Annotated in this window: 49 protein-coding genes and 2 riboswitches; of the genes, 29 read left to right on the top strand and 20 right to left on the bottom strand. The window is 72.2% G+C overall.

The annotated features are described in order from the left end of the window. The 3 genes from ACZ6TI_RS24060 to ACZ6TI_RS24050 all read right to left on the bottom strand — a co-directional run. The coding region (locus ACZ6TI_RS24060) for a serine/threonine-protein kinase (protein ID WP_465347370.1) at positions 1-1,005 on the bottom strand (1,005 nt) is incomplete at its 3' end. Positions 1,006-1,250: 245 nt separating this feature from the next. Then, the gene (locus ACZ6TI_RS24055; RefSeq protein ID WP_465347369.1) at positions 1,251-2,162 is read right to left on the bottom strand and encodes a hypothetical protein; all 912 of its coding nucleotides are present in this window, start codon (positions 2,160-2,162) and stop codon (positions 1,251-1,253) included. A gap of 66 nt (positions 2,163-2,228) precedes the next feature. Continuing rightward, positions 2,229-3,164, bottom strand: coding sequence for a sulfotransferase domain-containing protein (locus ACZ6TI_RS24050; RefSeq protein WP_465347368.1), 936 nt, complete (start codon positions 3,162-3,164; stop codon positions 2,229-2,231). Between the two features lie 798 nt (positions 3,165-3,962). On the opposite strand from ACZ6TI_RS24050, the gene ACZ6TI_RS24045 reads away from it, so the two are divergent. The 6 genes from ACZ6TI_RS24045 (at position 3,963) to ACZ6TI_RS24020 (ending at position 11,507) form a co-directional block, all read left to right on the top strand. Then, positions 3,963-4,910, top strand: a complete 948-nt coding sequence (locus tag ACZ6TI_RS24045; RefSeq protein WP_465347367.1) for a glycosyltransferase family 2 protein — start codon at positions 3,963-3,965, stop codon at positions 4,908-4,910. Between the two features lie 41 nt (positions 4,911-4,951). Continuing rightward, the gene (locus tag ACZ6TI_RS24040; RefSeq protein WP_465347366.1) at positions 4,952-5,911 is read left to right on the top strand and encodes a glycosyltransferase family 2 protein; all 960 of its coding nucleotides are present in this window, start codon (positions 4,952-4,954) and stop codon (positions 5,909-5,911) included. Then, a complete protein-coding gene (locus tag ACZ6TI_RS24035; protein ID WP_465347365.1) occupies positions 5,908-7,284 on the top strand; it encodes a glycosyltransferase family 2 protein in 1,377 nt (458 codons plus the stop codon). The genes ACZ6TI_RS24040 and ACZ6TI_RS24035 overlap by 4 nt, the downstream gene beginning before the upstream one ends. Positions 7,285-7,429: 145 nt before the next feature. Continuing rightward, positions 7,430-9,658, top strand: coding sequence for a hypothetical protein (locus ACZ6TI_RS24030; protein ID WP_465347364.1), 2,229 nt, complete (start codon positions 7,430-7,432; stop codon positions 9,656-9,658). Beyond that, positions 9,655-10,539, top strand: a complete 885-nt coding sequence (locus ACZ6TI_RS24025) for a hypothetical protein (RefSeq protein ID WP_465347363.1) — start codon at positions 9,655-9,657, stop codon at positions 10,537-10,539. Before ACZ6TI_RS24030 ends, ACZ6TI_RS24025 begins: the two co-directional genes overlap by 4 nt. A 6-nt stretch (positions 10,540-10,545) precedes the next feature. After that, positions 10,546-10,629: riboswitch (ZMP/ZTP riboswitch) on the top strand. A gap of 11 nt (positions 10,630-10,640) precedes the next feature. After that, positions 10,641-11,507 carry a bifunctional 5,10-methylenetetrahydrofolate dehydrogenase/5,10-methenyltetrahydrofolate cyclohydrolase gene (locus tag ACZ6TI_RS24020; RefSeq protein WP_465347362.1) on the top strand — a complete coding sequence of 289 codons (867 nt, stop codon included), beginning with the start codon at positions 10,641-10,643 and terminating at the stop codon, positions 11,505-11,507. Between the two features lie 9 nt (positions 11,508-11,516). Here the strand turns inward: ACZ6TI_RS24020 and ACZ6TI_RS24015 are convergent, their stop codons facing one another. Both ACZ6TI_RS24015 and ACZ6TI_RS24010 read right to left on the bottom strand, forming a co-directional pair. Then, entirely contained in the window at positions 11,517-12,584 is a 1,068-nt protein-coding gene (locus ACZ6TI_RS24015; RefSeq protein ID WP_465347361.1) for a glycoside hydrolase family 26 protein, read from the bottom strand. Beyond that, positions 12,584-13,396, bottom strand: a complete 813-nt coding sequence (locus ACZ6TI_RS24010) for a polysaccharide deacetylase family protein (protein ID WP_465347360.1) — start codon at positions 13,394-13,396, stop codon at positions 12,584-12,586. Before ACZ6TI_RS24010 ends, ACZ6TI_RS24015 begins: the two co-directional genes overlap by 1 nt. A 167-nt stretch (positions 13,397-13,563) precedes the next feature. Here ACZ6TI_RS24010 and ACZ6TI_RS24005 point away from each other — a divergent pair, with 167 nt between their 5' ends. The 4 genes from ACZ6TI_RS24005 (at position 13,564) to ACZ6TI_RS23990 (ending at position 16,776) form a co-directional block, all read left to right on the top strand. After that, positions 13,564-13,809: a hypothetical protein gene (locus ACZ6TI_RS24005; protein WP_465347359.1), complete on the top strand. Its 246-nt coding sequence runs from the start codon at positions 13,564-13,566 to the stop codon at positions 13,807-13,809. Between the two features lie 66 nt (positions 13,810-13,875). Further along, complete coding sequence (locus ACZ6TI_RS24000; protein WP_465347358.1) at positions 13,876-14,526, top strand: hypothetical protein; 651 nt, start codon at positions 13,876-13,878, stop codon at positions 14,524-14,526. 28 nt (positions 14,527-14,554) lie between these two features. Next, positions 14,555-15,574 carry a phosphotransferase family protein gene (locus ACZ6TI_RS23995; protein ID WP_465347357.1) on the top strand — a complete coding sequence of 340 codons (1,020 nt, stop codon included), beginning with the start codon at positions 14,555-14,557 and terminating at the stop codon, positions 15,572-15,574. 17 nt (positions 15,575-15,591) lie between these two features. Further along, positions 15,592-16,776, top strand: a complete 1,185-nt coding sequence (locus ACZ6TI_RS23990) for a metallophosphoesterase (RefSeq protein ID WP_465347356.1) — start codon at positions 15,592-15,594, stop codon at positions 16,774-16,776. Here ACZ6TI_RS23990 and ACZ6TI_RS23985 read toward each other — a convergent pair. Then, entirely contained in the window at positions 16,754-17,653 is a 900-nt protein-coding gene (locus ACZ6TI_RS23985) for an aminoglycoside phosphotransferase family protein (protein ID WP_465347355.1), read from the bottom strand. The two genes, ACZ6TI_RS23990 and ACZ6TI_RS23985, sit on opposite strands and share 23 nt — an antisense overlap. Before the next feature lie 112 nt (positions 17,654-17,765). Here ACZ6TI_RS23985 and ACZ6TI_RS23980 point away from each other — a divergent pair, with 112 nt between their 5' ends. From ACZ6TI_RS23980 to ACZ6TI_RS23970, 3 genes are all read left to right on the top strand, one after another. After that, a complete protein-coding gene (locus ACZ6TI_RS23980; protein ID WP_465347354.1) occupies positions 17,766-21,263 on the top strand; it encodes an ATP-binding cassette domain-containing protein in 3,498 nt (1,165 codons plus the stop codon). A 304-nt stretch (positions 21,264-21,567) separates the two neighbouring features. Continuing rightward, complete coding sequence (locus ACZ6TI_RS23975) at positions 21,568-22,176, top strand: TetR/AcrR family transcriptional regulator (protein WP_465347353.1); 609 nt, start codon at positions 21,568-21,570, stop codon at positions 22,174-22,176. Between the two features lie 370 nt (positions 22,177-22,546). After that, entirely contained in the window at positions 22,547-24,010 is a 1,464-nt protein-coding gene (locus ACZ6TI_RS23970; RefSeq protein WP_465347352.1) for an FAD-dependent oxidoreductase, read from the top strand. Here the strand turns inward: ACZ6TI_RS23970 and ACZ6TI_RS23965 are convergent. After that, entirely contained in the window at positions 23,982-24,872 is an 891-nt protein-coding gene (locus tag ACZ6TI_RS23965; protein ID WP_465347351.1) for a S1C family serine protease, read from the bottom strand. The genes ACZ6TI_RS23970 and ACZ6TI_RS23965 overlap by 29 nt on opposite strands. Positions 24,873-25,019: 147 nt before the next feature. Here ACZ6TI_RS23965 and ACZ6TI_RS23960 point away from each other — a divergent pair, with 147 nt between their 5' ends. From ACZ6TI_RS23960 to ACZ6TI_RS23950, 3 genes are all read left to right on the top strand, one after another. Continuing rightward, positions 25,020-25,517: a DUF732 domain-containing protein gene (locus ACZ6TI_RS23960; protein WP_465347350.1), complete on the top strand. Its 498-nt coding sequence runs from the start codon at positions 25,020-25,022 to the stop codon at positions 25,515-25,517. A gap of 104 nt (positions 25,518-25,621) precedes the next feature. Next, complete coding sequence (locus ACZ6TI_RS23955) at positions 25,622-25,912, top strand: peptidoglycan-binding protein (RefSeq protein WP_465347349.1); 291 nt, start codon at positions 25,622-25,624, stop codon at positions 25,910-25,912. 18 nt (positions 25,913-25,930) lie between these two features. Next, on the top strand, positions 25,931-26,527 hold the full coding sequence (locus ACZ6TI_RS23950; protein ID WP_465347348.1) for a class I SAM-dependent methyltransferase: 597 nt from the start codon (positions 25,931-25,933) through the stop codon (positions 26,525-26,527). 48 nt (positions 26,528-26,575) lie between these two features. Here the strand turns inward: ACZ6TI_RS23950 and ACZ6TI_RS23945 are convergent, their stop codons facing one another. The 9 genes from ACZ6TI_RS23945 to paaN all read right to left on the bottom strand — a co-directional run bounded on the left by ACZ6TI_RS23945 (position 26,576) and on the right by paaN (position 34,800). Continuing rightward, the gene (locus ACZ6TI_RS23945; protein WP_465347347.1) at positions 26,576-27,262 is read right to left on the bottom strand and encodes a cutinase family protein; all 687 of its coding nucleotides are present in this window, start codon (positions 27,260-27,262) and stop codon (positions 26,576-26,578) included. Between the two features lie 144 nt (positions 27,263-27,406). Further along, complete coding sequence (paaE, locus tag ACZ6TI_RS23940) at positions 27,407-28,465, bottom strand: 1,2-phenylacetyl-CoA epoxidase subunit PaaE (protein ID WP_465347346.1); 1,059 nt, start codon at positions 28,463-28,465, stop codon at positions 27,407-27,409. A 1-nt stretch (position 28,466) separates the two neighbouring features. Next, positions 28,467-28,964, bottom strand: a complete 498-nt coding sequence (paaD, locus tag ACZ6TI_RS23935; protein ID WP_465347460.1) for a 1,2-phenylacetyl-CoA epoxidase subunit PaaD — start codon at positions 28,962-28,964, stop codon at positions 28,467-28,469. 35 nt (positions 28,965-28,999) lie between these two features. Then, positions 29,000-29,875 (bottom strand): 1,2-phenylacetyl-CoA epoxidase subunit PaaC, encoded by an 876-nt coding sequence (gene paaC / locus ACZ6TI_RS23930; protein WP_465347345.1) that lies wholly within the window; start codon positions 29,873-29,875, stop codon positions 29,000-29,002. Then, the gene (gene paaB / locus ACZ6TI_RS23925) at positions 29,875-30,171 is read right to left on the bottom strand and encodes a 1,2-phenylacetyl-CoA epoxidase subunit PaaB (protein ID WP_465347344.1); all 297 of its coding nucleotides are present in this window, start codon (positions 30,169-30,171) and stop codon (positions 29,875-29,877) included. The genes paaC and paaB overlap by 1 nt, the downstream gene beginning before the upstream one ends. Beyond that, positions 30,168-31,091 (bottom strand): 1,2-phenylacetyl-CoA epoxidase subunit PaaA, encoded by a 924-nt coding sequence (gene paaA / locus ACZ6TI_RS23920; RefSeq protein ID WP_465347343.1) that lies wholly within the window; start codon positions 31,089-31,091, stop codon positions 30,168-30,170. The genes paaB and paaA overlap by 4 nt, the downstream gene beginning before the upstream one ends. Positions 31,092-31,101: 10 nt before the next feature. Next, positions 31,102-31,965 carry a 3-hydroxyacyl-CoA dehydrogenase family protein gene (locus ACZ6TI_RS23915; RefSeq protein ID WP_465347342.1) on the bottom strand — a complete coding sequence of 288 codons (864 nt, stop codon included), beginning with the start codon at positions 31,963-31,965 and terminating at the stop codon, positions 31,102-31,104. Next, entirely contained in the window at positions 31,962-33,134 is a 1,173-nt protein-coding gene (locus ACZ6TI_RS23910) for a thiolase family protein (RefSeq protein WP_465347341.1), read from the bottom strand. The genes ACZ6TI_RS23915 and ACZ6TI_RS23910 overlap by 4 nt, the downstream gene beginning before the upstream one ends. Continuing rightward, entirely contained in the window at positions 33,127-34,800 is a 1,674-nt protein-coding gene (gene paaN / locus ACZ6TI_RS23905) for a phenylacetic acid degradation protein PaaN (protein ID WP_465347340.1), read from the bottom strand. Before paaN ends, ACZ6TI_RS23910 begins: the two co-directional genes overlap by 8 nt. A gap of 118 nt (positions 34,801-34,918) precedes the next feature. Here paaN and paaI point away from each other — a divergent pair, with 118 nt between their 5' ends. From paaI to ACZ6TI_RS23885, 4 genes are all read left to right on the top strand, one after another. After that, on the top strand, positions 34,919-35,299 hold the full coding sequence (gene paaI, locus ACZ6TI_RS23900) for a hydroxyphenylacetyl-CoA thioesterase PaaI (RefSeq protein WP_465347459.1): 381 nt from the start codon (positions 34,919-34,921) through the stop codon (positions 35,297-35,299). Beyond that, positions 35,296-35,901 (top strand): TetR/AcrR family transcriptional regulator, encoded by a 606-nt coding sequence (locus tag ACZ6TI_RS23895; protein ID WP_465347339.1) that lies wholly within the window; start codon positions 35,296-35,298, stop codon positions 35,899-35,901. The genes paaI and ACZ6TI_RS23895 overlap by 4 nt, the downstream gene beginning before the upstream one ends. Before the next feature lie 4 nt (positions 35,902-35,905). Further along, entirely contained in the window at positions 35,906-37,213 is a 1,308-nt protein-coding gene (gene paaK, locus ACZ6TI_RS23890; protein WP_465347338.1) for a phenylacetate--CoA ligase PaaK, read from the top strand. A 90-nt stretch (positions 37,214-37,303) separates the two neighbouring features. After that, complete coding sequence (locus ACZ6TI_RS23885; protein ID WP_465347337.1) at positions 37,304-38,536, top strand: PQQ-dependent sugar dehydrogenase; 1,233 nt, start codon at positions 37,304-37,306, stop codon at positions 38,534-38,536. A 61-nt stretch (positions 38,537-38,597) separates the two neighbouring features. Here ACZ6TI_RS23885 and ACZ6TI_RS23880 read toward each other — a convergent pair whose 3' ends face one another. After that, entirely contained in the window at positions 38,598-39,590 is a 993-nt protein-coding gene (locus ACZ6TI_RS23880; protein WP_465347336.1) for a LacI family DNA-binding transcriptional regulator, read from the bottom strand. Positions 39,591-39,676: 86 nt separating this feature from the next. Here ACZ6TI_RS23880 and ACZ6TI_RS23875 point away from each other — a divergent pair, with 86 nt between their 5' ends. Together ACZ6TI_RS23875 and ACZ6TI_RS23870 are read left to right on the top strand one after the other, a co-directional pair. After that, complete coding sequence (locus ACZ6TI_RS23875; RefSeq protein WP_465347335.1) at positions 39,677-40,861, top strand: Gfo/Idh/MocA family protein; 1,185 nt, start codon at positions 39,677-39,679, stop codon at positions 40,859-40,861. After that, entirely contained in the window at positions 40,858-41,856 is a 999-nt protein-coding gene (locus ACZ6TI_RS23870) for a sugar phosphate isomerase/epimerase family protein (protein ID WP_465347334.1), read from the top strand. Before ACZ6TI_RS23875 ends, ACZ6TI_RS23870 begins: the two co-directional genes overlap by 4 nt. Here the strand turns inward: ACZ6TI_RS23870 and def are convergent. Beyond that, a complete protein-coding gene (gene def / locus ACZ6TI_RS23865) occupies positions 41,853-42,341 on the bottom strand; it encodes a peptide deformylase (RefSeq protein WP_465347333.1) in 489 nt (162 codons plus the stop codon). The two genes, ACZ6TI_RS23870 and def, sit on opposite strands and share 4 nt — an antisense overlap. A gap of 28 nt (positions 42,342-42,369) precedes the next feature. Next, a complete protein-coding gene (locus ACZ6TI_RS23860) occupies positions 42,370-43,581 on the bottom strand; it encodes a chorismate-binding protein (protein ID WP_465347332.1) in 1,212 nt (403 codons plus the stop codon). A gap of 123 nt (positions 43,582-43,704) precedes the next feature. On the opposite strand from ACZ6TI_RS23860, the gene ACZ6TI_RS23855 reads away from it, so the two are divergent. Next, entirely contained in the window at positions 43,705-43,905 is a 201-nt protein-coding gene (locus ACZ6TI_RS23855; RefSeq protein ID WP_465347458.1) for a DUF5999 family protein, read from the top strand. 96 nt (positions 43,906-44,001) lie between these two features. On the opposite strand, the gene gcvP is transcribed toward ACZ6TI_RS23855, so the two are convergent. Next, complete coding sequence (gene gcvP / locus ACZ6TI_RS23850) at positions 44,002-46,812, bottom strand: aminomethyl-transferring glycine dehydrogenase (protein WP_465347331.1); 2,811 nt, start codon at positions 46,810-46,812, stop codon at positions 44,002-44,004. 79 nt (positions 46,813-46,891) lie between these two features. Continuing rightward, positions 46,892-46,995: riboswitch (glycine riboswitch) on the bottom strand. Positions 46,996-47,047: 52 nt separating this feature from the next. Here gcvP and mgrA point away from each other — a divergent pair. The 6 genes from mgrA (at position 47,048) to ACZ6TI_RS23820 (ending at position 50,663) form a co-directional block, all read left to right on the top strand. Continuing rightward, positions 47,048-48,043: an L-glyceraldehyde 3-phosphate reductase gene (mgrA, locus tag ACZ6TI_RS23845; RefSeq protein ID WP_465347330.1), complete on the top strand. Its 996-nt coding sequence runs from the start codon at positions 47,048-47,050 to the stop codon at positions 48,041-48,043. A gap of 11 nt (positions 48,044-48,054) precedes the next feature. Next, positions 48,055-48,687 (top strand): nucleotidyltransferase domain-containing protein, encoded by a 633-nt coding sequence (locus ACZ6TI_RS23840; protein WP_465347329.1) that lies wholly within the window; start codon positions 48,055-48,057, stop codon positions 48,685-48,687. Then, a complete protein-coding gene (locus tag ACZ6TI_RS23835; RefSeq protein WP_465347328.1) occupies positions 48,684-49,436 on the top strand; it encodes a nucleotidyltransferase domain-containing protein in 753 nt (250 codons plus the stop codon). Before ACZ6TI_RS23840 ends, ACZ6TI_RS23835 begins: the two co-directional genes overlap by 4 nt. Before the next feature lie 9 nt (positions 49,437-49,445). Further along, entirely contained in the window at positions 49,446-49,766 is a 321-nt protein-coding gene (locus ACZ6TI_RS23830; protein ID WP_465347327.1) for a hypothetical protein, read from the top strand. Then, entirely contained in the window at positions 49,763-50,395 is a 633-nt protein-coding gene (locus tag ACZ6TI_RS23825) for a nucleotidyl transferase AbiEii/AbiGii toxin family protein (protein ID WP_465347326.1), read from the top strand. Before ACZ6TI_RS23830 ends, ACZ6TI_RS23825 begins: the two co-directional genes overlap by 4 nt. 106 nt (positions 50,396-50,501) lie before the next feature. Further along, positions 50,502-50,663: a hypothetical protein gene (locus tag ACZ6TI_RS23820; RefSeq protein WP_465347325.1), complete on the top strand. Its 162-nt coding sequence runs from the start codon at positions 50,502-50,504 to the stop codon at positions 50,661-50,663. Positions 50,664-50,764 lie beyond the last annotated feature (101 nt).

The following is a 50,764-nucleotide window of genomic DNA, read 5'->3' as shown; positions in this document are numbered from 1 at the left end:
TCGTCCTCTCCTCTCTCCTCCCCCCCCCCCCCCCCCCTCCCCCCCCCCCCCCCCCCCCCCCCCCCCCCCCCCCCCCCCCCCCCCCCCCCCCCCCCCCCCCGCCACCGAGGTGGGCTCCTCCGCCGCGCGCTCGTCCCAGCGCGGGACCGGCCGGGCCCCGGCCTCGTTCATCGGCACGTAGACCCGGGCGTCCACCGCCTCCGCCAGCAGCAGCGCGGCGACCAGGGCGGTGGGCCGCTCGGCCGGCTCCTTGCGCAGGCAGCGCGTGCAGAGGTCGAGGACCTCCGGCGCGAGGCCGTCGATGTGCGGCAGCGGGTCGGGAGTGCCGAAGCGCTGGGCGTGCACCAGCTCGGTGTTGGTGTCCGCCCGCCAGGGCAGCCGGCCGGACAGGCTGTGATAAAGCAGTGTGCCCAGCGAGAACATGTCGGAGCCCGGGGTGGCGGGCAGTCCTTCGAAGCGTTCCGGTGCCACGTACGCCGGGGTGCCCATCACCGGGCCGTCCGGGTCGGGATCGGGGGTGCCCACCGCGGCGGCGATGCCGAAGTCGAGCACCTTGGCGCCGGCCGGGGTGAGCATGATGTTGGCCGGCTTGATGTCGCGGTGCACCACGTGCTCGGCGTGCGCGGCGGCCAGGGCGGCGGCGACCTCGGCGCAGATCCGCACCGCGATCCGCCAGTCCAGCGGGCCGGCCGCCAGGTGCTCGCTCAGCGTCTGGCCCTCGACCAGCTCCATCACGATGTAGGGCACCTCGCGGTCGAAGCCCGGCGAGGTGCCGAAGTCGTGCACACCGGCCACGTTGGGGTGGGCCAGCCGGGCGGCCGCGCGGGCCTCGGTGCGGACGTGGTCGACGCCGGACACCTCGCCCAGCGTGCCCTCCACCGCGGACGCCATGATCTTCACTGCGACCGGCCGGTCCAGCACCTGGTCGTGGCCGCGCCACACCTCGGACATGCCGCCGATGCCGATGCGCTGCACGAGCTGGTAACGCCCGCCCACCGTCCGCATCCAGTCTCCCGTCCCCGCCGTTCCGGACTGGGTACCCGACGCCCAGCGGGGACAAACCGGAGATCACCCGGACGTGACCATCTCGACAGACATGGCGGAGGCCGTCCTTGTGGGACGGCCTCCGCCATGGACGACGCCCAGTCTTTTATGCCTGCCTTTTACGCTGGCGCCGGAGCGTTCGATCTTGACACTAGGCGGCCGGTGCGGCCGCCGTGCGCGGACCCCGCGGGAAGGTGACCCGGCTCTCAGCTCAGTTCGGAGCGGAGGTCGTGGGCGCCGTCCTGGCGGGTCGCCTCGTAATAGATCCGGGTGCGCCCGTCCGGCATCGTGACCAGGCTCAGGTAGCGGAGCCCGAACGGGGCGTGCGGGCTGCCGACCGGCTCGCCGTCCTCCGCGGTGAGCGCGCCGAAGCTGCCGTCCGGCAGGCGGGCGCCCCGGGCCGTGCCGGTGCGCTCCTCCCAGTTCTCCCCCGCGGTGGCCCGCCCGTCGTACGCCGCCACCACCGCGTCACCGTCCACCACCACCGAGGACACCCGCACGCCGCGCGCGTCCCACTCGCCCGGCCGCCCCGCCAGCGCGGTCGAGCGCCAGGTCCAGCGCACGCCGTCGGCGCTGGTGTAGTACTCCGTGGTCATCCGGTCGGCGTCGTCCCAGGACTCCAGCGGGTGCACCGACGCCCACAGGTGCCAGCCGTGCTCGTCGTGGTGCAGCACCGGGTCCTTGACGCCGACCGTGGCGTCGCCGGCCAGCACGGTCCGCGGCGTGGCGGTGGCCAGGCCCTCCGGGCTGTCCGCCTCGAGCAGGTCGACCCGCCAGTGCTTGGTGCCCGGCGTCGCCACGCTCACGTAGAGCCGCCAGGCGCCGGCCGGCGTGCGGACCAGCGCCGGCCGCTCCAGCGACTCGGCGACGAACATGTCCTTGCCGACCTCGGCCACCACGGTGAAGGTCAGGCCGTCGTGCGAGCGGGCCACCACGTTCGCGATGCCGCGCCCCTCGCCGATCGGCAGCCGCAGCCGGTATGCCAGGTAGACATCACCGTCCGCGACGATCGAACTGGGCGCCCCCGACCACGCGCCCGGTTCGTCACCGGGCGGGTCGACGACCACCACCGAGTCGTCCCAGCGTGGCAGCGGCAGCGTGGAGATTCCGGTGGACAAGGCGGCTCCAGTTCGTGGCGGGGGATCTTAGCGAAGAGTATGCCATTCTCTACGCTTCCGATGGGATTAGATGGCGTTGGCGTGTCGGTCCACGGACAGCCAGTCGTCGTACCGCTCACCGGTCACCCGCTCCAGCAGAGCGATGTCGTCGGCGAACAGCGGCAGCAGCTCGGCGCGCTCCGCCGGGGTGGTCACCGGGCGCGCGCCGGTCTTGCGATGCAGCACGGTGAGCAGCGGTCCGCGGGCGGCGAGGCGCAGCGGAAGCGGGAAGCGGTGCCCGAATCCGCCGCCGGCCCGCAGCAGGCCGCGGAGCACGGCGTTCACCCGGGTGTCCTCGACCACGTGCCGGTTCACATTCTCCTTCGGGATCTGGGCCAGCGCGCCCGCGCGGACGCCGAGGAAGGCGGCGACCCGGTCGAGCGTCGCGGCCGGCGCGTCCTTGAGGTCGCGGTAGCGCAGCAGCAGCACCTGGTCGCGGTCGAAGACCTTGAGCAGGTGGTCGATCTGCTCGCCGTAGCGGCCCAGCCGGGTGTAGTGCCAGAAGGGCGCCCAGCCGGCCGCGATTCGCTCCGGCTCGGCGTGGCAGGCGGCCAGGAAGTCGGCCTCCGGCTCGAGTCCGGCGTTCCACAGGTGGGTCCAATTGGAGTGCGCCCGGTCCACCGGGTCACGCAGCAGCAGGATCAGCCGCACGTCCGGCAGCAGGCTCTTGATCCGGTCGTGCGCGTCCAGGTCGTACAGGTAGAAGGGGGTGGCCTCGCCGCGCATCGCGCCCGACGGCGCGGCGTCGAACAGCGCTTCGTAGTCGGCCTGCCGCCAGACGTGCTCCTGATAGGTCTGCACGTCGCCCGGGCCGCCGGTGCGTGGCGGCGGGCCGTCGGTCAGGAAGAACTTGGGCTCCTTGACCGGCGAGAGATAGAGGTCGGGGTGCCGGACCAGAGCGGCGTGCAGGGCGGTGGTGCCCGCCTTGGGAACGCCGGCGATCAGGAAGTCCGGGAGTGCCATGGGGGTCCTCCAGGGCGGGGGCTGGGCCACAAAGTGGGAGTTAGCCTACGGGATTTATAGGCTTTCGCACATCGGGTCACCCGCGCGAACTGGTAGCCCAGCCGTGCATCCGGGGCCTGGATGCACGGCTGGGCTACCACTCCGGGGTTAGACCGAGCGCTTCCACCACCGCTTTCGCCGGAATCGCGGGCATTTCCCGGCGCCGCAGAACGAGCACTCGGCGCCCTTGCGCAGATGCTCGTGGGCGAGGCGGGGATGGCCACAAACACACACAGCTTCGTCGGCTGTCATCGTTTCACCCACGGTAATGAAGGACTCACGCAGCGAGTCTAATGTCGCCGGCGGATCGTCGACGTCATCTGAACATCGACACCGGACGGGCCACACCCGGAGGCGGATGTAACCGATCCGCACCCGGTAATACACGTTCCGTAGTCGCGTCTCTCAGTGACTTTCGTCACGCCGAGTAATCCGACATCTCGACCTTGTCCCGGTCCTGGCCTCGATCATGGCCGGTGGGCCAACCCCTGCCCGAACGACCGGTTATCGACCTGGCGGGGCGGAGTGACCGTTACCTTGCGTGACCGCTGAGACTGGGCGTGAATCTTGATTTCAATGCGAATATTGCCTGCTCAAACAGCCAACGGACAACCCCGCATGGATGGCTACTGCCCGTACTTTTGGCCATTTGACGCTACGTAGCGTGTTGCTAGATTCGTGGCAGAAGTAAGCGACTCGGTTGATCACCCCTCGATCCCCCCGAATACGTCGCATCTGCCGCCCCCCGAAGGGACCGACATGCAGCTCTCCACTCCCGCCGGCAACACGCCGGGTAGTGCTTCGTCGTCACCGACCGTAAGCGTCGTCATTCCGACCCTCAACGAGGAGCGGAACCTGCCGCATGTGTTCGCCGACCTGCCCGACGGCATCGACGAGGTGGTCCTGGTGGACGGCGGCTCGATCGACGACACGGTCGCGGTGGCGCGTGCGCTGCGGCCGGACGTGGTCGTCGTGCACCAGACGCGTACCGGCAAGGGCAACGCCCTGGCCTGCGGGTTCGCCGCCTGCACCAGCGACATCATCGTGATGATCGACGCGGACGGCTCGACCGACCCCAAGGAGATCCCGGCTTTCGTCGCCAAGCTGGTGGCCGGCGACGACTTCGTGAAGGGCTCGCGCTTCTCGCACGGCGGAAACAGCCACGACATCACGCCGCTGCGCAAGCTCGGCAACGACGGGCTGAACATGGTCGTCAACGTGCTGTTCGGGACCCGCTTCACGGACCTCTGCTACGGCTACAACGCGTTCTGGCGCCGCGTGGTCCCGGTGCTGGACCTGCCGGACACCCGGCTGCCGCGGCCGGCCGACGGCAGCAAGCTGTGGGGCGACGGGTTCGAGATCGAGACGATGATCAACATCCGGGCCGCGGTGGACGGCATGAAGGTCGGCGAGGTCGGCAGCGTCGAGCACGCCCGCATCCACGGCGAGACCAACCTGAACACCTTCCGGGACGGCTTCCGGGTGCTGCGCACGATCTTCAGCGAGTACGGCCGGATGCGCCGCAACCGCCGCACCGGCACGGTCACCGTCGCCGCCGAGCCCGCCCTGGCGCCGGCCCGCCGGATCGAGCAGTTCGACCGGAACATCCCCCGCTCCTCGGTCGCGCACGTGAACCGCGGCGCGCTGCAGGAGACCGGTGCCCGCCGTACGGACGACATCAAGCAGCGCCAGCACGCCCAGGACTGACGCTCGTCCCCCGTTCCCGCCCCTGCAAGGAGTCCCCGAAAGTGGAGAACTTCCGTCCCGAGGTCAGCATCGTCATCCCGACGCACAGCGAACAGCGCTGGTCGTCGCTGGTCCGCACCGTCGCCTGCGCCCGGTCGCAGGTCTACACGCCGGCCGAGGTCGTCGTCGTGGTCGACCACAACCCCTCGCTCTACCGCCGGGCCAGGCGGGACCTCGCCGGCGTGACCGTGCTGGAGAACCTCTACGCCAAGGGCGTCTCCGGCAACCGCAACACCGGCGCCTTCCACACCCACACCGCGCTGATCGCGTTCATGGACGACGACGTGATCTCCGAGCCGGACTGGCTCGGCAGCCTCGTCGCGCCGTTCGCCGACCCCAAGGTGGTCGGCACCGGCGGCGGGATCAGCCCGGCGTGGGAGGGGCGGGCGCCGCGCTGGATGCCCGAGGAGTTCCTCTGGGCGGTCGGCGGCTCGTACTCCGGCATGCCCACGGTGACCGCGCCGATCCGCAACGTCTGGTCGGCGAGCATGGTGGTCCGGCGCGAGTCGTTCATGAAGGTGGGCGGCTTCCGCACCGGCTTCGGCAAGGTCGGCGGTCAGAACCGGCCGGAGGACACCGAGCTCTGCATCCGGATGAGCGAGGCGGCCGGCGGCCACTGGATGTTCGTGCCGGAGGCGGTGATCCGGCACGAGGTGCCGGCGATCCGCTCGACCTTCTCGTTCTTCCTGCGCCGCTGCTACGCCGAGGGGCGCGGCAAGGTGCAGATGGCCGGCCTGCACCGCGGCGGCGACAGCCTGGACGCCGAACGCGACTACCTGCGCTCGCTGCCCAAGGCCGTGGCCCGCAACATCGCCGCGGCTTCGCGCGGCGCGGGCGTCTCGCACGCCCTCAAGGCCGGCAGCGTGCTGGCCGGTGTCGCCGCGGCCGGTTTCGGCGGCGCGGTGGAGACCATCTCGATCCGGCGTACGGTGCGCCGCCCGCAGCTGGAGGCCAGCCGATGAGCACCGGAGTCAACGGCCACGTGTGGACGCCCGCCGAGCGCGTCGAGGACGTCCTGATCCGCCCCGAGGTCGAGCCGGCCGGTGGGGTGCTGCCCGCCGCCGTGCACGACGTCGAGATCTCCGACCCGCTGCCCACGATCGCCGGGATCGGCGCGGACGGCCGCCGGGTGCTGCAGGCCTGGATGCTGGTCCGGCTGTTCTCCGAGCCGCTCGGCACGGTGCTGGTGGACGTGCCGCTCACCGGTCTGCGCCCGGCGGACGTGGGCCGGGCGATCAACGCCGAGCTCGGTGTCCAGCTCGCGCCGAGGCTGGCCGGGCTGGGCCTGGCCGCGCTGCCGATCGACGGGGTCACCCCCGCCACCGAGCCGGCCTTCCTGGCCCGCCGCCGCGAGGTGCTGGCCACCGCGCCGCACATCACCGTGGTGATCTGCACCCGGGAACACCCGGAGGCGCTGGCCAACTGCCTGGACAGCCTGCTGGACCAGAAATACCCGGCCTTCCGGGTGCTGGTCGTGGACAACGCGCCGACCAGCGACGCCACCGCCAAGGTGGTCGAGGCGGCCGCCGCGCGCGGCCACGTCGACTACCTGCTCGAGGCGACGCCGGGGCTCTCCTTCGCCCGCAACGCCGCCGTGGCGGCCGCGCCCGGCGAGATTCTGGCCTGGATCGACGACGACGAGCGGGCCGACGAGAACTGGCTGGCCGAGGTCGCCCGCGCGCTCGCCGACCACCCGGAGGCGGACGTCGTCTCCGGCGTGATCGTGCCGGCCGAGCTGGAGACCCGGGCACAGCTGTGGTTCGAGCAGTTCGGCGGGCACAGCAAGGGCCGCGGGTTCAAGCCCGACGTGTTCAGCCCGGCCACCGCGCACATCCAGAGCCCGCTCTACCCGCTGCCGCCGTTCGGCACCGGGGCGAACATGACCTTCCGGCCCGGCGTGATCGAGCGGATCGGCGGCTTCGACGTGGCGCTGGGCGCCGGCACCCCGGCGATGGGATCCGAGGACACCCTGGCGTTCACCCAGGTGCTGGTCGGCGGCGGCACCATCGTCTACCAGCCGAGCGCGGTCACCCGGCACTACCACCGGCGCGACCTCGAGGGCCTGCGCAAACAGATGGTCGGGTACGGCGCGGGGCTGACCGCGGCGTACACCAGCCTGCTGCTGGGCCGGCCGGGGCTGCTGTGGTCGTTGATCAAGCTGGCCCCGGGCGCGCTGCGCGACCTGACCGGCTCGGACAGCCTGCGGGTCGCCACGCTCGAGGAGGACTTCCCGCGCGACCTGCTCACGGCGAACCGCAAGGGGATGCTGGCCGGACCGCGGGCCTACTTCAAGGGCCGCCGGGCGGCTCGGGCGAGGGCGCGCGGCGCCCACTGATCCCTCGAACACCGGACATGTGGCCCCGGAACCGGGCATTCTCGGATCGGGGACACCGATGTCGCGAGACCAGATGCCCGCTGGGGACTGCAGATGCCGATGGACCACCCCGTCCGAGTCCCCCGACGCCGCGGAGGCGCCCGAGATGCCCGACCAGCGATCCGGTGACCGGACCGCGACCGAGGAGGCGCCCGTCGCCGCCGCGGGGACCGACCGTCCGCACGACCACGCCCGCGGCACCGCACCGGTGCCCGGGCGGCGTCCGCGTGGGCGTAAGCAGGCGCGCGGCAGCGTGCGGGTGGCGGACATCCAGACGAGCACCGGCGTGCCGAAGACTCAACTCAAGGTTGAGGGTGAACCTGAAGTAGAGGTTGAAGCTGTCAAGCCGCCGAAAATCGACAATTCGGCCACCCTGGACGAGCTCGTCGGCCGGGCGCTGTCCAAGGCCGTCGCCGAGGTCGCCAAGGCCGACCTGCCGGTGCGGGAACGCGCGGACACCGGGCGCATCGAGCAGCCGAGCCGGGAGCGGCGCAAGGCGCCGCGCGGCGGGCCCTTCGATCTCGGCCACGCGCCCTCCGTGCTGCTGTTCTCCAGCCTCGGTGTGCTGCTCGTGGCGCTCGCCTACACCGGTGGGCGCTCCGGCGCCGCGGGCGCGACCGGCGCCTACTGGATCGGCCAGGTGGTCGTCTTCACGCCGGTCGTGCTGCGCCTGCTGAGCCGCCGGATGGCCGGCGTCGCCGAATCGTTCCTGCTGGTCATGGGACTGGCGGTCAACCAGTACCTGCTGAAGTGGATGTACAGCCCGGACCAGTTCCGGTTCCCCGACGAACTGCAGCACTGGCTCGCCACCACCACGATCATGGAGACCGGCGAGCTGTTCCGGCCCAACCCGGCGCTGCCGCCCGCGGTGCACTTCCCCGGGCTGGCCGAGATGGGCGCGGCGGTGGCCTCGATGACCGGGCTGCCGGTCACCGCTGCGGGCATCATCGTGGCCGGCGTGGCGCACCTGGTCTTCGTCGGCGTGCTGTTCGTCTGCGTGCTGCGGGCCAGCAACTCCCCCGCGGTGGCCGGCGTGGCCTGCGCGACCTACGCCACCGCGCTGCACTACCTGTTCTTCAGCTCGATGTTCCTCTACCAGACCGCCGCGCTGCCGTTCTTCATGCTGGCCGTGTGGGCGGTCCGCCGATGGCGCGTCGAGGGCGGCAAGCCGTTCCTCGTGATCACCGTCGCGTCGGCGGCGATGACCGCGGTCAGCCACCACGTCACCGCCTTCGCGCTGATCGCCACGCTCGGCCTGCTGGGCCTCACCGAGCTGGTCGTGGAGAAGCCGCGGCGCTGGTCCGCGCTGCTGCCGGCGGTGATCGCGCTGGGCGTGACCGCGACCTGGATCCTGCTGGTCGCCACCGACGTGATCGGCTACCTCGAGGAGCCGGTCCAGCAGGTGATCACCACCGTGCAGACTCTGGTGAACGGGCAGCAGAGCGCGGCCTCGGCGAGCGCGCCGGTGTCGATCGCCCAACTGGCGCTGCAGGCCACCGGCCTGATCGGGCTGTTCGTGCTGTTCGTCGCGGTGGGCCGGGACATGGTGACGCGGCAGGACCGGGACACCTGGCGGTGGGCGGCGCTGATCGGCGGCGCGGTGTTCTTCGGCGGCAACGCGGTGCGGTTCCTCGGGCAGAACGGCCCGGAGATCGCCGGCCGGCTGTCCACGTTCACCTACGTGCCGATCTCGATCATCGCGGCCATCGCGCTGGTCCGGGCGGTGCAGATCCTGCCGTCCCGGGACACCGCCGGCCGCCGGCACTGGGTGGCCCCGGCGCTGTCCACCCCGCCGGGGACCGGGCGCAGCCTGGTGATCCGGGTGCTGGCCGGCTCCGCGCTGGTCACCCTGCTGATGATCGGCGCGCGGGCCGGTGGCTGGCCGCCGCTGGGCTCGCTGCTGCCGGGTCCCTATCTGGCGGGCGGGTTCGAGCGGTCGGTGGACGCGTACGGCGTGGACGCCGCCGAGTGGCAACGCGACGTGCTCGGCCCGGGCAACCGGGTCGGCGGCGACGTGACGTCGGTGTCGCTGGCCTCGACCTACGGCCGGCAGGACCCGGTGCGCGAGGTCGGCCCGCTCTACTACGCCGACTCGTGGAGCCTGGCCGACGACGACCTGGTCGCCGACCTGCACCTCAACTATCTGGTGGTGGACCAGCGGCTGAGCACCCAGCTGCCGGAGAGCGACGCGTACTTCGAGAACGACCCGCGGGCCGGCCTCATCACCGAGCCGCTGACCACCCGGCAGCTGGGCAAGTTCGACTCGCTGATCGACGTGGACCGGCTCTACGACAACGGCACGGTCCGGATCTACCGGATGGGAACCGACCAGTGAACGCCACCGAGCTGCGCGCGCGGGCCCTTTCCACGCTCGTCTCCGGCCCCGTGCTGACCGCGATCGCCACCGCCGTGTCGGCGGCCGCCGCGCTCGCCGGGCCGCCGGTGCTGGCCGTGCCGGGCGGGCTGCTGCTCGCCTTCCTGCTGCCGGGCCTGGCGCTGAACGCGCTGATCTTCCGCTACCGCACGCTCAGCGCGGTCGAGCGGACCGTGCTGGCGCCGGCGCTGAGCATGGCCACGATGATCGTCGCCGGGCTGGGCGTCTTCGTGGCCGGCTTCCCGCTGGACCGGATCACCTGGACCCTGGCCACGGCCGGGATCACCCTGGTCGTGCTGCTGCTCGAGGCGGTGCCCGAGCGGGTCTGGCAGGGCGAGGACGAGGACGACGAGGACGGCCCGGCGACCAAGCCGATTCCGGTCATCGGGGACGCCGACCCGCTGCGCAAGCTGCCCGGACCGTTCGCGCCGCGGTCGCCGGAGCAGCGGGTGCCAACCCGCAGGCTGGTCCGGCAGCTGCTGCCGATGCTGCTGGTGGTGGCGGTGCTGGGTGGGGCCGGCTGGCTGTCCTTCCGGAGCTCGGCGGACAGCTACCGGGTCACCGTCACCACGCTCGCCGCCGCGCCGCCCGGTCCGGTGGCCGCGGACGGCACCCGACAGGTCATCGTCACCGCGTCCGGGCTGGTCTCGGCTGACGGGCCGTACACGCTGGTGGTGACGGATCCGGCGGGCACCCGTACCGCGGAAGTGCCGGTCGGGGCCGGCGCCGGCGACCGGAGCGTGACCCTCACCCTGCCCTCCGCCGCCCGGATGACCGTCGGGCTCTACCGGGCGGGCGACTCCGCCGCCTACCGCGCGGTCATCATCGCGGCCACGGAGTAGGTTGGTCTCCTTCAACGCGACTGGCGGCACCGAGGATGGCGATCACCATCGGGGAGCGCGTCGTGGGGGCCGTCCGCCTGGGTGCCCACGGGGAGAAACGCATGTCCGACACCTCCACCGCCCGGCTGCTGCCGGGCGCGCCCGTGGCCAAAGCCGTGCTCGCCGACGTGTCCCGGCGCGCGACCGCCCTGCGCGAGCGCGGCGTCGAGCCCGCCCTGGCGACGATCCTGGTCGGCGACGACTCGGCCAGCGCCGGATACATCCGGATCAAGCAGAAGCAGGCCGCCGAGCTCGGCTTCGTGTCGCCGCACGAGCACCTGCCGGCGTCCGCCACCCAGCAGGATCTGCACCGGGCGATCGCCCGCTTCAACGACGATCCGGCGGTGCACGGCCTGCTGATCCAATACCCGATCCCGGGTCACCTCGACTACGACGCGGCGCTGATGACGGTCGACCCCGACATGGACGTCGACGGCATGCACCCGCTCAACCTCGGCCGGCTCTCCAGCGGGCTGCCCGGACCGGTGCCGTGCACGCCGGCCGGCATCGAGGCGCTGCTCGCGCACTACGAGATCCCGGTCGCCGGGCACGAGGTGGTCATCCTGGGCCGCGGCGCCACCATCGGCCGGCCGCTGGCCATGCTGCTGGCGCAGAAGCGGCCGACCGCGAACGCCGCGGTCACCGTGGTGCACACCGGCGTGCCGGACTGGCAGCGCTACACGCGCCGGGCGGACGTGCTGGTCGCGGCGGCCGGCGTGCCCGGCATCATCCAGCCCGAACACGTGCGGCCGGGCGCGACGGTGGTCGGCGCGGGCGTGCGCTACGAGGGCCGGCGGCTGCTGCCGGACGTGGACGAGTCGGTGGCCGAGGTGGCCGGCGCGATCACCCCGCGGGTCGGCGGCGTCGGCCCGACCACGGTCGCGATGCTGTTCCGCAACGCGGTGGACGCCGCGGAGCGCGCTGTGTGACTGGCCCCCTTACGCCTTGAAGTGCGGGTCGTTCGCCAGCGCCTTGAACGCGGCGAGCGACTCCGCGTCGGTGTCGATCCGCCACTTCTCGTGATAGCCGGGATGCGTGTCGGTGTCGAACCACACCAGCGCGCCGATCGCCGGGTGCTGCTCGACCCAGTTCCCGGCGAGGGTGATCCAGTCGGCCTTGGTGCTGCCGCCACGGTCCACCGAGCCGATCTCGGTGATCATGATCGGCTTCGTCGGCGCGTAGGAGTCGTAGAGCGCCTGGAACAGCCGGCCCGGGACCTCCCGGTGCAGGTTGTAGCCGGACACGCCGACCCAGTCGACCTGGTCGTCGCCCGGGTAGTAGCGGGCCTTGGCGTTCCAGCTCTCCGCCGGGCTGTCGTTCCAGTTCGGGCTCCACACCCAGGACACGTTGTCGGCGCCCTGGTCGGCGAAGATCTTCCGGAGGTGCTTCCACGACCTCACGTAGCCGGACGCGTCGTTGCCGTTCTTGGCGCCGCCCCAGGCGTACCAGCTGCCGTTCATCTCCCAGCCCCAGCGCAGCAGCACCGGCCGGCCGAAACGCCGCAGCTGACGCGCATTGCGCCGGATCAGGTCGTCGTGGTCACCGCGCAGGATCGAGGCGTGGTCGGTGCCCCGCCAGGAGATCATCGGGTACGTGTCGTCCGGCAGCCACGAGATCCGGCGCGGCAGGGTGTCCCGCCACGCATAGAAGGAGTGCAGGATCCGCGGGTCACGCCCGAGCTGCTGGCGCCGCAACGCGACCGCCTCGGCCTCGGACAGACCGTCGAGATCCAGGTACGCCCCCAGCATGGCCTTGCCGCTGACGAACGGCACCGGCCCGCCGCCTCGGGTGACGATCCGGGGAGCGGCGCTGGTCGCCGACGCACCGGGCGACGGCGTGGCGGCGGCCGGCACATCGCGCCCGAGCCCGGTCGTCGCCTCGGCGGGCGGTGTCTTGGCCCGCGCCTGCAACACCACGACCGCCGCGGTGGGCAGCGCGGCCATCCCGGCCAGCCCCAGGAAGATCCGCCGGCCGTAGCGCTTCGGCGCCCGGTGCAGTGGGCTCATCATGTCAGCGTCCGTCCGGTCGCCTGGGCCACCTTGCGCGCCATCCGCCAGGCCGGCTGGGCCAGCCGCTTCACCTGCGGCACCAGCTGCGATCCGCCGCCGGCCACCAGCGCCACCAGGTCGTCGCCGGAGTGCGCCGGGATGGGCTGCAGCCGCGGCACCGCGAACCGGTGCTCGCCGGGCCGGTGCAGACGACGGCCGACCTCGGTGGCGTTGTCGTGCCCGGCGGCCCGCACCTCGTCGCGCACCCGGCGCCCGTTGTACCCGTGCGGGTACGCGAAGCTGCGCACCGCCACCTGCAGCCGCTGCTCCAGCTCGTCGTGACTGCGCACGATCTCGGCCCGCAGCACGTCGGGCGGCAGCACGTCCAGCGGGTGGTGGACGAGGCCGTGGTTGCCGATCTCCACCCCGGCGGCGGCCACCTCGGCCAGCTCGTCCCAGGTGAGCAGCCGGCCGAAGTCGGGTGACCAGCGGCCCAGCCAGTCCGCGCGCTCGCCCAGGTGCCCGACGGAGGCATAGAGCGTGGCCCGCGCGCCGGCCGCGGCCAGCACCGGCACGCCCGCGGTGAGGAGGTTGCGATAGCCGTCGTCGAAGGTGACCGCGACCATCTTGCCGGTGTCACCGGCCGCCAGCAGGTCGAGCGCCTGGCTCAGCCCGACCAGGCGGTAGCCGGCCCGGGTCAGCGCGGTGAGCTGCTCGGTCAGCCGGCCCGGAGGCACGGCGAGGTCGCCCAGTGGCCCGCCGATCGCGGACACGGAGTGGTACATCAGCGCAGGCAGGGTCTCCCAGGCCGGCGTGGCCGTGTCGGTCACCGGATTCCTTCCTCTTTCACTACCGGACAACTCCCCTATCGGCCGGCCGCCGGGCGAGTTTCGGGTTTACCGGGTTCCGGGCCCGATCGACTCGGCCGAAAGTCATAGACCGGGATCTGCCCGCGGGCGGAAGCGGCCGACCGGCCGGGCACGGCAGGGTGACCGCCATGACCGGACGGATCGATGCACGACGGCTGGCCGAGGCGGTCGCGGAGGCGGCGGCGGTGCTCGGCGTGACCGCGCTGCCGGTGGCCTGGCGAACGCTCGACGGCTCGGTGTCGGCGGTTCTCCTCGGCATGTTGGCGCTCCTCGCGGCTGGCATCTACGCGCTACACGCCGTAACCTTCGACTGCTTCCGGATGACTGGGCACCGCGAAGAACGCAGTTTCTCCTACACACAGCGTGAGGAGTGAACCGTCCCCTCGCACGGTCCGTATCCCCGGGAGACGACGCACAGCACTACCCCCGGGAGCGGCCTCATGTTCCGGCTCATCCAGCTCCACGCACACCTCGGCGTACCCCGCATCGGTGTGGACCCCGACGGCTATGCCTCCGAACGCGCCGCACTGGCCCGCTACCGCGCGACCCCGGCGACGTTCTTCGGCGTCGGGCGGTTCGACGAGGAGGGCACCCTCGCCGAGATCATCATGGACACGGTCTGCGGACCGATCGGCGACTGCCCGCGGCCGGCCACCCTGGTGCACGCGCACACCTTCCAGCGGCTCTGTGACACCTGCGGCTTCGGCCTGGAGGTGCTGAGCGTGTCCGAGCTGGCCATGCGGCTCGGCATCGCGGTGCGGCCGGCGCCCGCGCTGGCCCGGTCCGGGCGGCACGCGGCGGCGGAGTTCGCGTTCACCGCGAGCAACCGGATCGCCCGCGAGTTCGCCACCCGGGTCGACGACCCGCAGTGGCGGATGGAGCTGTGCGCCGAGCTGGCCCGCAACCCGAGCTCGGTGAACGGGCTGCTGATCGGGGTCGGCGCGCTGTCGCACCGGGACGTGCTGGACCTCTACCCGTCGCTCTGCGCGCTGGGCAGCCAGCTTCCCGCCTACGTGCACGGCGACCTGTTGCGAGCCACCGCCCGGCCGCTCTCACCGGCCGGGGTGGCGGCGCTGCGGATGGGGCTCTGACCCGGCCGGCCCGCCTAGGCTCGGGCGCATGGACCTCCCGGGCGGCGCCAGCGTGACCCTGGAGTCCGCGCGGCCGGTCACCGAGGGCTGGTGCAACACCGTCGCGGTGAACCCGCGGCTGCTGCGCTGCACCGCCGACGACGGCCGCACGGTGATCGTGAAGATGCGTCGGGCGCCCGGCGATCCGCGCCGCCGCGAGGGCTTCCGCCGCGAGCTGACCGCGTTGCTGCTGCTCGCCGAGCTGGACTGCGACGCCGGGCCACGGCTGCTCGCCACCGACGACAGCGCCGGCCTGCTGGTGCTGGAGGACCTCGGCTCCGGGCCGGCGCTGGAGGACCTGCTGGTCGGCGACGACCCGGCGGCGGCCACCGCGGGGTTCGTCGCGCTGGCCGAGGCGGTCGGCCGGATGCACGCCGCGACGCTCGACCAGGCCGCTCAGATCGGCCCGTCCTGGTTCGACGTGGCCGAGCAATGGAGAAGGATCGGCCACTTCCTGGAGACCGGGTGGGCCGACCGCGACGTGGCCGCGCTGCTGGAGATCCTCGGATCCGGGCCGATGGCCCTCTCCAACGGCGATCTGGCGCCGCAGAACTGCCGGCTGCGCGACGGCCGGATGCGCCTGCTCGACTTCGAGGACGCCGCCTGCCAGCATCCGCTGCTCGACGCGGCGCAGTTCCGGCTCCCGTTCTACGGCGGGCCGTGCTGGGCGCGCATCCCGGCGCCGGTGGGCGCGACGGTGGAGGCGGCCTATCGCGCGGCGGCCGGGCGGGCCGACGACCGCTCGTGGGCCGAGGGCATGGCCGCGGCGGTCGGCGCGTGGACCATCGTGCGGCTGGTCCGGGTGCCGAAGCTGCTGGCCGGGGACTCGCCGCACCCGATGGGCTTCTCCCGGCGCGGCCAGTTGCTGGACACGCTGCGGGTGGGCGCCGAGGCCACCGCGGAGGTGCTGCCCCGGCTGTCCGCGTGGTTCGCGTCGACCGAGGACGGGCTGCGGGCACAGTGGCCGGGGGCCGCCGACCAGCAGGACGTGTATCCCGCGTACCGATGAGTGGCATGCTTGCTGGCGTGTCAGTTGGAGAAGCGGTCGAGACCGAGCCACGCCGGCGCTCGCCGCGTGCGGTGCTGTTCGGCCTGACCATCACGACGATCCTGGCTCTGCTCTTCGGCACGCCCTGGTGGACGCTCGTCTGGGCGGGCAACGACTGGCCACGTCCGGTGTTCGTGGCCGGCACGGTGCTCGTGGTGCTGGCGGTGCTGACGTTCCCGGTGCTGATGTTCGCCGGCCACGGCCGCCGGCACCGCGACTCGATGGCGATCGTCGCGGACACCATGCTCGGCGTCGTCTGGGTGCTCTTCGTCTGGTCCCTGCTCGGCAACGTGCTCCGGCTCGTGCTGCAGATCGCCGGGGTCGCCGATCCGGTTCGCTCCCGCGTCGTCACCGCGGTGGTCGCGCTGATCGCGCTCGTCCTGCTGATCTGGGGGTACGCGGAAGCGATGCGCGTCTCCCGGGTCCGGCGGGTCGACGTGGTGCTGCCCCGCCTCGGCGCCGGCCTCGACGGGCTGCGCGTGGTGCTGCTCACCGACACGCACTACGGTCCGATCAACCGCGCGAAGTGGTCCCGTGGCGTGATCGACGTGGTCAACAGCCTCGAGCCGGACGTGGTCGCGCACACCGGCGACATCGCCGACGGTGAGGTGGCCCAGCGCCTCGAGCAGGCCGCGCCGCTCGGCGACGTGCGCGCCGCCCTGGCCCGGGTCTACGTGACCGGCAACCACGAATACTTCTCCGGCGCGCAGGGCTGGATCGAGCACATGGCGTCGCTCGGCTGGGAGGCGCTGCACAACCGGCACGTGGTGGTCGAGCGCGGCGGCGACCGGCTGGTGGTGGCCGGGGTGGACGACCGCACGGCGGCCGGCTCAGGAGTGCCCGGGCACCACATGGACCACGCCGCGGCGCTGGCCGGCGCGGACGAGTCGCTGCCCGTCCTGCTGCTCGCGCACCAGCCGCACCAGATCACCGGCGCGGTGGCGCACGGCATCGACCTGCAGCTCTCCGGGCACACCCACGGCGGGCAGATCTGGCCGTTCCACTACCTGGTGCGGATCGACCAGCCGGTGCTGCAGGGGCTGAGCCGGCACGGCGCGCGGACGCAGCTCTACACCAGCCGGGGCACCGGGTTCTGGGGGCCGCCGTTCCGGGTCTTCGCGCCGAGCGAGATCACCCTGCTCACGCTGCGAACCGGCGGCTGATTTCGTCCGCGGCGCCGAGCATCTCGGACGCCAACGGCTCGAGGCCGACGCCGGCCAGGACCAGGCCGGTGGACACGCGCTCGGCGACGCCCCACTCCCAGATCGCGGTGACGTTCGTGCCGGTGCGCGCGGCGAGCCAGTGGGCGCGGTCCCAGGGGTCGCCGGCCATCAGCTCGACCGGATCCTCGCGCATCAGCACGCCCAGGTCGTACTCCGGCTCGGCGATCAGGCCGTCCGGGTCGACCAGTTTGAAGCCGTCCGCCGACCGCAACGCGTTCCACTGGTGCACGTCGCCGTGGACCAGGACGGCGCGCTCCCGGGCGTACCCGAGAATGCGGTTTTGCAGTGCGGAAAGAGCGTGCTCGACGGTGCGCTCGGCGCAGGGCCGGTCCAGCTCCGCCCACCGGCGCCGGATGTAGCCGGCCAGCCAGCGTGCCTTCCCGGCGCCGGTCGGCAGGTCCGCGTCGACCGGCCGCCAGACCCGGCGGGCCGCGTCGGTGAGGATCTCCAGACGTTCCGGCAGCGGGCGGTTCAGTTCGAAGAGCGACGGGCCCAGGCGTTCCAGCAGCATCGCGCCGAGGTCCTCGTCGGCCTCCAGCAGCGTGGCGCAACCGTCGCCGCCGGCCAGCCGCAGCACGGTGATCTCGTGCCGGGCGTGGTTGCCGAGCCGTGGCACCAGCATCTTCAGCACCGCTGGGGTGCCGTCCGAGCGCGTGGCCTCCGCCACGAACGCCTCGGTGCCGTCCTGGAACGTGCGGCCCAGCGTCAGCCCCCAGCGCCGCTCCAGGTCCACGACCAGAGACGGCAGCCCGGCGAGCCAATCGCCGGCGCCGGCCAGGCGGGCCTTGGCCACCACGGTGGCCGGGAGATCGATCATTCGCGTGATGGTGACACGCGTGACACCCGGCGGCGACGTAATTGCGTTGAAGCGCTCTCCGGCGCGCCGGAGGATGGGGGTACCGCCCGTCCATCCGAAGTGAGGAACTTCTATGCGCCTGCTCCGTGACCTGTGGGACACGTCGTCGCGCCGGACGTTCCTCGTGGCCTTCCTGATCGTGCTCGGCGCGGCCGGGCAGGCCGGTGCCCTGGCGCTGGCCGGCGCGGTCCTCATCGACCGCTCGGTGCCGATGTTCGTGCTGCTCGCGGTCGCCCTCGTGGTCTCCGTGCTCGGCGACATCGTGGTCGGCCTGGTGGTCGCCGGCCTGACCGCCGACTGGGCCGCCCGGGCCCGCCGCGGGCTCAACCGCCGCGCCTTCGGGCAGGACCTGCCGACCCTGGAGAACACCCCGGTCGGCGAGCTGCTGGACCGCATCGACAGCGACGTCTATCAGGTCGGCTCCGAGATGCGCAGCAGCGGCGTCCGGCTCGCGAACTCCCTGGCGGTGGCCACCCTCTCGGTGGTCGTCGCCTTCATCGTCTGGTGGCCGGCCGGCATCGGCATGGTGCTCGTCTCGATTCTGCTCTATGTGACCATGAGCAAACCGGTCGCCCGCATCTCCCCCGCCCGGATCAGCGAGGAGGAGGCCTGGTCCGACCTGGCCGCGGTGATGGAGGAGTCGGTGCACGGTCAAGACGACGTGCGCACCAGCCTGGCCGCGCCCTACGTGCGCAAGCTCTATGCCCAACGGGCCCGCGAGGTGCTGGTCCGGGGCCGCAAGGTCTGGCGGATGTCCGCCCGGATCACCCTCGGCGCGGGCGCGATCACCCGCACGCTGATCGCGGTGCTGGTCGTCGGCGGCGCGTTCGCGCTGGTCGCGGGCGCGGTGGACAGCGCCCGGCTGACCTCGATCTGGCTGCTGGCGCTCGGCTTCGGCGGCACCCTCGAGCACGTCACCCGCATGGTGCCCGAGCTGCAAAATGCGCTCGGCGCCTGGAGCCGGGTGCAGTTGCTGCGCGAGGTCAAGCAGGAGCCGGTCGGCGGCGCCGACCCGGCCGACGGCGACCTCGAGATCCGCGGGCTGACGTTCCGTTACGGCGAGTCCGACTCCGGCCGGCCGCCGGCCCTGCACGACGTGTCGCTGACCTTCGCCCGCGGCCGGTCCTACGCTCTGATCGGGCGCACCGGGTCGGGCAAGTCGACGCTGGCCAAGGTGCTCACCCGGGCGGTGGACGTGCCGCACGGCACGGTGTTCCTGGCCGGCACCGACATCAACGACCTGGACGTCGAGGGGCTGCGCCGGTTCACCGCGATCGTGCCGCAGCGCACCGAGATCCTGGCCGGCACGCTGGCGGAGAACATCGCCTTGTTCGACCCCGAGCTGCTGCACCGGGCCGCCGCGGCGCTCGCCGAGCTGGGCCTGACCGCGTGGGCGGAGAGCCTGCCGGACGGCATCGAGACCCGCCTCGGCGACGGTGGCTACAAGCTGTCCGCCGGGCAGGAGCAGCTGGTCGCATTCGCCCGCATCCTGGTCCGCAATCCGCACGTGGTGATCCTCGACGAGGCCACCGCGCGGATGGACCCGGTCACCGAGGCATGGGTGCAGCGGGCCACCGACCGGCTGCTCGAGGGCCGCATCGGCGTGATCGTGGCGCACCGGCTCTCCTCGGTCGAGCGCTGCGACGAGGTGATCGTGCTGGCCGACGGCCAGGTGGTCGAGGCCGGCCCGCTGCGCGGCTCGCGACGCTTCGCCGAGCTGCTGGCGACCAGCAACGCCGCGGTCCCGGCCGGCTCGACCGGCGCGACCAGCGGTGGAGTGCTGCTGGCCGAGCGTGACGGCGGCTGGGACGACCCGGCTCCGCCCGATGACCTGGCGACCGAGTCGCTGGTGAACAACCTGCCCAAGGCGGACCCGCCACCGCTGCCGCCGGCCCCGCGGGCCCGCACGATGCGCGAGATCTTCCGGCTGGCCGTCAACGACCCCCGTTACGGCCTGGGCGCCGTCGCGTTCTTCGGCGTGCTGGTGCTGCTCGGCCTGGACGGCGCGATCCTGCCGCTGCTCTGGGCGCACGTGGTGGACGGCGTGGGCGACCCGCTCTGGCCGGCCATCGGCATCGCGGCCGGCCTGATCTTCGCGATCCCGACGCTCTATTACACCGGCGCCTGGTTCCCGGAGTGGTGGGTCCGGCAGATGCTGCGGATCAGCATGCGCCTGGTCCAGGGCCAGATCGGGCCGCGCCGGGTCAGCAAATACACGCCCGCCGAGGTGGTCGCGCACGGCGGTGACACCGAGCGCGTGGTCATGCTGGCCGACAACATCATCGACCTGAGCATGAGCGTCATCGTGATCGTGGTGATGACGCTGGCCGCCGGGTCATATGTGCCGGCGCTGTTCTTCCTCGGCACGATGGTGGTGTCCGGCATGGCCGCCACGCTGTTCGGTCCCCGCCTCGAGCGGGCCGCGCGTCGCACGGTGGCGGCGCGGGCGGCGTTCGCGACCGCGCTGGTGTCGTCGCTGTCCGCGGCCCGCACGGTCAAGCTGGCCGGCGCCACCGAGCCGGTGCTCGACCACCTGGCCCGGCTCGACGCCGACCGCAGCGAGAAGCAGCGCCGCGAGATCGCCATCCAGGTCTGGGCGCGGTCGACCCCGTCCGCGCTCAGCGGCCTGGTGCCGATCGCGGCCTGGGCGCTCTATCTGAACGGCGGCCTGACCGCGGCGGCGACGCTGATCGCGGTGTCGGTGCTCGGCTCGGCCCGGTGGTTCGCCTGGGTGGCGGCCTCGCTGGTCTCGCACTTCCCGTCGGCCCGGGTGTGGACCCGGCGCACGGTGGCGATGACCGGCGTGGCGGACTACTCGTCGGCGGTGTCCGGTGTGGACATCGCGGAGGGCACCGCGCCCGCACCGCCGGCCGCACCGCGGCAGCCGCTGGAGCGCCTGGAGCTCTCCGGCTTCTCCGCGGTGCACGAGAACGGCACGGTCGGCGCCGAAGGGGTCGACCTGACCGTGGACCGCGGCCAGCTGGTGCTGGTGGTCGGCCCGGTCGGCGCCGGCAAGAGCTCACTGCTGCGCGCGCTGGCCGGGATCGTGCACCACACCGGCCGGCTCACCTGGAACGGCCGCCCGGTCGACGAGCCGGAGCTGTTCCTGCGGCCCAACCAGGTGGGATATGTGGCGCAGCTGCCGCGGGTGCTCTCCGGCACGGTGGCGGACAACATCCAGCTGGGCCACGAGGTGGACGCGGAGGACGCGGTCTCGACCGCCCAGCTGGAACACGACCTGGCCGCCGCCGGCGGCGGCCTGCAACTGCTGATCGGCCACAAGGGCACCCGCCTCTCCGGCGGCCAGCTCCAGCGCCTGGCACTGGCCCGGGCCCTGGCGCCGCGCACCGAGCTGCTGATCGCCGACGACGTGTCGTCCGCCCTGGACGTCACGACCGAGCTGGAGTTGTGGCGGGCGCTGCGCGACCACGGGGTCACGGTGGTCGGCTCGACCTCGAAGCGGGCCGCCCTGGTCCAAGCCGACAAGGTCGTGGTCTTGATCGGCGGCCGGGTCGAGGCGACCGGCACGTGGCGCGAGCTCGAGGACCGCTGGGGCCACCTGGCCGGTTGAGCCGGGCCGGGCCGAGGTTCCGCTGAGTTTGTTCGGCGGGCCTCGGCCGGCCCTGCGATCCGCAGGACTGCGTGCGCGGCCGGAATCGCCCGGCCAGTTTTGCTCGTCCTTTCCCTGCCTCTCCCCGCCCGCCGCCTCTCCTGCCCGCCGCCTGCCCTGTCCCCGCCGGTCGCCTCTCCTCGCCGTTCGCCTCTTCTGGTCCGCCGCGCCGCGCCAGGTTGGCCTCGCCGATTCTGAGGAGAGCCCGAGGAAGTTGCGGGGCACGCATCTTTGCGGGGCACGCAGCTTTTGCTACCTTGGTGGCATGGGGCTCCGGGAAGAGAAGAAGCAGGCCACCCGGGCCGCGCTCACGTGGGCCGCGACGAGGTTGGTCGTCGAGCGGGGCTACGACAAGGTGCTGGTGGAGGACATTGCGGCAGCCGCCGGGGTTTCACCGCGGACGTTCAACAACTATTTCGCCAGCAAGGGTGAGGCCATCGCGGCGCGGCACTCCGATCGGCTGGTGGCGGTGGCCACCGCCCTGGGCGAACGGCCCGCCGGTGAGCCGTTGTGGGACTCGTTGCTGGCCGCCGCAACGGTGCAGATGGAACCAGGTCCGGAGGTGTCGGCCGACCCGGTGGTCGATCGCGAGAAGTGGATCGCCGGGGTCCGGGTGATGGTGGAGCACCCGGCGCATCAGGCGGAGTTCATGCGGGCGGCGGCCAAGGCCGAGGCGGCCCTGACCGCGGCGGTGGCCGCCCGCACCGGCACCGACCCGGTGCGGGACCTCTATCCCAAACTGGTCGCGTCGGCGGTCCTGGCCGCGGTCAACGTGTCGATCGCCCAGTGGTTGGCCAGCAACCCGCCGGCCGACATCAACGCCCTGCTGACCGAGGCCCTGACCACCCTGGCCGCGGGACTGCCCCCACCCTGACACCCAACCCGGCCCACCGACCGACAACAGCGCCCCATCACCCGAGCCCCGACCAACCTGGCCGCAGCACCGCCCCTGTCCTGACACCCGGCCCGGCCCGGCGGCCGACATCTGGCCACCCCGCCCGGATCTGCTCCATCTCGACACCAGGCTGTCCGCCCCGACGTGGGGCCACATCCACGGCCATCGCGCCTCCCGGATGGGCCTCGTCCACAAAGGTCTATCGATCAGGACCGCTGGTCGAGCCATCGCGCCCGCCGACCGCATTTGCATCAGCCCACCGCGGCGATTCCTGTTCGCGCTCGAATACAACACATGCACCTGCGCCACTCGGCGTTCTTTTTCGCGTACCCAAGGGAGGGGTTTTGTCATGGTTGAGGTTTTGATTTCTGGGGGTGGGCCCAACGGGCTCATGCTGGCCTGTGAGCTTGCGCTGCACGGGGTCAGGGCCGTTGTGCTGGAGAAACGGACCGGGCCCACCACCGAACAGCGCGCCAACGGGATCGTCGGGCAGGTCGTGCGGATGCTGGATCGGCGTGGGCTCTATGCGCGGCTCGCCGGATCGGAAAAGCCTCCGGCACCGGCGCCGCGGTTCATGTTCGCGGCGTTTCCGCTTCCGCTCGATGAGCTGGCCGACAATCCGGTATACACCCTTCTCGTGCCCCAGCAACGCATTGAGGAAATGCTTGCGGAAAGGGCGGCGGAGCTCGGAGTCGAGGTGCGGAAAGGCTGCGAGGTCAGTGGATTCAGCGAGCGCGGCGATCGGGTCCTGGTGGAGACGACGACCGGGGAGACTTTGGAGACGCGGTGGCTGGTCGGCGCGGACGGCGGGCACAGCGTGGTGCGCAAGCTGGCCGGCATCGGCTTCCCGGGCGTGACCACCGATCACACCGTGTCACGGACGGCCCACGTCACCGTGCCCGACCGGCTGCGGGATCCGGCCACCGGCGGGCTGAGCGTGCCGGGCTACGGGGTGATCCCGCCGTTCCTGCATCACCGCAACGAGCGTGGGCTGCTCACCTTCGCGACCATGCCGAACGGGCGCCAGCTGGTCAGCGTGAACGACCGGGAGCCGGCGCCGGACGGGCCGATCACTCTCGGCGAGGTGCGGCAGGCGGTGGAACGGGTGCTCGGCGTGCCGTTCGAGCTCGGGGCGCCGCGCGGGGACGGGCCGGAACTGTTGCGCCGCACGGTCGGTGGCAACACGCGGCTGGCCGAGCGGTACCGCGCCGGGCGGGTGCTGCTGGTCGGCGACGCGGCGCATGTGCATTCGGCGATCGGCGGTCCCGGCCTCAACCTCGGACTGCAGGACGCGGTCAATCTGGGCTGGAAACTCGCGGCCACGGTGCGGGGCGAGGCCCCGGACACCCTGATCGACACGTACGAGTCGGAGCGCCGCCCGATCGCCGAGCGCGTCGTCATGCACACCCAGGCCCAGTCCGCGCTCGTCGGGCCCGGGCCGGAGGTGACCGCGCTGCGGACGTTGTTCGGCGAGTTGCTCTCCGACCCGAGCGCCCTGACCCGGGTCGCCGACCTGATCGCCGGATCAGGGTTCAGCTATCCGGGCGCCGGGCCCTGGGCGCCCGACCTCACTTTGCGGGACGGCACCCGCCTCGCCGAGCTGACCCGGGCCGGCGGGCCGGTGCTGATCGACCGCCACGGCGTCGGTGACCCGTGGCGCGACCGGATCAGGGTGATCAGCGATCCCGGTCCCGGCGACTCGATGCTGTTGCGGCCGGACTGCTACCTGGCCTGGACGTCCGCCGAATCGGAGGACGCCCTGGCCGAGGCGGTCGGGCGCTGGTTCAGCGCGCCTGCGATTCGAGCTGCTTGACGACCGTGCTGACCGTGTCGGACGGGATCGCGAAGCCGACACCCACACTGCCGGTGGAGCCGTCGCCCGCCGTCGCGATCGCCACGTTGATGCCGATGACGTTGCCGGAGGTGTCGACCAGCGCCCCGCCGCTGTTGCCCTGGTTGATCGGGGCGTCGGTCTGCAGCAGGCCGGTGAGCTGCTCGTCGCCGGTGTTCACCTCGCGGTCCAGCGCCGAGACGATGCCCGAGGTGACGGTGCCCTCCAGGCCGAGCGGGGCGCCGAAGGCCAGCACGGTGTCGCCGACTGCCACGGTGCTGTCCGACGCGAAGGTGGCCGGGGTCAGGCCGGACACGTCCCGGATCTGCACCAGCGCGAGGTCGTGGGTGGTGTCGGCGGCGACCACCGAGGCCGGCAGCGTACGCCCGTCGGAGAGGCGCACGCTGACCGTGCCGTTCGTGGCGATCACGTGATTGTTGGTGAGGATCAGCCCGTCGGAGTCGAGCACCACGCCGGAGCCGAGCGAGGTCGAGCGGGCGCCGTCCACCAGCACGGTGACGATGCTCGGGCTGACCCGCGCGGCCACCGGGGCCAGACTGTCGCCTTCGGTCACGGTCGTGTTCGCCGTGGTCGCGGCCGTGGCGGCGACGGTGCTCGTGGCGCCGTCGCGGTATTGCTCGGCCACCAGACCGCCGGCCACTCCGCCGCCGCCGATCAGGGCCAGCAGCAAGGCGCCACCGGCGAACCGGCGCGGCCACCGGCGGTCGCCGCGATGCGAGCGCGGCGGCGGTGGGGTGATCGGAGGCGGACCGCCCGCGGCACCGAACTCGGGCGCGGAACCGTAGGTGTAGGTGTCTTGCGGCCGGGTCATGGTGTCGGTCATCGCGGGTGCCTCACTTCGTCGGGCTGATGTGGTCGAGGTTCCCCGGGCGGCTTGTCATGTCGTTGTGAGTCGTCTGTGAGTCCGCTGAACACCCCGTCACGCCGACCGGTCCGGCGACGTTGAAGCATTGTGATTTCGGGGCGGTTCATGCGTATCGAGCTGGGGATCGTGGCCCTGGCGGCGGTGGTGCTGGCGCTGGGCGGCTGCGGCGGGGATGAGACGAAGCCCACTGAGGTGCCGGCGTCCGTACCGGTCGGGGTCGGTGACGAGCCCACCGCCGAGCCGGACGCGCCCTCCGCGCGGGTGACCAGCACGGCGACCGCGGCGACGCCGGCCCGCACCACCCGCAAGCCGACCGCGAAGCCGGGCCGGACCGGATCGGGGGTGGCCGGCTTCGTGCGGACCGTGCAGGCCCGGGTGACGGAGGTGGCGATCGACCGGCGGGACGAGGAGATCGCGGCGATCGCCCAGCAGGCGTGCGCGTCGCTGGCGGCGGGCAAGTCGGCGCGGGCGCTGGTCGCCGAGACCCGGTCGCTGGGCACCGCGGACGCCGAGGCCACTGACCAGGCCACTGCCCACGACCTGATCAAGCTGGCGATCGACACGGTCTGCCCGGACCAGGACGCTCGCGTCGACGAATTCTGAGCCCCGCAGGGGGTTGCCCCTAGACCGAAAGTCGCAGCCCGGCATACAGGCTTTGAAGACCTCCGGCAGATGTGGTTCACAGCCAGGGGATCGATCCTTGATGCATGACATCGTCGAAGTTCCTGAGCGTGGTGGGAACCGCCGTGGGCGGGTTGATCGGCTGGTCCGACGAGCCGGCGCCGGCCGCCGACCCGGCCTCGTTGCGTGCCCTGTTCGCCGACCTGGCCGTGCGGATCGGGCCCTCCGAAGCGGCCCTCGACGCGACCGTCCGCCGGTTCCAGGCCCGGGTCGGGCTCGAACCCGACGGGGTGGCCGGCCCGCGCACGGTGCACCAGCTGGCGCGCTATGCCGCCGAGGCGCGCGACCTGCGCGGTTTCGAGCGGGCCGCGGCTTGATCGGATAGGTTCGCCCCGATGGAGATCTTCGACCGACCGGCCGAGCTGTATCAGGGCGAGCACAGCGCCAACCCGCACCAGAGTGCTCTGATCGAGCGGGTGAGCTCGCTCATCCCGGCGAACTCGCTGATTCTCGACCTCGGCTGCGGCACCGGGGTGCCGACCGCGCAGATCTTCACCGCCGCCGAGCAGCGGGTGATCGGGGTGGACATCTCCGAGGAGATGCTGCGGCTGGCCCGCGAGCAGGTGCCGGCCGCCGAGTTCCGGCACGGCGACTTCCGCGAGCTGCCCGGCGATCTGGGCCCGTTCGACGCGGTGACGTCGTTCTTCTCGCTGCTGATGCTGAGCCGCGCGGACATCGGGGCGGTGCTGGGCAAGGTGTCCGGCTGGTTGTCGCCGGGCGGCTACTTCGCGATCGGGACGGTCGACTTCGACGGCGACAGTGTGCCGGTCGAGTTCCTCGGCGTGCCGGTGCGGATCTCCGGATACCCGCAGGCCCAGTGGAAAGACGTGCTGTCGGAGCACTTCATCGTCGACTCGATCGAGACGGTGGACTACACGCCTGCGACCGGTCCGCCGGAGAGCCAGATCTTCGCGTTGTGCCGTAAGGCCTGAAGGGGCGCTGGCGGGCGCCCCCGTTTTTCAGCCCACCTGGCCGGCTGGTCAGCCCACCTGGTCGGCGATGAAGTCGCCGGCCGCGTTCAGCGAACCCCGGTAGTTGAGGTGCGCCGCCAGGCTGTTGCCGCTCTGGCAGAACCGGTCGTTCTGGTTGCAGAACGACTGGGTGCGCGCCGCGAACGCGTCCAGCTCACCCGCGCCGCGGGCGAAGATGCCGGACCGGTTGCCCTGCGCGACGTTAAACGGCTCCCCGTTGGTGAAGGTCGGATCGCCGAACAGCACCACCGCCGCCACCTTCGCGCCGAGTTCGTCGGACACGGTCGGGGCCGCCCGCCCGCGTCCGGCCAGCGCGTCGCCGACCACATTCGCCCCCTGCGAGTAGCCCATCAGCACGAATCTGGTGTCCGCGCACGCCGCGGCGGTCTTCTCCATCTTCGCCGTCAGGTCGGTGACCCCTTGGCGCACGCTGTTCTGGTAGTTGCCCAGCGTGGCCGGGTAGTCGACCGCCGTGGTGCGGACCGCCTGCGGCAGGTCGCGGGTGAGCTGCTGGGCCAGTGGCCCGAGCAGGACTCCCAGACCGGGCCGCTCGGTGGAGGCGCGGGCGCCGATGATCTCCAGATCCGCGCAGCCGTTGGAGGGCGCCTGCGCGGCAAAGGTCAGCGGCGCCACCGCCAGTCCGCCCGCTGCCACGATGCCGGCCGCGGCGATCATGAGAGCTTTGCGTGCTCGCATTTCTAGCTCCTTTCCTCGGTGTAGCTACTTCTTGCACCGAGTACGCAGGAACCTCGTGACCAGGACTGCCGCAATGGAGTTGCCCACAAAGTGCACTGATCGTGAACCAGTGACGTTGTTGATGCGTACCGTCCTGCGTCTTCACTAATCGTCGAAGCTCACCACGACCTTCTCGGTCAGTGGCGTGGACTGGCAGGTCAGCACGTATCCGGCGGCGATCTCGTGCGGCTCCAGCGCGAAGTTGCGGCGCATCCGCACCTCGCCCTCCTCGAGCCGGGCCCGGCACGTTCCGCACACGCCGCCCTTGCACGCGAACGGCAGATCGGGCCGGGCACGCTGAGCACCCTCGAGCACCGTCTGCCCCTCGATCACGGTCACCGTGGTGGACCGCCCGTCGAGCAGCACGGTCACCTCGCTGGCCGGGCCGTCCGGCGTCGCCTCCTCGCGCACCACGTCGGGCGGCGCCTCATCCACCCAGAACAGCTCACGATGGATCCGCTCGGCCGGCACCCCCTGCTCGCCGAGCACCTCGGTCGCGTCGACCACCATCCTGAACGGCCCGCACAACCACCAGCCGTCGACCGCCGGGACATCGATCAAAAGCGGGAGAAGGGTACGCAGCTTCGCCGCGTCCAGCCGCCCGCTGAGCAGCTCGGTCTCCCGTGCCTCGCGGGACAGCAGATGCACCAGCTCGAGCCGGGCCGGATGCCGGTCCTTCAGGTCGGACAGCTCCTCCGCGAACATCACCGTGTCCGCCCGCCGGTTGCCGTAGAGCACGCTGACCCGGGTCTCCGGGTGCCGCAGCAGCGAGGCGGCGATGGACAGCACCGGGGTGATGCCCGAGCCGGCCGCGATCAGCACGTGATGGCCGGGCCGGTCGAGCTCGGGGGTGAAGGTGCCGCTCGGCGGCGCCACCTCGACTCGATCGCCGGGCCGCAGGTCGTGCACCAGCCAGCGGGACACCAGCCCGCCGGGCACCTCGCGCACGCCGATCCGGGGCCGGTCACCGGCCGGGGCGCAGATCGAATAGGTGCGCCGCTCGTCGGCGTCGTCGTCCGGTCGGCGCACCGTCAGCGACTGCCCGGGCCGGAACGCGAAGCGCTCGGTCAGCTCGCCGGGCACGTCGAAGGTGACCGCGACCGCGTCGTCGCAGAGCCGCTCGACCTCGGCGACCCGCAGCGGATGGAACTCGCGCACGACCACGTCAGATCTCCTTCACGTGCTCGAACGGCTCGCTGCACCGCGGGCAGCGGCGCAGCTCGCGGCAGGCGGTCGCGCTGAACGCGGAGATCAGCTCGCTCTCCGGGTGGCCGCACTGCGGGCAGGCGATGGCCCGGCGCGGCGGCCCGAGCACCAGCGGCACCGGGCCGGGCGCGCGGAGCGGAGCCGGGCCCGGCGGGGAGATGCCGGCGGCGGCCAGCTTCGCCCGGCCGGTCGCGCTGATCCAGTCGGTGGTCCAGGCCGGCGCCAGCACGGTGCGCACCTCGACGCGCTCGAACCCGGCGCCATGGAGGGCGTGGCGCAGATCGGCCCGGATCTCATCCATCGCCGGGCAGCCCGAGTACGTCGGCGTGATCGTCACGACCACACCCTCGTCGCTCTCGCGCACCTCCCGGATCACGCCGAGGTCGGCGAGCGTCAGCATCGGCATCTCGGGATCGGTGACGGTCGCGGCAACGGCCGCCGCCGACCGGGCCGGCACTGCGCCGGTGCTCGCGGCGACAGCCGCCGGGCGGGTCACCAGACACCGCCGGGCGTTGCTCGCGCGAGCCCCTGCATCTCGGCGAGAATCTCCGTGAGGGCGGGCGTGTGCTCGCCGTCGCGGCCCGTGCGGCCTGCGTCTGCCCGCGTGGGGATCTCGGTCTGGGCGGGGGTCTGCAGGGTCGCCGCCGTCAGGACCTGGCTCAGCACGTCGTCGAACTCGGGGCGCCACGCGGACGGGTCCATGCCCAGGCGCCGCTCGACGTCGTGCGGCGTGAACAGCTCGCCGAGCAGGGGCCACAGCTCGTCGATCGCGACCTGCATCCGCCGGTGCGACTCGTCGGTGCCGTCGCCGAGGCGGACCACCCACTGGGCCGCATATTCCCGGTGGTAGGTGACCTCCTTGACGCCCTTGGCGCCGATCGCGGCCAGCACCGGGTCGGGCGACGCGGTCAGCCGGTCGAGCTGCGCGAGCCGCCAGGTCGCGAAGGCGAGCAGGCGGGCCACCAGGTGCGCGAAGTCGGCGTCGGCGCGCTCGGTCAGCCGCACGTTGCGGAAGTCGGCCGGGTCGCGCTGATAGGCCAGCGCGTCCTCGTCGCGGCCGGCGCCCTCGGCCTGCCCGGCGCGGGTGAGCAGCAGCCGGGCCTGGCCGAGCAGGTCGAGCCCGATGTTGGCGATCGCCACCTCGTCCTCGAGCTCGGGCGCGCGGGTGACCCACTCCTGCAGCCGGTGCGACATGATCAGCGCGTCGTCGCCGAGCATCAGGCAATATGCCGCCAGGTCGGCCCGGTCCACCCCGTCGGGCAGGGCGGTGTCCACGCCGGTGAGCGGGTCGGCGAACCCCGTTCCGTAGGCCCAGCGGGCGTCGTCGGCGTGGTCGGTCAGCGCGCCGTACGCGTCGTCGAAGGACATCAGATGTGCGGGACGGAGTCGGGGATGGCGTAGTACGTCGGGTGGCGGTACATCTTGTCGCCGCTCGGCGCGAAGAACGCCTCCTTGTCGTCCGGCGCGGAGGCCACCACGTCGTCGGAGCGCACCACCCAGATGCTCACGCCCTCGTTGCGCCGTGTGTAGAGGTCACGCGCGTGGTGCAGGGCCATCGTCGGGTCCGCCGCCCGCAGCGAGCCGACGTGCACGTGGTTGAGGCCGCGCTTGGCCCGCACGAACACCTCGAACAGCGGCCACTCGTGCTTGATCTCGCCACTCATGCCGCCACCACCGTCGTCTTGTGCGCGTGCGCCACCGCGGCCTCGCGAACCCAGGCGCCCTCGTCGTCGGCCGCCTTGCGGTGCGCGATGCGGCGCCGGTTCATCGGGCCGTCGCCGGAGATGACGCGCTTGAGCTCGTCCCAGTCCGGTGTGCCGAAGTCGTGGTGCCCGCGCTCCTCGTTCCACCGGAGCTCCGGATCCGGCAGCGTCACACCCAGCGCGGCGGCCTGCGGCACGCTCATGTCCACGAAGCGCTGCCGCAGCTCGTCGTTGGTGTGTCGCTTGATCTTCCAGGCCATCGACTGAGCGGTGTTGGGCGACGCCGCGTCCGGTGGGCCGAACATCATCAGCGACGGCCACCACCAGCGGTTCGTCGCGTCCTGCACCATCGCGCGCTGCTCCTCGGTGCCGCGCATCATCGTCATCAGCAGTTCGTAGCCCTGCCGCTGATGGAACGACTCCTCCTTGCAGATCCGGATCATCGCCCGCCCATAGGGCCCGTATGAGCTGCGGCAGAGCGGCACCTGGTTGCAGATCGCGGCGCCGTCGACCAGCCAGCCGATCACGCCGACGTCGGCGAAGGTCAGGGTCGGGTAGTTGAAGATCGAGGAGTATTTCTGCCGGCCCTCGATCAGCCGGCGGGTCAGGTCGCCGCGGTCCGCGCCCAGCGTCTCGGCGGCGGAATAGAGATAGAGCCCGTGTCCGGCCTCGTCCTGCACCTTGGCCAGCAGGATCGCCTTGCGCCGCAGGGTCGGCGCCCGGGTGATCCACTCGCCCTCGGGCTGCATGCCGATGATCTCGGAGTGCGCGTGCTGGGCGATCTGCCGGATCATCGTCTTGCGGTAGCCCTCGGGCATCCAGTCCCGCGGCTCGATCCGCTGGTCCTTGGCGATGGTCTCCTCGAAGAAGGCCTCGGTCATGACAGTCCCCTCATTGTGCGCCCGGCCATGCGTAGAAGCCTTGTCCGGTCTTGCGGCCCAGCTCGCCACGCTCGACCTTTTCCCGCAGCAGGCGCGGCGGCGCGAACCGCTCGCCCAGCTCGGCGTGCAGGTGCTCGGCGATGGCCAGCCGCACGTCCAGCCCGACCAGGTCGGTGGAGCGCAGCGGGCCCATCGGGTGCCGGTATCCCAGCTCCATCGCCCGGTCGACGTCGGCCGCGTCGGCGACGCCCTCCTCGAGCATCCGGATCGCCTCCAGGCCGAGCAGGACACCCAGCCGGCTGGTGGCGAAACCGGGCGAGTCGCGCACCGTGATCGCGGTTTTGCCCACGGCCTCCACCCACGACCCGGCGGCTTCGCGCACCACCGTGGCCGTCCGCGGCCCGAGCACGATCTCGACCAGGGCACTGACCGGCACCGGGTTGAAGAAGTGCAGGCCGACCACCCGCTCGGGGTGCCGCAGGCCCTCGGCCAGCCGCGCGATGGACAGGGCGCTGGTGTTCGACGCGAGCACCGTGGTGTCGCCGACCGCGTCCTCCGCGGCCGCGAACACGCGCGCCTTCAGCTCGGCGTCCTCGGGCACCGCCTCGACCACCAGCTCGGCCATGGCGGGCAGCCCGGACACGTCGTGGGCCAGGTCGACCCGGTCGAGCACCGTGCCCGGCGGCTCGGAGAGCGTGCCCTTCTCCCCCGCCCGGTGCAGGCCCATGGCGACCCGGTCACGGGCGGCCGCGGCGGTCGCCTGATCGCGCTCCACGATGGTCACGTGCGCGCCGGCGGCGGCGAAGACCTGGGCGATGCCCGAGCCCATCCGCCCGCCGCCGATGACGCCGACCACCTTGGGCGCGCCGCTCATACCCGCTCCACCAGCATCGCCACGCCCTGCCCCACGCCGACGCACAGCGTGGCCAGGCCGCGGCGGGCGCCCTCGCGCTCCATCCGGCCGAGCAGGGTGACCGTGATCCGGGCGCCGGAGCAGCCGAGCGGGTGGCCGAGCGCGATCGCCCCGCCGTCCGCGTTGACCCGGTCGTCGTCCAGCTTGAGCCGGCGGATGACCGCGAGGGACTGCGCCGCGAAGGCCTCGTTGAGCTCCACCGCGTCGAGGTCGCCGGTGGTCCAGCCGGCCCGGGCGAGGACCTTTTCGGTCGCCGGGACCGGGCCGATGCCCATGATGTGCGGCGGCACCCCGGCGCTGGCCGACGTGACCACCCGCGCCCGCGGCGTCAGGCCGTGCCGCTCCACGGCCGCCGCGCTCGCCACCACCAGCGCCGCGGCGCCGTCGGAGAGCGGCGAGGACGACGCGGCGGTGACCACTCCCCCGGCCCGGAACACCGGCTTGAGCGTGCCCAGCTTTTCCAGCGTGGAGCCGCGCCGCGGGATCTCGTCGGCGGTGACGTCACCGACCGGCACGATCTCGGCGTCGAACCGGCCGGCGTCGATCGCGGCGATCGCCCGCTCGTGGCTGCGCAGCGCGAACGCGTCGCTGTCCGCCCGGGTGATGCCGTCGAGCGCGGCCACCTCCTCGGCGGTCTCGCCCATGCTGATCGTGGTCTTCTCCTGCGCGGTGAAGACCGGGTTGGCGAACCGCCAGCCGAGCGCGGAGTCGACCACCTCGCCGGGCCGGGCCCACGGGGTGCCGGGCTTGGCCATCACCCAGGGCGCGCGGGTCATCGACTCGACCCCGCCGGCCACCACGACGTCCTGCTCGCCGGCCCGCACCGCGTTGGCCGCCGCGATGATCGCGGTCAGCCCGCTGGCGCAGAGCCGGTTGACCGTGAAGCCGGGTGTGGAGTCGGGCAGGCCGGCCAGCAGCGCCGCCATCCGGGCCACGTTGCGGTTGTCCTCGCCGGCCTGGTTCGCAGCGCCGAGGATGACCTCGTCGATCGCTTCGGCGGGCACACCGGCGCGGCGCACCGCCTCACCGACCACCAGCGCGGCCAGATCGTCCGGCCGCACCTTTGCCAGCGAGCCGCCGTATTTGCCCTGCGGCGTGCGGACGCCGCCGACCAGGAACGCTTCAGCCATCGTGACGCCTCGACTGCAGGGTGAAGAACCGGCCGCTGACGAACCAGTCGTCGGTCAGCGCGGTGGTGGCCGCCGGGTTGGCGCCGGTGCCGTGCAGGTCGCTGAACGCCGCGGTCTGGTTGACGAAGACGCCGCCGGTCAGGTTTTCGGAGAGGTGCACGCCGGCGTCCAGCGCCGCCTCGCGGGCCGCCTCGATCACCTCCGGCGAGGTCGAGTAGACCGCCGCGGTGAGCGCGCCGTGATGCCGCACCGTCTCCACGAAGAGCCGCAGGCTGGCCGGGGTGTCCTCGGTGGCGATCACGAACGACACCGGCCCGAACCACTCGCGCGTGTAGACCTTTTCGTCGGCCGCGTCGAGCCGCACCACCACCGGGGTGCGGATGGTCGCCTCGGGCCACTGCTGGTCGGACACCTCGGCGGTCGGGCGGGTCGCGCTGGGCGCGCCACTGGCCTCGGTCAGCCGGGCGAGGACGCCGTCGTTGACGATCGCGCCGAGCGTGCCCGCGGCGCGCTGCGGGTCGCCGAGCAGCTTGTCGATCGCGGCGGTCAGGTCGGCGGCGAACTCCTCCGGGCTCCGGTGCCCGGCGTCGGTCTCGATGCCGCCGGCCGGCACCAGGAAGTTCTGCGGCGTCGTGCACATCTGTCCGCTGTAGAGCGACAGCGAGAACGACAGGTTGCGCAGCATGGCCCGGTAATCGGACGTCGAGTCGACGACGACCGTGTTGAGGCCGGCCTTCTCGGTGTAGACGACGGCCTGCCGCGCGTTGGCCTCGAGCCAGTTGCCGAACTCGCTGGACCCGGTGAAGTCGATGATCCGCACGTCGGGGTGGGTGGCCAGGGTGGCCGCCACGCCGTCGCCGGCCCGCTCGGCGGCCAGGGTGACCAGGTCGGGGCTCTGACCGGCCTCGGCCAGCACCTCGCGGGCGATCTGCACGGTCAGCGCCAGCGGCAGCACCGCGCCCGGGTGCGGCTTGACGATCACCGGGTTGCCGGTGACCAGGCTGGCGAACAGCCCCGGGTACGAGTTCCAGGTGGGGAACGTGTTGCAGCCGATCACCAGGGCGACACCGCGGCCGGCCACCGTCGCGGTCTTCGTCATGCGCAACGGCTCGCCCCCGCGCTGCGGCTTGCTCCACGACGACTCCGCCGGGACGCGCGTGGTGGCGTCGAGCGCGGCGGCCACCGCCTCGAGCCCGCGGTCCTGCGCGTGCGGGCCGCCCGCCTGGAACGCCATCACGAACGCCTGGCCGGTGGTGTGCTGCACGGCCTGGGCGAACTCGAACGAGCGGGCGTTGATCCGGCGCAGGATCTCGGCGGCGACACCCGCGCGGCCGTGCGGGCCGACGGCCCGCCAGGCCGGGGTGGCTGCGCGGGCCGCGGCGATCAGCGCGGCCGGGTCCGAGGTCGGATAACGGATGCCGAGATCGAAACCGTACGGCGAGCGCTCGGTCGCGACGCTGCCGGAGGCGCCCGGCACGTCGATCGGGAAGTCGTTGTCGAGCAGCGCCCGGAACGCCCGCTCGCCGGCCGGCGCCGCGTCCTCGCCGTAGACCGACTTGCTGGGCGACTCCGGATAGGCGGAGAAGTAGTCACGGGAGCGGGTCGCGGCGACCGCCCGGTCGAGCAACTCGCGATGCGTTTCGTACAACTCGGTGGGGGTTGTCATTCGCGCTCCTGTGCGGTTGGCTACCTAAATATCTACCGTCCGTTCGTTCGGTAATCAACCCCATCTCTTCTCCAAACAGGCTCAGGGGGTCGTGTTGGCACTCACCGCGGCGCACGAGATGTTCGAGCGCGACCAGGCTTCGCGGGGCCTCGGCATCGAACTGCTCCAGGCCGGAGACGGGCAGGCCACGGTGCGGATGACGGTCACCGCGGCGATGGTCAACGGGCACGCGATGGCGCACGGCGGATATGTCTTCCTGCTCGCCGACACCGCCTTCGCCTGCGCCTGCAACAGCCACGGCCCGGTCACCGTAGCGGCCGGGTGTGACATCGACTTCCTGCGCCCGGCCCGGCTCGGCGACGTGCTCCTGGCCACCGCCACCGAGCGGGTGGTCAGCGGCCGCAACGGCGTCTACGACGTCACCGTGACCCGGGCCGGTGACGTGGTGGCCGAGTTTCGCGGCCGCAGCCGCGTCCTGGGCTCGGGACGGCCGGCGTGACCGCCGAGGCGGCCCGCCCGCGGCGCGGCCGGCCCGGCCACGACCAGGGCGCGGTGCTGGCGGCGGCGGTCCGGCTCTTCAACGACCGGGGCTACGAGGCGACCAGCATGGGCGACCTGGCCGACGCCCTGGGCATCACCAAATCCACCATCTACCACCACGTGACCAGCAAACAGGACCTGCTCCGGATGGCGATCAACCACGCCCTCGACGGCTTGCAGCAGGCGGCCGCCGACGTCAAGGCCATGGACGCGCCCGCCATCGAGTGCCTCGAGACGCTGGTCCGGCGCAGCGTGCTGGTGCTGGCCGACCGCCTCGAGTTCGTCACCCTGCTGCTGCGGGTGCGCGGCAACAACGCCATCGAGAAGGGCGCGCTGATGCGCCGCCGCATCCTCGACGCCCAGGTCACCGACCTGGTCAAGCAGGCGCAGGCGGACGGCGATCTGCGCGCCGACGTCGATCCGGCGACCGCCGCGCGGCTGCTCTTCGGCATGGTCAACTCGCTGACGGAGTGGTACAGACCCCGCCGCGGCGGCGCTGAGGCGATGGCCGACGCGGTGGTCACCATCGCGTTCGAGGGCCTGCGCACGAGACAGGAGTGAAGCCGTGCAGGATCGCACCCCCCGCAAGGAAGACCTGGACCCGATCGAGCGCGCCTCCGTCGACGAGCTGCGCGATCTCCAGCTGACGCGGCTGCGGTGGTCGCTGCGGCACGCGTTCGACCACGTGCCGCAATACCGCAAGATGTTCGAGTCGCACGGCGTGCACCCCGGCGACCTGCGCTCGCTCGCCGATCTCGGGCGGTTCCCGTGCACGGACAAGGCGACGCTGCGGGACAACTACCCGTTCGACATGTTCGCCGTGCCCCGCGAGCAGATCTCCCGCATCCACGCGTCCTCCGGCACCACCGGCCGGCCCACGGTGGTGGGATACACCAGGGAGGACGTGCGCACCTGGGCACGGCTGATGGCCCGCTCGATCCGGGCGTCCGGCGGCCGGCCCGGCGATCGCGTGCACGTCGCGTACGGTTATGGGCTCTTCACCGGGGGTCTGGGGGCGCACTACGGGGCCGAAGAGCTCGGCTGCACGGTGATCCCCGTCTCCGGTGGCATGACCGAGCGGCAGGTCATGCTCATCCGGGACTTCCAGCCCGAGGTCATCATGGTCACGCCGAGCTACCTGCTGGCGATCGTCGACGAGATGCGCCGCCAGGGCGTCGACCCCCGGACCACGTCGTTGCGGGTCGGCATCTTCGGCGCCGAGCCGTGGACGCAGGACCTGCGGCAGGAGATCGAGCAGACCCTCGACATGCACGCGGTCGACATCTACGGGCTGTCCGAGGTGATGGGCCCCGGCGTGGCCAACGAGTGCGTTGAGACCAAGGACGGCCTGCACGTCTGGGAGGACCACTTCTATCCCGAGATCGTCGATCCGGTGACCGGCGAGGTGCTGCCCGACGGCACCTACGGCGAGCTGGTCTTCACGTCGCTCACCAAGGAAGCGATGCCGGTGGTCCGCTACCGCACCCGCGACCTGACCCGTCTGCTGCCCGGCACGGCCCGCCCGATGCGCCGCATCGAAAAGATCACCGGCCGCACCGACGACATGATCATCCTGCGCGGCGTCAACCTCTTCCCCACCCAGATCGAAGAGCTGATTCTGGGCACGCCCGCGCTGGCGCCGCATTTCCAATGTGTCCTGACCCGTTCCGGCCGGCTCGACGAGCTGACGGTCAAGGTGGAGCGCCGGCCGGACGCCACTGGAGAAGACGCCGAGCGGGCGGGCCGCGACCTGGCCACCCGGATCAAGAACAGGATCGGCGTCAGCGTGGCGATCGAGGTGATCGGTCCCGACGGCGTGGAGCGCTCGATGGGCAAGATGCGGCGCATCGTCGACCAGCGCCCCACGGCCTGACCGCGATCGACCAGGGCTTTGACATCGTTGAGCGTCGATGTATTGTGGGAGCGCTCCCAATCGCGTCCTCTCTGCCCGAGGAGCTCACACATGTCACGACTGCGTCGTCGTCCGACCACCGTGCTGGCCGGCCTCCTCGTTCTGGTCCTGCCCGCGTTGCTGTTGCCGTCGTCGTCGGCGGCCGGCACCCCCGCGGCCGGCACGCCGCGCCCCCGGACGGTGCCACTCGCCGAGCTGACCGTGGTGTCCGAACAGGTGGCTTCCGGTCTGCGGCGTCCGATCGCGATCACCGGGCTGCCGGACGGCCGGATGCTGATCGCGGAGAAGGACGGCACCGTCCGCGCCTACCACCCCGACACCGGCTTGGCGGCCGAGCCGGTGCTCGACCTGACCGCACTGATCGACACGTCGGACAACGAGCGCGGACTTCTCGGCATCACGCCCGCACCGAACTTCGCGCGGACCGGGATGCTCTACGTGGCATACACGAGCCTGCCGGCCGGCGCTCTGACCCTGGCGCGAGTGCCTCTCGGCGCTCCCGACCGGGTGCAGGTGCTGCTCACCCAGGAGCACGCCGAGTACGGCAACCACAACGGTGGACAGGTGGCGTTCGGCCGCGACGGGCACCTCTACTGGTCGCTCGGCGACGGCGGCCACGCGAACGATCCGTTCAAGGCCGGCCAGGACCTCGGCACCCTGCTCGGCAAGATCGTGCGGATCGACGTCAACCGCAGATGCGGAGCGAAGCCCTATTGCGTGCCCCCCGACAACCCGTTCGTCCGCACGCCGGGCGCGCGGCCGGAGATCTGGGTCTACGGCCTGCGCAACCCGTGGCGGTTCTCCATCGACCCGGTCGACGGCTCGCTGTGGATCGGCGACGTCGGCCAGGGCCTGGTCGAAGAGATCGACCACATCCGCCCGTCGCAGCGTGGGGCGAACCTCGGCTGGTCCTGCCGGGAGGGCACCCCGGTGTTCGACCCGGAGCAATGCCGGCCGGGCGTGCGGTACACCGACCCCGTCTTCGAGTACGAACACTTCCTCACGGAGAACTGCTCGGTGACCGGCGGCGTGGTGTACAGAGGGTTCCGGACCCCCGAGGCACGGGGCACCTACATCGCGAGCGACTACTGCTCGACCCTCGCCTTCGCCGTGCGTCCCAAGCCCGGGGGCGGCTACGAGTCGGCCACGATCGGCGACTTTCCCACCCAGCCGACCGCGTTCGGCACCGACGTGCACGGCGAGCTGTATGTGCTCAGCGACCTCCCGGGATGGCTGAACCGGGTGCGGATCGAGCGGGCCGAGAATGTCCAGCGCGAGAAATAGCTGACTGGGTCGTGCGGCCCGGTCACCACCGATTCAGACCGAGTCAGCCCAGCAGACCGATTCAGCCCAGCACCGGACCGGTCGTGCGGCGGACCACCAGGTGCGGGCGCAGGACCACTTCGAGCCGCTCGGTGCGGCCCTCGTCGAGCCGGGACACGGCGGCCGCCACCGCGTGCCGGGCCTGGGCGGGCGCGTCCTGGTTCACCGTGGTCAGGTCGATGTGGGCGAGCCGCGCGAGGGTGCTGTCGTCGTACCCGACGACCGAGATCTCCCCCGGCACGTCCAAGCCGGCGCGCAGAAACGCATCCAGCAGCCCGACCGCGCAGCGGTCGTTGGAGGCCATCACCGCGCTGGGCCGGCCGGTCGCCGCGGCCAGCAGGCGCCCGGCCCGCAATCCGCCCTCCTCGGTGTGGTCGCCCGGGATCACCTCGGCGGGAAGCCCGGCCCGGCGCATCGCGGTGCGGTAGCCGCGACGCCGCTCGACCGCCACCGCACCCTTGCCGCCGTCCACGAACGCGATGCGGGTGTGACCGAGTTCGATCAGGTGGTCGAGGGCCGCGGCGACGCCGATGTCGTCGGCCGGACGGATCACGTCGACCTGCGCGCGGCGCACCCGGCGGCCGATCACCACGGCCGGGACCTGGGCGGCCAGCTTGTCCAGGCCGTCGTCGCCCAGGTCCGGGCCGAGCAGCAGCAGGCCCTCGCAGCGGAAGTCCAGCAGCGAGGCGATCGCGCGGTCCTCGTCGTGGCTGCGGGTGAGCGTGGAGAGCACCACCTCGTAGCCGGTCCGGTCGGCCTCGACCTGGATCTCCTCGACCAGCTCGGCGTGGAACGGGTTGCGCACGTCGAGCAGCACGCCGAGCAGGTGGCGGCGGCGCCGGGCGAGCATGCTGGCCGCCCGGTCGGCGCGGTAGCCCAGCTCGGCGGCCGCCTCCATCACCCGGCGGCGGGTCTCCGCGCTGGGCCCGGGCGCGCCGCGCAGCACCAGGGACACCGAGGCGGTGGAGACACCGACCCGCGCGGCGACATCCTCCAGCCGCGGCCGCTGATCCACGAACCGACCCCCGTAACACCCTTGACACACAACGAGATCGACTCAGATAGTACTGGTACTTAAAGCGCTTTAAAAGGAGGTTGGCCGTGGGTCAGCAGATCGGCGTGGCGGTGATCGGCGCGGGCATGGTCGGCCGGGCGCACGCGAACGCGTACCGCAACTCCTCGACCGTCTACGACCTGGACGGACCGCAGGCCCGGCTGGTCGCGATCGCCGACGTGCACGAGCCGTTCGCGGTCGACGCGGCCCGGCGCTTCGGCTTCGAGCGGGCCGAGACCGACTGGCGCGCGGTGATCGACGCGCCGGACGTGCACGCGGTCAGCGTGGCCGTCGCGAACGGCCTGCACCGCGAGATCACCGAGGCCGCGCTGGCGGCAGGCAAGCACGTGCTGTGCGAGAAGCCGCTCGCCCCGAACCTGGCCGACGCCGAGGCGATGGTGGCGGCCGCGGCGGCCGCGCCCGGCCGGGTGAACGCGGTCGGCTTCACCTTCCGCCGCTCCCCCGCGATCAACGCCATCCGGGCCGAGGTCGAGGGCCGGCTCGGCAAGGTGCGACAGTTCGTCGGCAACTACTGGTGCGACTACGGTTTCGCCGCCGACCGCCCGATGAGCTGGCGCTATCTGGGCGGCCCGGGCAGCGGCGTGCTGGCCGACATCGGCAGCCACCTGACCGACCTCGCCGAGTTCTTCTGCGGACCCACCTCGGGCGTGCAGGGCACCACGATGGCCACCCTGATCAAGGACCGCCCCAAGCCGCTCGGCGTGGCCGTCGGGCACTCCGGCGGCGTCCAGGTCAGCGACGAGCGGCTGCCGGTGGAGAACGAGGACGTCTGCACCTTCACCACGAGCTATGCAAGCGGGGCGGTCGGCACGTTCGCGCTCTCCCGGGTCGCCTTCGGGCACGCCAACACCCTGAAGTTCGACCTCTTCTGCGAGGGCGGCACGGCGTCCTTCGACCTGAACCGCCCGGCCGAGTTCGGCATCATCGACGACGGCCCGGCGCAGGCCTCGAACGGCGTCCGGACCGTCTCGATCGGCCCCTGGCACCCCTACGTCGCGGGCGGCCTGCCGATGGACTTCCCGACCGTGGGCCACGGCCAGAACGACTTCTTCGTCTATCAGGCCCGCGCGTTCCTGGACCAGATCGGCGGCCTGGACCGGTTGCCGGCCTGCCCCGACATGGCGCACGGCCTGCACAACCTGCGCGTCCTCGACGCGGTCACGAACGCCATCGACAAGCCCGTCTCCCTGCCGGAAGGACTCCACCCGTGAAACTCGGCGCCTACACCGCCTGCCTGCACGACCGTTCGATCGACGAGACCCTGAAGATCCTCGGTGAGATGGGTCTGACCAGCGCCGAGATCAACACCGGCGGGTTCATCGGCGCACCGCACATCCCGATCACCGACATCCTGGCCAGCGAGGGCGCCCGCCAGGACTACCTGGGCCGCTTCGAACAGGCCGGCATCGCCCTGACCGGCCTCAACGTCAACGGCAACCCGCTCAACCCGGACCCGAAGGTGGGCCCGGCGCACGCCGCCGACCTGCACCGCACCATCGAGGTGGCCGCGGCGCTCGGGGTCAAGCGGGTCGTCACGATGTCCGGGCTGCCCGGCGGGCACGCCGGCGCCACCGCGGCCAACTGGGTGGTGAACCCGTGGGACAGCCAATTCCTGGACACCCTCGACTACCAGTGGACCGAGGTGGCGATCCCGTTCTGGAAGGACGTCCAGGCCCGGGCCGCGGACGCCGACGTCAAGGTCTGCATCGAGATGCACCCGCACAATCTGGTCTTCAACCCGGCCACGTTGCGGCGGCTGGTCGAGCAGACCAACGCGACGCACGTCGGCGCCGAGATGGACCCGAGTCACCTGTTCTGGCAGGGCATCGATCCGGTGGCGGCGATCGAGCACCTCGGCGACCTGGTCTTCCACGCGGCCGCCAAGGACACCCGGATCAATGCGGACAACGTGAAGATCTTCGGGGTGCTGGACGACCGCTTCACCCGCACCCCGGCCGAGGAGAACCCGCTGAACCTGGGCGGCGACAACACCCTCAACATCTGGCCGCGGAACCCGGCGTGGCAGTTCGTCGCGGTCGGCCGCGGGCACGGCGTGGACGACTTCTGGGTGCCGTTCCTGCGCGCCCTGCAGCGGGTCGACCCGGACATGGCGGTGAACATCGAGCACGAGGACACCGAACTCGACCAGATCGAGGGCCTGCGCCAGGCCGCGGACAACCTGAACGCGGCGGCCGCACGGGTTTAGGCGCGCGGGCGGGCGCGCATCGCGCGCAGCGCCTGCCGGCGGACGTCGCCGGTGAGGGTGTCGATGTAGAGGCGGCCGTCCAGGTGATCCGTCTCGTGTTGCAGAGCCCGGGCCAGGAAGCCCTCGCCCTCGATCACGAGCGGCTCGCCGTGCTGGTCCTGGCCGGTCGCCACCACCCGCATCGCCCGCTTCGTCGGGAAGTACAGGCCGGGCACCGACAGGCAGCCCTCCTCGTCGTCCTGCTCACCCTCGAAGCCGGACAGCACCGGGTTGACCAGGTGGCCGACCACGTCGTCCACGTTGTAGGAGAACACCCGCAGGCTGACGCCGATCTGCGGGGCGGCCACCCCGGCGCGGCCCGGCTCGCGGACCGTGTCCTCCAGGTCGCGGACCAACGCGCGCAACGCGGCGTCGAACTCCTTGACCGGGTCGGCCTCGGTGCGCAGCACCGGGTCGCCGACCACTCTGATGGGCCGAATCGTCATGCCGGCCAGGCTATCCGGCGAGCGCGGCCTATCCGGCGAGCGCGGCCCGGATCGGCGCCGCCTTGGCCGCCGCCTCGGCCACCTCGGCCGCCGGGTCGCTGTCCCAGGTGATGCCGCCGCCCGCCCATAGATGCACCAGGCCGTCCGCGGCGGCCGCGGTACGGATGGTCAGGCCCAGGTCGACGTGGTCGTGACCGATCCAGCCGATCGCGCCCATGCTCGGGCCCCGGCCGACCGGTTCCAGCCGGGCGATCTCGGCCAGCGCGGCCAGCTTGGGCGCGCCGGTCACCGACCCTCCCGGGCACATGGCGCGCAGCAGCGACGCCAGGTCCAGGTCGCCGTCCAGCGGCGCGGAGACGACCGATTCGGCCTGCCAGAGGTTGCTCCACCGGCGTACCGCGAACAGCTCGTCGACCCGCACCGGGCCGGCGCCGGGCAGCCGGGCCAGGTCGTTGCGTTCCAGGTCGACGATCATCACGTGCTCGGCGCGTTCCTTGGCCGATGCCAGCAACTCCCGGCGGCCCTCAGCGGTGGCCGGCCGGGTGCCCTTGATCGGCCGCGTGATCACCCGTCCGCCGCGCACCTCGACCAGCGTTTCGGGCGAAGCGCAGCCGAGCGCCCAGCCGTCGCCTCCCCGGCATTCTCCGCTCAGCACGCCGCCGTAGCGCGCGCCCGGCAGTGCGGCCATCCGGGCCAGCGCCGGGAGCGAATCACCGGTGTAGGCCGCGGAGGCGTGGCCGACCACGTTGACCTGGTACACGTCGCCGCGTGCGATCGCCCGGCGCGCGGCGTCGACGGCCGCGGCGTGCTGCGCGGCCGTCCAGCTGTCCCGCCAGGGGCCCAGCCGCCACCCGGCCGGGTCGGCCGCTTGCGGACGTTGTGAACCATGAGTGAGCACGGCGGCGTACACATCAGGGACGGACGGTGCTGGTGTCGGTGATCCGGCAGCTCCACCGGCCATCACGGATCCGGCCGCGGCGGACACGAAGAGTGCGGCTCCGCACGGTGCACCATCGCCGTCCGGTTGGACCTGGCTAGCCGTTCGGCCAAGGTTTCGCACCGGCAGTCCGTTGTTCGACAGGAAGGCAGCGACAAGCTCGGCGGGATCGCCGTTGTCGCCGAGGTACCACGAGAACGACGATGACAGACGGTGACCGCCCTGGCAGGAGGCCGGGGCGGCCGGAACGAGACACGAGGGAGGTGTCGGGAAGTGGTCGGCAGCGCCCCTACCGTGGATCATCGGAAGCGAGGATTCTGACAACGGGACGCCGTCACCCGCTCGATCCACGGTCGTTCGGATTGAGGTAACGTTCGTCACCGCAGTTGTGAATCATCACACAGCCCCTGACCGGAGAAACCGATGTTGTGCCAGCACAAGCAAGCTTGTCCCCCCGCCGACGCCGTCGACCGTGAGGCCGCCCGGATCGTCGCCACGTGCCGCGAGCAGGGTTGGAGCCTGCTCTGCAACGGCGTGATCGTCTTTGAGGACACCGGCGAGATCCTGCCGGACGGCACGCTCATCCAGCCCCACCGCGGACCGGCCAAGCACGCTCTGGCCGCCTGACTTTCCGCAACGTTTCAATACGCACTTCCGTCGTCACCCTCGGTGATGGCGAAGGGGCCGCGACCCACCCCATGAGCCGCGGCCCGCTGATCCGCCTCACTCCTCGAACGCCTCCGGCGCGGGGCACGAGCAGACCAGGTTCCGGTCGCCGTAGGCGCCGTCGATCCGCCGCACCGGCGGCCAGTATTTGGACGCCCGATCCACTCCCGCCGGGAACCCCGCGACCGACCGCGGATATGCGTGACTCCACTCGTCGGCGGTCACCGCGAACGACGTGTGCGGCGCGTTGGCCAGCGGATTGTCGTCCTTGGGCCACTCCCCCGACGCCACCGCGGCGATCTCCGCCCGGATCGCGATCATCGCGTCGCAGAAGCGATCGAGCTCGGCCAGGTCCTCACTCTCGGTCGGCTCCACCATCAACGTGCCGGCCACCGGGAACGACATGGTCGGCGCGTGGAAGCCGTAGTCGATCAGCCGCTTCGCCACGTCGTCCACCGAGACGCCGGTGGCCTTCGTGATCGGCCGCAGGTCGAGGATGCACTCGTGGGCCACCAGGCCGCGGTTGCCCGCATAGAGCACCGGGTAGTGGTCCCGGAGGCGGGCCGCCACGTAGTTGGCCGCCAGCACCGCGACCGAGGTCGCCGCGGCCAGGCCGTCCGGGCCCATCATCCGCAGGTACGCCCAGGAGATCGGCAGGATGCCCGCCGAGCCGTGCGCGGCCGCCGAGACGGCGTGGTGGTCGCCGGGCTCCAGCGGGTCGCCGGGCAGGAAATCGGCCAGGTGCGCGCGCACCGCGACCGGGCCGACGCCCGGGCCACCGCCGCCGTGCGGGATGCAGAACGTCTTGTGCAGGTTGAGATGCGACACGTCGGCGCCGAAGCGACCGGGCCGGGCGAAGCCGACCAGCGCGTTGAGGTTGGCGCCGTCCACGTAGACCTGGCCGCCGGCGTCGTGCACCCGGGCGCACAGGTCGGCGATGCCGGTCTCGTAGACGCCGTGGGTCGACGGGTAGGTCACCATGATCGCGGCCAGTCGGTCGGCGTGCGTCTCGATCTTGGCGGCCAGGTCGTCCAGGTCGACGTTGCCCATGTCGTCGCAGGCCACCACGACCACCCGCATGCCGGCCATCACCGCGGAGGCGGCGTTGGTGCCGTGCGCGCTGGACGGGATCAGGCAGACGTCGCGGTCGAGGTCGCCGCGGGAGCGGTGGTAGCCACGGATGGCCAGCAGGCCGGCCAGCTCGCCCTGGGAGCCGGCGTTCGGCTGCACCGACACCGCGTCGTAGCCGGTCACCTCGGCCAGCCACGACTCGAGCTGGGCGACCAGCGCCTCGTAGCCGGCGGTGCGCGACGCCGGGGCGTAGGGGTGGATGTTCGCGAACTCGGGCCAGCTGACCGGTTCCATCTCGGCGGTGGCGTTGAGCTTCATCGTGCAGGAGCCGAGCGGGATCATGCCGCGGTCCAGCGCGTAGTCCTTGTCGGAGAGCCGGCGCAGGTAGCGCAGCATCGCCGTCTCGGAGTGGTGGCTGGAGAAGACCGGGTGGCTGAGGAAGTCGCTCGTCCGGGACAATTCGGATGGAATGGCACCTCCGCCGCTCTCTGCCGGCGTCGCGCCGAAGGCTTCCAGCACGGTGGCCACAACGTCAGGCGTGGTCGTCTCGTCGCAGGCGATGGAGACCGTGTCCGCATCCACGAAAAGCAGGTCGATGCCCTGCCCGGCGGCGGCCGCCACGATCTCGGCGGCCCGGCCCGGGACGGACGCGGTCACCGTGTCGAAGAACGCGGCGTGCGCGACCGGCACGCCCGCCGCGGCGAGACCGGCCGCGACCGCGAGAGCCCGCTCATGGGCGCGCCGCGCGATCGCCCGAAGTCCGTCCGGCCCGTGGTAGACCGCGTACATGCTCGCCATCACGGCCAGCAGGACCTGGGCGGTGCAGATGTTGCTGGTCGCCTTCTCCCGGCGGATGTGCTGCTCGCGGGTCTGCAACGCGAGGCGGTAGGCCGGCTGCCCGTCGGCGTCGCGGGACACGCCGACCAGACGGCCGGGCAGCGACCGCTCGAGGCCGGCGCGGACCGCCAGGTAGCCCGCGTGCGGGCCGCCGAAACCGAGCGGCACGCCGAAGCGCTGCGTGGTGCCGGCCGCGATGTCCGCGCCGATCTCGCCCGGCGACCGCAGCAGGGTCAGCGCGAGCAGGTCGGCGGCGACGGTGACCAGCGCACCGGCGGCGTGCGCGCGCTCGACCAGGGCGGCGTGGTCGCGGACCGCGCCGGACGCGCCCGGGTATTGCAGGTGCAGCCCGAAGAACTCGCCGGGCAGCTCGTCGCCGGCGTCCAGATCCACCAGGCGCAGCTCGATGCCCAGCGGCTCGGCCCGGGTGCGGAGCACGGCCAGGGTCTGCGGGAACGTGTCGGCGTCCACCACGTACACCGAAGATTTTGATTTGGATCCGCGGCGGGCCAGCGTCATCGCCTCGGCGACCGCGGTGCCCTCGTCGAGCATCGAGGCGTTCGCCGTGGTCAGGCCGGTGAGATCGGTGACCATGGTCTGGAAGTTGAGCAACGCCTCGAGCCGGCCCTGGCTGATCTCGGGCTGGTAGGGCGTGTAGGCCGTGTACCAAGAAGGGCTCTCCAGCACGTTGCGCCGGATCACCGCGGGCGTGAAGGTGCCGTAGTAGCCCAGGCCGATCATCGAGGTGGAGACCTCGTTGCGGCCGGCCAGCTCGCGCAGCTCGGCGAGCGCCTCCTCCTCGGTCGCCGCGGCCGGCAGGTCGAGCTCGCCGTGCCAGCGGATCACCTCGGGGATGGCCGCGTCCATCAGCTCGTCGATCGAGGGATATCCGATCGCCTTGAGCATGCGGGCCTGCTCATCGGTGTCGGGACCGATGTGACGGTGGGCAAAGGTCGTCATGGGGCGCACTCCAGGCGGAAGGTCGTCGGACGGACCCTCCCCCTCTGTCATACCCATTTCACCGGGAACTTCAGAGTCGCCTGCCCGCGCGGTCCTTTGTGCCTGAGAGGTTCCGGGGAGGATTTGCCCCTTCGGCGCCACGGCTGCCCTGGTGGGGCCCGCGAGCTCTCCCGCACGGCTGGCGACCAACCTACCAGCGAAGATGTTGCGGGCACGTATCCCTAGAGTGTGGCGTGTGACCTACTCCGCGGCGGACGACCGCTACGACACGATGACCTATCGCCGGGCCGGGCGCAGCGGCCTGCGACTGCCCGCGATCTCGCTCGGGCTGTGGCACAACTTCGGCGAGGCGCGCGCGTTCGAGACCCAGCAGGCCATCGTACGGCGCGCGTTCGACCTGGGGGTCACGCACTTCGATCTGGCCAACAACTACGGGCCACCGCCGGGCAGCGCGGAGACGAACTTCGGCCGGATGCTCGCCGGGGACCTGCGGGCGTACCGGGACGAGATCGTGGTCAGCACCAAGGCCGGCTACCACATGTGGGAGGGCCCCTACGGTGAGTGGGGCTCACGGAAATACCTGGTCTCGTCGCTGGACCAGTCGCTGCGCCGGATGGGCCTCGACTACGTGGACGTCTTCTACCACCACCGGCCGGACCCGGACACGCCGCTGGAGGAGACGATGGGCGCCCTGGACGCGGTGGTCCGCGCCGGCAAGGCCCTCTATGTCGGGATCAGCAACTACACCGCGGACCAGACCGGCCAGGCCGCCGCGATCCTGCGCGAGCTGGGCACGCCGCTGCTGATCCACCAGCCGTCCTACTCGATCCTGAACCGGCGGCTCGAGCACGACCACCTGCTCGACGCGCTGGAGCGGGCCGGGGCCGGCTGCATCGCGTTCAGCCCGCTGCAGCAGGGTCTGCTCACCGACCGCTACCTGAACGGGATCCCGGAGGATTCCCGGGTGCGCACCAGCGTGTTCCTGACCGAGGAGGCCCTCGACAGCAGGACGATGGGCCGGATCCACTCGCTCAACGACATCGCCCGCGAGCGCGGCCAGTCGCTGGCCCAGATGGCGCTGGCCTGGGCGCTGCGCGACCCGCGGATGACCAGCCTGATCATCGGCGCCTCGAGCGTGACCCAGCTGGAGACCAACGTGGCCGCGCTGGCGAACCTCGACCTCTCGAAGGAGGAGCTGGACGCCATCGACGCCACGGTCCTCGATCTGTGAGGACGGTCCTGATGGCGGTCGTCGGCTCCCGGGCCTACGGCCTGGACGGCCCGGATTCCGACCACGACCGGCGCGGCGTGTTCGTGGCTCCGACCGCCGCGTTCTGGCGTCTGGACAAGCCGCCCACCCATCTGGACGGGCCGCTGGACGAGCAGTTCTCCTGGGAGATCGAGCGGTTCTGCACGCTCGCGCTGCAGGCCAACCCGACCGTCCTCGAGGTGCTCTGGTCGCCGATCGTCGAGCAGGTCACGGTCGACGGCCGGGAGCTGCGCGACGCCCGCCAGGCGTTCCTGTCCCGCCGCGTCGCCGAGACCTACGGCAACTACGCCAAGGACCAGCTCCATCGGGTACGCGCCCGGCAGCAGCGCACCGGCGAGGTCAACCACAAGCAGGCCATGCACATGATCCGGCTGCTGCTCGCCGGGGCGCACGTGCTGCGCACCGGCGAGGTGCTGCTGGACATGACACCGATGCGCGACCGGCTGCTCGCGATCAGGCACGGTGCGGCGGAGTGGGCCGGGTGGGCCGACGAGCTGCTCGCCGACCTGGACGTGGCGGCGGCGGAAACCCGGCTGCCGTCGTCGCCGGACCGCGAGACGATCGACGCGCTGCTGTACCGCGTACGGGAAAGGGGTCTGCCGTGACCGTCGACGTGCCCGAGTGGGCCGGTGAGATCGCCACCGGCCTGCCCTATCCCTTGATCTTCGCCACTGTCAGCGGCGCCCACCTCTACGGGTTCGCGTCCGTCGACTCCGACCTCGACCTGCGCGCGAGCCACGTGCTGCCGGTCGGCGAGGTGGTCGGGCTGCGCACCGGGCCGGAGACCGTGCAGGACGACGGCGTCCGCGACGGTGTCGAGCTGGACATCGTCAGCCACGACCTGCTCAAGTTCGCCCGCCTGCTGAACAGCCGCAACGGCTATGTGCTCGAGCAGCTTCTGTCGCCGCTGGTGGTGACCACCTCGCCCGCGCACGCCGAGCTGGTCGCGCTGGCGCCGGGCCTGATCACGCGGCACCACGCGCACCACTACCTGGGTTTCGCGGCAACTCAGTTCACGCTGTTCGCGAAGACCGGCGAGCTCAAGCCGGCCCTCTACACGCTGCGTGTGCTGCTCACCGGCATCCACCTGATGCGCACCGGCGAGGTGGTGGCCGACCTGCGCGAGCTGGGCGGCCCGGCCTACGTGCCGGAGCTGATCGCGGCCAAGCGCGAGGCCGAGCACGGCCCGTTCCCGGACCGCGTGCGGGCCGCGCTGGCCACCGACGTGCCGCGCCTGCGGGCCGAGCTGGAGGCCGCGCGGGACGCCGCGCGGCTGCCCGACAAGCCCGCGCCCGAGGCCGTCGACGCCCTTCACCACCTCGTGGTTCGTGAACGGCTGGCCGATCGGCGCTAGTCTGTGCACATGACCAGCCCCGTCGTGCACCTCGCGCGGCCGCACCGCCCCGTGGTGGTGGCCGGCAGCCTGCGCGAGCTGACCGGCCCCGAGCACGGTCTGGTCGAGCTGCCGCTGCGCCTCTGGTGGGGTCCGCAGCGGGCGTTCGACCTGGACGATCCGGACGCGCTGCTGTGGATGTACGAGAACGTGCTGCGCGAGGCGGTCCGGGTCGAGGAGCTGCGCAACCACCTGCACGGGCCCACGCTGGCGCGGGTCTGGCCGCGGCTCAACCTGCCGCGCGGCGTGCGCGCCGCCTGGGAGGCACGGCACCGCAGCCTGACGTCGTGACGGACTTCTTCACCGACGTCGCCCGGGTCGCCCTGCGGGTGGCCGACAAACACGGTTTCGTGCTCGGCGGCGGCGTCGCGTGGCTGGTCAACGGCCTGGTGCGGCGGCCGACCGAAGACGTGGACCTGTTCACCGACTCGTCCGACGGGGTGGCCGCGGCGGCCGGCGAGGTGGCCGACGCGCTGATCACGGCGGGTTACTCGGTGGCGCGCGAGTCGCCGGACGAGCTGTTCGCCGGGATGGACGAGAACCTGCGGGAGTTCCTGGTCGCGGACGGCGACCGGGCGCTGCGGCTGACGCTGTGCCGGCTGGATCGGCGGCACGCGCCGGTGGTGATGGACGTCGGCCCGGTGATGCACCTCGACGATCTGGTCGCGACGAAGGTGGCGGCGCTGGTCGGCCGGCGCGAGGCGCGTGACTACATCGACGTGGCGGCGGCGCTCGAGCGCTACCCGCTGGACCGGGTGCTCGCGCTGGCGCGGGCGGCGGATCCGGCGATCGAGGCGGCGGACCTGGCCGACGCCGGGCGCTATCTCGACCGGCTGGACGACGCCCGGTTCGCCGTCTACGGCCTCGGCCCACGCGAGGTGGCGGCGCTGCGGCACACCCTCCGCGACTGGCCGCGCTGAGACCACCTCAGGCTGCTACCACTTCGCAACCTATCGCGTCCCGACCGGCAACCCCGGGCCCGCAACCTTGTCGTCAGGTCCCCCGAACGACAGGAGCTCCCCCCACATGCGCACTCGCATCGGTTCCACCATCGCAGTCATCGTCGCCACCGCCGGCCTGGCCGCCGGTGTGGCCGGCCCGATCTTCTCGGCCCTCGGCGGCGACGCCCCGGCCGCCTCGACGGTCCAGGTCGCCCGAGGCAAGATCATGAGCAGCCCGACCTCTTAGTAACTCCTTCCCCACGGACCTGGGGGGGGGGGGGGGGGGGGGGGGGGGGGGAGGAGAAGGGGGGGGGGGGGGGGGGGGGGGGGGGGGGGGGGGGGAGAGAA

Source organism: Actinoplanes sp. NPDC051388, assembly GCF_055586225.1.
Note: the sequence above shows the minus strand (reverse complement) of the source record. Positions and strands in the feature narration are given on the sequence as shown.

What these genes read in the sequence shown, in the direction of transcription:
- ACZ6TI_RS24050 (WP_465347368.1), bottom strand. Translation starts at nt 3,164, where the DNA reads ATGGCACTCCCGGACTTCCTGATCGCCGGCGTTCCCAAGGCGGGCACC.
- ACZ6TI_RS24045 (WP_465347367.1), top strand. Translation starts at nt 3,963, where the DNA reads ATGCAGCTCTCCACTCCCGCCGGCAACACGCCGGGTAGTGCTTCGTCG.
- ACZ6TI_RS24035 (WP_465347365.1), top strand. Translation starts at nt 5,908, where the DNA reads ATGAGCACCGGAGTCAACGGCCACGTGTGGACGCCCGCCGAGCGCGTC.
- ACZ6TI_RS24030 (WP_465347364.1), top strand. Translation starts at nt 7,430, where the DNA reads ATGCCCGACCAGCGATCCGGTGACCGGACCGCGACCGAGGAGGCGCCC.
- ACZ6TI_RS24020 (WP_465347362.1), top strand. Translation starts at nt 10,641, where the DNA reads ATGTCCGACACCTCCACCGCCCGGCTGCTGCCGGGCGCGCCCGTGGCC.
- ACZ6TI_RS24015 (WP_465347361.1), bottom strand. Translation starts at nt 12,584, where the DNA reads ATGAGCCCACTGCACCGGGCGCCGAAGCGCTACGGCCGGCGGATCTTC.
- ACZ6TI_RS24005 (WP_465347359.1), top strand. Translation starts at nt 13,564, where the DNA reads ATGACCGGACGGATCGATGCACGACGGCTGGCCGAGGCGGTCGCGGAG.
- ACZ6TI_RS24000 (WP_465347358.1), top strand. Translation starts at nt 13,876, where the DNA reads ATGTTCCGGCTCATCCAGCTCCACGCACACCTCGGCGTACCCCGCATC.
- ACZ6TI_RS23995 (WP_465347357.1), top strand. Translation starts at nt 14,555, where the DNA reads ATGGACCTCCCGGGCGGCGCCAGCGTGACCCTGGAGTCCGCGCGGCCG.
- ACZ6TI_RS23985 (WP_465347355.1), bottom strand. Translation starts at nt 17,653, where the DNA reads ATGATCGATCTCCCGGCCACCGTGGTGGCCAAGGCCCGCCTGGCCGGC.
- ACZ6TI_RS23980 (WP_465347354.1), top strand. Translation starts at nt 17,766, where the DNA reads ATGCGCCTGCTCCGTGACCTGTGGGACACGTCGTCGCGCCGGACGTTC.
- ACZ6TI_RS23975 (WP_465347353.1), top strand. Translation starts at nt 21,568, where the DNA reads ATGGGGCTCCGGGAAGAGAAGAAGCAGGCCACCCGGGCCGCGCTCACG.
- ACZ6TI_RS23970 (WP_465347352.1), top strand. Translation starts at nt 22,547, where the DNA reads ATGGTTGAGGTTTTGATTTCTGGGGGTGGGCCCAACGGGCTCATGCTG.
- ACZ6TI_RS23965 (WP_465347351.1), bottom strand. Translation starts at nt 24,872, where the DNA reads ATGACCGACACCATGACCCGGCCGCAAGACACCTACACCTACGGTTCC.
- ACZ6TI_RS23960 (WP_465347350.1), top strand. Translation starts at nt 25,020, where the DNA reads ATGCGTATCGAGCTGGGGATCGTGGCCCTGGCGGCGGTGGTGCTGGCG.
- ACZ6TI_RS23955 (WP_465347349.1), top strand. Translation starts at nt 25,622, where the DNA reads ATGACATCGTCGAAGTTCCTGAGCGTGGTGGGAACCGCCGTGGGCGGG.
- ACZ6TI_RS23950 (WP_465347348.1), top strand. Translation starts at nt 25,931, where the DNA reads ATGGAGATCTTCGACCGACCGGCCGAGCTGTATCAGGGCGAGCACAGC.
- ACZ6TI_RS23945 (WP_465347347.1), bottom strand. Translation starts at nt 27,262, where the DNA reads ATGCGAGCACGCAAAGCTCTCATGATCGCCGCGGCCGGCATCGTGGCA.
- paaC (WP_465347345.1), bottom strand. Translation starts at nt 29,875, where the DNA reads ATGTCCTTCGACGACGCGTACGGCGCGCTGACCGACCACGCCGACGAC.
- paaB (WP_465347344.1), bottom strand. Translation starts at nt 30,171, where the DNA reads ATGAGTGGCGAGATCAAGCACGAGTGGCCGCTGTTCGAGGTGTTCGTG.
- paaA (WP_465347343.1), bottom strand. Translation starts at nt 31,091, where the DNA reads ATGACCGAGGCCTTCTTCGAGGAGACCATCGCCAAGGACCAGCGGATC.
- ACZ6TI_RS23915 (WP_465347342.1), bottom strand. Translation starts at nt 31,965, where the DNA reads ATGAGCGGCGCGCCCAAGGTGGTCGGCGTCATCGGCGGCGGGCGGATG.
- ACZ6TI_RS23910 (WP_465347341.1), bottom strand. Translation starts at nt 33,134, where the DNA reads ATGGCTGAAGCGTTCCTGGTCGGCGGCGTCCGCACGCCGCAGGGCAAA.
- paaN (WP_465347340.1), bottom strand. Translation starts at nt 34,800, where the DNA reads ATGACAACCCCCACCGAGTTGTACGAAACGCATCGCGAGTTGCTCGAC.
- paaI (WP_465347459.1), top strand. Translation starts at nt 34,919, where the DNA reads ATGTTCGAGCGCGACCAGGCTTCGCGGGGCCTCGGCATCGAACTGCTC.
- ACZ6TI_RS23885 (WP_465347337.1), top strand. Translation starts at nt 37,304, where the DNA reads ATGTCACGACTGCGTCGTCGTCCGACCACCGTGCTGGCCGGCCTCCTC.
- def (WP_465347333.1), bottom strand. Translation starts at nt 42,341, where the DNA reads ATGACGATTCGGCCCATCAGAGTGGTCGGCGACCCGGTGCTGCGCACC.
- ACZ6TI_RS23860 (WP_465347332.1), bottom strand. Translation starts at nt 43,581, where the DNA reads ATGATCCACGGTAGGGGCGCTGCCGACCACTTCCCGACACCTCCCTCG.
- gcvP (WP_465347331.1), bottom strand. Translation starts at nt 46,812, where the DNA reads ATGACGACCTTTGCCCACCGTCACATCGGTCCCGACACCGATGAGCAG.
- ACZ6TI_RS23840 (WP_465347329.1), top strand. Translation starts at nt 48,055, where the DNA reads ATGGCGGTCGTCGGCTCCCGGGCCTACGGCCTGGACGGCCCGGATTCC.
- ACZ6TI_RS23830 (WP_465347327.1), top strand. Translation starts at nt 49,446, where the DNA reads ATGACCAGCCCCGTCGTGCACCTCGCGCGGCCGCACCGCCCCGTGGTG.
- ACZ6TI_RS23820 (WP_465347325.1), top strand. Translation starts at nt 50,502, where the DNA reads ATGCGCACTCGCATCGGTTCCACCATCGCAGTCATCGTCGCCACCGCC.